Source organism: Pseudomonas sp. S2_H10, assembly GCF_054668285.1.
Window position 1 is genome coordinate 2,784,065 of the sequence record NZ_CP162754.1, and the last position, 56,190, is coordinate 2,840,254.

The following is a 56,190-nucleotide window of genomic DNA, read 5'->3' on the forward strand; positions in this document are numbered from 1 at the left end:
CTCGGCATCGAAGTGCCGGGTGTAACGGTAGTCGACCAGGGTGTTGAGGTTTTCGTCGGCCATCATGTAGATGGAACCGCCGTCACCGCCATCACCGCCGTTCGGGCCGCCGTTCTCGATAAATTTTTCCCGACGAAAACTCATGGCGCCATTGCCACCATCGCCGGCTTTTACGCGAATCGATACTTCATCAACAAACTTCATAACAAACGCCTCTCGCCATACGGACGAGCCGAAAAACAATCAAGACATAAGACTCTTGCAAAAATGAGCGCAGCGACCCCAAACCACGATACCTACATCGTACGCCAACAGCCCATACAAACAGCTTTGCAAGAGACTCACCCCACAAACGAAAAAGCCCCGTCGCGAGACAGGGCTTTTCCAGCGATCGCGCAATTAAGCGGCGATTACGCTCACGTAACGACGACCGAAGGCGCCTTTTACTTCGAACTTGATCACGCCTTCGACTTTAGCGAAGAGGGTGTGATCTTTACCCATGCCAACGCCGTAGCCAGCGTGGAATTGGGTGCCGCGCTGACGCACGATGATGTTGCCTGCTTTGATAGCCTGGCCGCCATACATCTTCACGCCAAGGCGTTTGGCTTCTGAGTCGCGACCGTTACGGGTACTACCACCAGCTTTTTTGTGTGCCATGAGTTCAATTCTCCTAGTGAGGAATTAGGCTGAAATTAAGCCTGAATACCGGTGATTTTGATCTCGGTGTACCACTGGCGGTGGCCCATACGCTTCATGTGGTGCTTACGACGACGGAACTTGATGATGCGGACTTTATCGTGACGACCTTGGGAGATCACTTCAGCCACAACGGTAGCGCCAGCAACAACTGGAGCGCCGATATTCACGTCGTCACCGTTGGCAACCAACAGAACGCGATCAAAGGTAACGGATTCGCCGGTAGCGATTTCCAGTTTTTCGATCTTCAGGTATTCACCTGGAGCGACTTTGTACTGCTTGCCGCCAGTAACGATTACTGCATAAGACATGGTATTTCTCCGATAATCCTGCTCACCCAGCTCTTTATAAGAAGAGGTATTGGCTGGCATGGCTGCATGGGGCTGGAGGCCCGTTTGCAATTGCGTAAGGCAGGTGCTGCCCAGGAAGTTCAGGGTGCGCGATTGTACGCAAGCCACGAGCGCCTTGCAAGGGGCCGTCCATCGCGCCTTGACAGGCCCGGACGTGGGTCCTAGCATGCCGCGCAACCCTTCTGGAGCGACTGTCGCTGATGCAACCCCAAGCTTTCTACCGCGCGGTGGCGGACGATTTTAGCGCCGTCGACGGCATCATCAAGAAGCAGCTGACTTCGCGCGTGCCGCTTGTCTCGAAAATCGGCGATTACATCACCTCGGCCGGCGGCAAACGCCTGCGTCCTTTATTGGTGCTGCTGTGCGGCAAGGCCCTGGGTCGCGAAGGCGATGACCTGCGCCTGCTGGCCGCGACCATCGAGTTTCTGCACACCGCCACCCTGCTGCATGACGACGTCGTCGACATGTCCGGCATGCGCCGTGGCCGCTCGACCGCCAACGCCATGTGGGGCAACGCCCCGAGTGTGCTGGTGGGCGACTTCCTGTACTCGCGCTCCTTCGAAATGATGGTCGAGCTGGGCTCCATGCCGGTGATGAAGATCCTTTCGCAAGCCACGCGCATCATCGCCGAAGGCGAAGTGTTGCAGCTGTCGAAGGTGCGTGACGCCAGCACCACCGAAGAAACCTACATGGAAGTCATCCGCGGCAAGACCGCGATGCTCTTCGAGGCCTCGACCCACAGTGCCGCCGCCCTGTGCCAGGCCACGCCGGAACAGGCCGAAGCCCTGCGTACGTTCGGTGATCACCTGGGCGTGGCCTTCCAGCTGGTCGACGACCTGCTCGACTACAAGGGCGACGCCGAAACCCTGGGCAAGAACGTCGGTGACGATCTCGCCGAAGGCAAGCCGACCCTGCCGCTGATCTACACCATGCGCGAAGGCACGCCGGAACAGGCCGCCCTGGTGCGCAAGGCGATCCAGAAAGGCGGAATCGAAGACCTGGAAAGCATCCGCGAAGCCGTGGAAGCCTCGGGCTCGCTGGAGTACACCGCGCAACTGGCCCGCGATTACGTGGCCCGCGCGATCAAGTGCCTCGACGCGCTGCCTGCCAGCGAATACCGCGATGCACTGGTTGAACTGAGTGAGTTCGCGGTCGCGCGTACGCACTGATCCGCTTTTCGCAGGAGACGGCTTGCTGGCGATCGCATCACCGGAGTGTTCCTGACACACCGAGGCGCATGCATCGCCAGCAAGCCGGCTCCGACAGTCCCACCTCCCTGCAATAAAACCCTATATAATGTGCGCTTTTTAGCGATCCTGAATCCAAGGAGCCTTAGTGAGCACGTTGCCACCCTGCCCGAAATGCAATTCCGAATACACCTATGAAGACGGCGCCCAGCTGATCTGCCCCGAGTGCGCCCACGAATGGTCCGCCAGCGGTGAAGCCGAAGCGACATCCGATGACGCAGTAAAAAAGGATTCGGTCGGCAATGTCCTGCAGGACGGCGACACCATCACCGTGATCAAGGACCTCAAGGTCAAGGGTACGTCTTTGGTGGTCAAGGTCGGCACCAAGGTCAAGAACATCCGCCTGTGCGATGGCGACCACGATATCGATTGCAAGATCGACGGCATTGGACCGATGAAACTCAAGTCCGAGTTCGTCAGAAAAGTCTGAGCCTGCTGTTTTCCATCCCGCGCCCGGCGTGGGATGGCACCTCCCCCTCCCCGCTTCCCCCAGTAAAATCCTCGCAATAGCCAAACGCCAGCCCCTTTGACTTGACGCAATCTTTACCCGGAAAAAAGCGCAATCCGCCAATAGGCCCTTGCTATTTGATGAATAAGAATTATTCTCATCAAACCTTCAATGGAGATGAGAACCATGACTTATTTGATCGATGCCTGGCTGGACCGCCCACACCCTTACCTCAGGATCCTGCATCGGGAAACCGGGGAAGTCTGTGCCGTGCTTGAAGAAGAAGCCTTGAGTGAACTGCAGGATCAGGGTGACCTGGACGTCAGCGGCCTGAGCTCCAGCGAGCCGGTGGTGCTCAAGGAACTGGTGCGTAACCTGTTTCTGTTCTGCTATGCCCGGGCGTTGCGCCCGCACAGTGAACTGCACCACAAGATCGAAATATGAGAAACGCTACAAAACCTTGTAGGAGCGAGCCTGCTCGCGAAGAACTCAAACACACCGCGTTCATTCAGAATGGCCGCGTAATCGTTGACGCCCATCGCGAGCAGGCTCGCTCCTACAGGTAATCAGCAGGCTTACAGAACGTCGAGCAGCTCGACGTCGAACACCAGTACGCTGTGCGGCGGGATGCCGCCAACGCCTTGAGCGCCGTAAGCCAGTTCGCTCGGCACGTACAGGCGCCATTTGCTGCCGGCGTTCATCAGTTGCAGGGCTTCGGTCCAGCCGGCGATCACGCCGCCAACCGGAAACTCTGCAGGCTGGCCGCGCTCGTAGGAGCTGTCGAACACAGTGCCGTCGATCAGGGTGCCGTGGTAGTGGGTACGCACGGTGTCTTCACGGGATGGCTTGGCGCCTTCGCCAGCGGTCAGCACTTCGAACTGCAGGCCGGAAGCCAGAGTGGTGATGCCTTCACGCTTGGCGTTTTCAGCCAGGAAAGCCAGGCCTTCGCCAGCGGCCGCTTCAGCCTTGGCTGCAGCTTCGGCCTGCATGATTTCGCGGATGACCTTGAAGCTGGCGGACATCTCTTCCTGACCCACACGGCTTGGTTTGCTGGCGAATGCGTCGGTCAGACCGGCCAGGATCGCGTCCAGGCTTACACCCGGTGGCGGGTTGTCGCGCAGTTGGTCGCCCAGCTGACGGCCAATGCCGTAGCTGACGCGGGTTTCGTCGGTGGACAGATTTACTTCGGACATGACACTGCTCCGCTGTGCGGACGACTCGGGAACAAGCCGTGCGTACACAGCGCGCCCCGGAGCGCCCGGAACCAAAAGGGCCAGCAGACTAGCACAGATGTCATGCGATTGATGAAGGACGTCAGGCGATCGGCACCTTCAGGTTTTCCTCCACGTCGGCAACCAGCCCGCACATTTCGTCATGCACGACCGTGTGCACGAGGTTGAAATGCAACTTGGGAAAGGAGCGCAGCACATCACGGGCATGCTCCACCGAACGCAGGTTCATCATGTGCCCGTGCGTATCGCTCAAGGGATACGCCGCGCCATGCATCCGTGCTTCCAGCAGGTAAATGCCCCCCTCCATGGAGATCAGGTTCAGCTCATCGACCTTCCCGGCGATGGCATAGGCATTCAACTCTTGCAGGTTCATGAACGCACCTCACGCTATGGCGAGCCAACACACTTACAGGGATAGGCTTCGGCGCTTCAAAGCACAAGACACAAACGAAGCCGCCCGTCTGTTTTGCACACCACAATGAGAAGTTGAAATCAGTGCTTGGTGACTTTATCCAGGTAACCCATGGCAAATGCCGAGACCACGAAGGTCATGTGGATGATCACGTACCACTGCAGATGTTCAGGATCGACGTTCTTGGCGTCCATGAAGATGCGCAACAGGTGAATGGACGAGATCGCCACGATCGATGCGGCCACCTTCATCTTCAGCGACGAAGAGTCCATGGTGCCCAGCCAGTTGAGCTTTTCCTTGGAGTCGTCGATATCCAGTTGCGAGACAAAGTTCTCGTAGCCGGAAATCATCACCATCACCAGCAAACCGCCCACCAGCGCCATGTCGATCAGCGACAGCAGCACCAGGATCAAGTCCGATTCGGCCATCGAAAACACGTTCGGGATGACGTGGAAGACTTCCTGGAAGAATTTCAGTGCCAGCGCCAACAGCCCGAGGGACAGACCGAAATAGATCGGCGCCAGCAGCCAGCGCGAGGCGTACATTGCATTTTCGATAAAGCGTTCCATTGAATCTCACATGTTGGGCTGTAAACGGTCGCGAGTATACCAGCCCGCCGTCCGTACCCAGAAGCAGTCAGAAATCGTCGAAAAATCCGTCACCTGCGCCTGTGTGCCAAGGTTTTTCTGCTAGTGTCCAAATCATTGAACGCTCAGTGATATCGGACAGGAAGACTGGAAATGGATGTGCGATTGCCTTTGACGAGTGCCGGAGTTTGCCTGGCGCTACTGCTAAGCGGCTGCTCACCCAGCGATGAAAAACGCCAGGTCAGCCTCGCAGAGAAAACCGCGCAGTTCGAAAAGTCGCTGGATGCCATCCAGGATCCGCGGCTCAAGGATGCCGTGTCGGAGCTGGGCGGCTCGCTGTTGCTGCTCGAACGCGCGCAACTCAAGCTCGACAGCAAACCGCTGGAAACCGAATACGGCGAAGACGCCCTCGCCATGCTCAAGCACTACCCGACCCCACAGGCCCTGGTCGACACCTACATCAACGGGTTGTTCGTGCTGCAAAAGGACTCCAGCTCCGACTACCTGAGCGACCTGCAACCGGTATTTCCCTTCACGTTCAGCGCTCCCGCCACGTTTTTGTTTCCCCATGGCCTGGAATGGCAGTCGGTCACCCTGAGCAATAAGCGAGTGATCCCCTTCCAGCCGGAATGGTCGGAAACCGACCCCGGCATTCAACTCAGCCCATCGAGCTCCAACCTGACCAACCCCGATGACCTGACCATCGCCTACCCCTTCATCGATGGCCTCGACATCGACAAGAAAAAGCAGCCGCAGCCCGTGAGCCTGCAGGGTAAGGTCGAAGTCATAGCGCCCCGCCGGCTCTACAGTTTCGACCTGACGAAAAAGGACATCGGCCAGACCCGCAGCAATGACAACCTGAGCGTTACCCTGCTCACGCTGACGAACAACTACGCGGAAATCGAATACAACAACAGCGCGCCGCTGGCGCCTGAGGTCAGTGAAACACCGCTGAATCCGCTGATCGTCCAGGCCAGGGACACGACCGGGCAATACATCTCGCGCGCAGGCTCGATCAACGAAGCCGCGGCGCAAATTGCCTTCTATCGGCAGCAGTTGGCCAAGATGCAGCAACAAAAGAGTTGGAGCGAGGCACTGGAAAAACAACTCGACGAAGAACAACGCACTTTTGAGAAACAGCAGACTCGACACTATTCGAAGGTGTACTTCAACGGGACCATCGAAACCCTCGAAGTCAACATCCTGGATTTTTCGGCTGCCAGCGTTACCCGCAAGGACCTCGACCTGCCCGTCCGGCGCTTCGATGCCGACACCACGGACAAGGCCATTGAGCCCTTGAACCTGCCCGTGGTGGTCTATGACGATCAGGCGGCGACCTGGCTGAAAGGGGCAACGTTGAGCGAGGATCAACTGAAAAAGAACGTCAGCATCAATCAGTCGGTCGATGACCCCAGTGCAGCGCGAATCGAGTTCACTCATTTGCGCAGTTTCAACGATGAACTGCTGGGCACATCGTTCAACCCCGGTGATAGCCCGGTGAGTTTCTTTACCGAAGACGCGGGTGGCAAACGCGACGAGCCGATCGAGCTGCCGCCCGAGGCGTACCAGATCGATCCCCTGCGCGGCACCATCACTTATGATCTGAACCTGTTTCCAGAAACGCCGGCCTACGCGGTAGGTTCGATGCCGCTGTTCCTGGCCACAGTCGAGCAAAAAACCATCGAAGGCCGTCAATTGCCCAAGGGGCTTGAGCTCAAAGGCAATGCACTGGTGGTGGACCTGAAGGCATTTCCTGCCCAGGACTGGCGTTTTTTCGCCAAGGACGACAGCGGCAATTACCTGAAGGAAATTCTATCGGTCAGCCATGACGCGAGCGCACAGGGCCCGGCGCAGTTTGCCGTGCATTACTTCTACGGGCAGCCAACGCGCCTGGAAACCTATCAGCGCACTGACCTCGCCACCGTGCAATATGGTTACGAGGTCAAACTCGACAAGGCCGACATGACGCGCCTTGATCAATAGTGCGACTCAATGCTCGGGGTGAAACTCGAAGCCACCCACGTTACGGCAGCGACCACCGTTGATTTCCCGCAACTGGGCTTGCAGGTGCAGGCACCAGATCTGCGGATCGTCGGCCAACTCGTAGCCGTGCAGGGTCAGGCTTTCAACGATGGTGTCGAGGATTGATTCAGCAGCGAACGGACCGTGAAACGGGCCTTGGGCCTTGATGGCCGAAGGTTGTTCACCGGCCATTCCGGCGGCGAACAGCAGAGTCCACATGCCGGTGTCTCCCGCCAGCGGACGGATGGCACATTCGATACGGGTCACAAGGCCCAGGCATTGACGGGTGAGGCAGAGGTTGCGCGACATGGCGGCGACCCTCGGTAGATCCGGTATTCAGCCCCCATGTGAAGGCTGTTTCGATCCTGTGATTACTGTCGATATCCCTGAGCTGAGAATAGAAGAAAAGTATGGCCTGTAAGCCGGGTGAGACCGAAAGGCGCCGAATGGTCATAGTGTGAATATTGACGTCATTTCGACGACGCTTTTCGACGTTCGCTACAAAAAAATGTGGGAGCGAATTCGCTCCCACAAGGATTGCACGGTTTCAAATCAACGATGTGTCAAGCCGGCTTGGTTTCCGCCAGTGCCTCTTGCGCCAACTCCTTCTCGGCTTCTTTCAGATCCTCTTCGCTGATCATTTCCGCGATAACCCGCAGGCGCTCCACGACCCGCGCGTTCACGCTGCCTTCAGGGAACTCGCCATTCTCGTCCGGCTCGCCGGCCGGTTCACCGACCAACAGGCTCAAGGCTTCATCGGCCTGGCGAACCGCGTAGACATGAAACTGCCCCGCGCGCACCGCCGCCAACACCTTCTCGTCGAGCATCAGCGTGGCGACGTTGGCTTGAGGGATGATCGCCCCCTGCTCGCCAGTCAAACCGCGGGCCTCGCACAGACGGAAGAAGCCCTCGATCTTCTCGTTGACTCCGCCGACCGCCTGCACTTCGCCGAACTGGTTGATCGAACCGGTGATGGCAAAGCACTGCTTGAGCGGGGTTTTCGACAAGGCCGAGATCAGCGTGCAGGCCTCGCCCAAGGAAGCACTGTCGCCATCGACATAACCGTAGGATTGCTCCAGGGCGATGCTCGCGGAAATCGCCAGCGGGAACTCCTGGGCGTAGCGGCTGCCCAGATAACCGGTAAGGATCATCACGCCTTTGGAGTGGATCGGCTGGCCGAGGTTGACCTCGCGCTCGATGTCGACGATTCCGCTGCCACCGGGGTACACCGTGGCGGAAATCCGCGCCGGCACACCGAAAGCCGAATCGCCGACCTCCAGCACGGTCAAGCCGTTGCACTTGCCGACCGCGGCGCCATCGGTGTCGATCAGGATGATCCCGGCCAGCATGTCGTCGAGAATCCGCGCCGAAACCCGGCCGGTCCGCGTGGCCTTGGCCTTGAGCGCACGCTCGATGTGCCCGGCGTCGGTCATTTCATCAGCGGCCAGATGGCGGATGAAGTCCGCCTCGCTGACCAGTTGGAACAAGTCACCGATACGCGCCGACAAGCGCCCCTGATGCTCGGCCAGACGGGCACTGTAGGTCGCCAGGCGCGCCACCGCATCGGCGGTCAGCGGCGCCATGCCTTCTTCGGAAGTACGGGTCTTGAGCAACTGGGCGAACTGCTCCAGGCTCTCGTCGACCATCGGGATGTCTTCGTCGAAATCCACCAGGACGCGGAACATCTCCTGGAAGTCCGGATCGAGGTCCTGCAGCGTGTAATACAGCTGGCGGGCACCGATGATGACGACTTTGACCTGCAACGGAATGTGTTGCGGTGTCAGGGTCACGGTGGCCAGACGGCCCATCTCGCCCAGCGGCGATTCCATTTTCAGCTTGCGCGATTGCAGGGCGCGTTTGAGTGCGTCCCACACGAATGGCTCGCTGAGCATCTTGTCCGCTTCAAGGATCAGGAAACCACCGTTGGCCCGGTGCAGGGCACCCGGCCGCAGTTGGCGGTAGGTGGTGTACAGCGCGCCCTGGTCGGTGCTGTATTCGATACGACCGAAGAGGTTTTCGTAGGTCGGGTGCGGCTCGAACACCACCGGCGCACCGCCGCTGGCCGAGTGACCGACCACCAGGCTCGGCGCGTACTGTTCTTCCAGCAACTTGCGGGCGACAGCGTCGGTCTTGCTGTCGTCCACCAACTGCTCGACCACGGTCTTGAGCAAGTACACCTGCATGGCTTGCAGATAACCGCACACCGCGGCGTTCTCGGCGTACTTCTCCGACAATGGCGACAACAATGGCTGCAAGGCCAGGGTGATGGTTTCTTCGTTCAGATGACGCAGCTGGTTGCTCGACTCGCGCTTCCATTGCGGCAGGCTGGCGAGTTCTTCGTTCAAGCGCTCCTCGAGTGCCGAAATGTCCTCGTGAAAGCGTTCGCGCTCGGCTTCCGGCAACTGGGCGAATTCAGCTTCGTCCAGCGCCTTGCCGTCGCCCATCGGGGTGAAGGCGATATTGCTGGCGTCGCGGTAGAGCGCGACGTCCTTCTCCAGCGCCAGGCGCTCGATCACGTCCAGGGCCTTGTCGTAGCGTTGGTTGAAGGCGCGGTCGATGCTGCTTTTCTTCTGCTGGTAGGACGGATGCTCGAAGACTGCCGGAAACGTCGCCAGCAGGTTGTCGATCAAGCCGTTGATGTCACCGATGAAGGCACCGGCGGTACCCGACGGCAGTTCCAGCGCGCGTGGCTCGCGAGGCTCATCGAAATTGTTGACGTAGACCCAGTCCGCCGGGGTCTGCAGGCGCTTGCCTTCGGCCTTGAGGTAGCGTTTGACGAACGAGAACCGGCCGGTGCCGGGCTCGCCCATGACAAATACGTTGTAACCGGGGCGTGGCATGGCCACACCGAACTGCAAGGCTTCGACCGCACGTTCCTGGCCAAGCACACCGCGAAAGGGCTCCAGATCATTGGTGGTAGAGAAGCTGAACTGTTCAGCGGAAAACGGACGGGTCAGCGCTTCGGGCGCTAGACGCAAGCTGGCAGCAACAGGATCAGGCATCGGGCTTCCTTACAATCAGGCGGGGCAGATGGCAGCATTCTGGCGCTGCCCATGCCCGACTGGCAAGGAGCGCCGCAGGCCTGAGCATAGTCAATCTGCCAACCCCAGGCGGGCCGGGCCTTCTCCGCCGTTTGACATGAATGTTTTGCAAAAAATCACGGAACCCCGCGATCGTGCCTAAACTCCAAACTGCGCGGCCGGACTATTGCCCGGCCCACTGGCACCGGAACGGGCCAGACTCCCTTGTCTATTGGTACGCACATAAAGAGAACAAAGCTATGAAACGGATTCTTCTTGGTACTCTCTTCACCGCTGTATCCATCAACGCCATGGCTCAGGCGCCAGGCGGCCCGGATTGCGGTTGGGGCAACATGCTGTTCGAAGGTCAGCGTGGCACTCCGGCTCACTTCCTGGCATCCACCACCAACGGCACTTCCGGCAACGCGACCTTCGGCATGACCTCCGGCACCAACGGTTGCGCAACCAATGCTTCGCTGACCTATGGCGGCAAATCCTGGTTTGCCATGAATGGCATGATGAACGAGCTGTCCGAAGACATGGCCAAGGGTCAGGGCGAAGCGCTGACCACCTATGCCGTGGTACTGGGCGTAGCGCCGGAAGACCGTGCGCACTTCGCCGCCGTCACTCACGAGCACTTCCAGCAGATCTTCAGCAAGGCTGACGTGACTGCCGAAGACGTGCATACCAATACCCTGGCCGTGCTCAAAGCCGACCCTCGTCTGGCCAAGTACGCAACTCAAGCTTAAGCTCGACCTGCCCCGCTTCTTTCGGGAAGCGGGTTTTGTTTTTTGGGTGATGCCTGCGTACTGTAGGAGCTGGCTTGCCAGCGATGGTCGTTAACGATGACGCGTGTCTACTGGATAAACGCGGCGCCTTAGAGACCATCGCTGGCAAGCCAGCTCCTACAGGGGGAGGCATCAACCGCGCCGGTCTTCATTTTTTTCAAGTTAAGTTGCCACCTATGCTCAAACGCCTTGCCTGGCTGGCGCTGTGTGCCTGCGCCCCACTGTATGCCGCACCTCACATCGACTCTCAACGTTTGCAGCAACTGGCCAACGACCCTTTCTGGATATCCCTGGGCCATTACGAAACCGCCAAGCTCGGTGGCTGGCGCAGCTATGTCAGCGACCCGAAATTCTTTCTCGCCGCAGACGGCAATGAACATCCGGACCGTGAACTCGCGGCGACCGTACAAGCCTTGTACGCCCCGGCCAGTGCCGGTGAAACACACGCTCAATGCGTCTACCCGGCCCGTACCCGCTGGCTGAAGGAACAACTCGGCCTGACCGGCCTGCCGACGCCGGCCTGCGCCGAGTTCAAACAATGGTTCAAGGACGTCTCGCCGGACAGTGCGGTGATGATCTTCCCGGCGGCCTATCTGAACAGCCCGTCCTCGATGTTTGGCCACACCCTGCTGCGCATCGACCAGGCCGAGGCGAAGAGCGACAACACTTCGCTGCTCAGTTATGCGATCAACTTCGGCGCCTACATCGAGGGCTCGGACAACAGCATCCTCTATGCCTGGAAAGGCCTGATGGGCGGCTATCCCGGCCTGTTCGCAATGGTGCCCTATCAGGAAAAACTCTCGGAATACCGCAGCCTGGAAAACCGCGACCTGTGGGAATTCCGGCTGAACCTGACCCGGCAAGAAACCGCGCGCATGGTCGAGCACGTCTGGGAGTTGAAGCAGATCAAGTTCGACTATTTCTTCTTCGACGAAAACTGCTCCTACCGCTTGCTGGAACTTCTGCAAGTGGCCCGCCCGAGCCTGCGCCTGACCGGGCAATTCCCGCTCACGGCCATCCCCACCGACACCGTCAAGGCCGTGAAGGAGGCCGGGCTGGTGGAATCGATCGAGTATCGTCCGTCCCGCGAACGCGAGTTGCTCAGTCGCGCCGAGCCGTTGAACCCTGAAGAGCAGCAATGGGTGCTGAAAGTCAGCGCCGATCAGAATCAAATGCAAGACCCGGCATTCAAGGCTCAACCCCGCGACCGCCAGGCCCTGATCATCGATGCGGCCTATCGCCTGGAGCGCTACCGCGCCAACGGTCAGGAACGCGACCCGGCGCGTGCCCAGCGCAGCTTCGAACTGTTGCGGGCAATCAACCAGAACCCGGCACCCGAGCTGAACATCCCGCAGCCCGGCCTGCCTGAAGACGGCCACGAGTCCCGTACCTGGCAGCTCGGCCTTGGCACCCGTGGCGATAAAGCCTTTGGCGAATATGGCCTGCGCATGGCTTATCACGACCTCAATGACAACAACGAAAGCTTTCCCCTCGGCGCGCAGATCGAAATCCTGCAATTGAAACTGCGCCAGTACGAAGGCAATGACTGGCAAGTGCAGCAACTGGACCTGGCGACCATCCGCTCCCTGACCCCGCGCAATGAGTTGCTGCAACCACTGTCATGGCAAGTCACCGGTGGCCTTGAGCGGGTGCCGGGCAAGCACGATGACCAAACCCTGGTCAGCCACGTCAACGGCGGTGGCGGCGGAACCTGGCAACTGGGCGAGAACATGCTCGGTTTTGCCCTGGGCACCGTGCGTATCGAACACAACAACGACTTCGCCGCATTCGTGGCGCCAGCGGCGGGCTTCAACACGGGCGTGCTGTGGAAAAACCCGCTGGGCAACTTGAGCGTGGAAGCCAAGGGCGATTTCTTCACCAATGGTGAAGTGCGTCGTAGCCTGAGTCTGAATCAGCAGTGGGAAATATCCCGCAATCTCGGCCTGCGCTTGAGCGCCCAGCGCGAGTTCAGCCATTTGGCGACGGCCGAGAACGAGGTGATGCTTGAGCTCAAGTGGTACCACTATTGATCGCCACGCCTGTAGGAGCCGGCTTGCTGGCGATGGCATCAGCGTGGTTACTCGGACACACCGCGTTGATCCCATCGCCAGCAAGCCGGCTCCTACAAGAATTCTTTGATCTTTCTTTCACGATCGCCTCACTCGTCCTCTCCTAGACTTCACCCATAGGCCGCCGAATGGCCCGGGAGTGAGGAATGCGCCGTTATACAAGTGTTGTGGGTGTGTTGTTGCTGCTCGCAGGTTGCCAGTCAACCCACGATGACTTGCTCGCCAAAGGTTATCCGCCCGCCTTCGCCGATGGCTTCGATGACGGTTGCAGCAGCGGCCGGCAAGCCGCCGGGGCGATCACTGGCGAATTCCGCAAGAACGTCCCACGCTACTTGAAGGATCCGCTGTACGCCGAAGGCTGGAGCGATGGCTTTCGCCAGTGCCAGGCGATGCGGGACAACCAGGACCGCGGGGATTATCGCAACAGCCATCTGGAAGAACGGGACAAAGCCTGGGAGCAGCAAAAGGATCAGGACGCCGCCCGGGCCTATCACTCGCCGTAAGTCGCTTTCAGACATCCAGTGAAACCAAATGCCTGCGACCATGGCCCAAACCCTATACCGGGAGAATTCCATGAGTCGTGCCTTCGTCAATGAAGATAACGCCGCCGCGCAAGCCGATCAGCCCGTCGAACGGCAGGTCAGCGCTCAGCCCAACTACGTCACGCCGCAAGGCCTGGACCTGTTGCAGGCTAAATTCGCCGAACTGCAAAGCCTGCACGCCGAACAATCGGCAAGGGGCGAGCAGGCCGACAAGCAGCGCCTGGCCGATCTCGAACGTGATTTACGTTACTTCAAGCAGCGCCTGGGCAGCGCTCAGGTGGTACCCGTTGCGACGTCGACCGACAAGGTGCAGATCGGCAGTTGGGTGACCTATGCCGATGAACACGACACCGAACGCCGGGTACAACTGGTGGGCGAGGATCAGGCCGATGCGGGCCACGGCCTGATCAATTGGGGTTCACCGCTGGGCCGGGCGCTGCTCGGCGCACGACTCAACGATGAAGTCCTGTGGCAGCGCCCCGCCGGGGATCAACTGATCGAAGTGATCCGCATCGAACCGGCTTAGACGACGCCTTGGGCCAGCATGGCATCGGCGACCTTCACGAAGCCGGCGATGTTCGCACCCTTGACGTAGTTGATCCGGCCGTTTTCTTCGCCGTAATGCACGCACGCGTGGTGAATCGACTGCATGATCGCGTGCAGCTTGCTGTCCACTTCGCCACTGGTCCACGCCAGGCGCATGGCGTTCTGCGACATTTCCAGCCCACTCACCGCCACGCCACCGGCGTTGGACGCCTTGCCCGGCGCAAACAGGATGTCCGCCTCGATGAACAGGTCCACCGCTTCAAGGGTGGTCGGCATGTTCGCGCCTTCGGCCACGCAGATGCAGCCGTTGCGCAGCAAGGTGCGGGCAGCGTCGGCATCCAGTTCGTTTTGCGTCGCACATGGCAGGGCGATGTCGCAGCTCAGGCTCCATGGCAACTCACCGGCGCGGAACTCCAGGCCAAAACGGCCGGCCAGTTCACGGATACGCCCGCGCTGTACGTTCTTCAGTTCCAGCACCGCCAGCCATTGCTCTTCGGTCAAACCGCTTTCGCAATACAGGGTGCCTTCGGAGTCGGACAGCGAAATCACCTTGCCGCCCAGGTCCATGACCTTGCGCGCGGCGTATTGCGCGACGTTGCCGGAGCCGGAGATCGCTACGCGTTTGCCTTCCACGGCCAGACCGCGGCGCTTGAGCATTTCCTCGGCGAAGTACACACAACCGAATCCGGTGGCCTCCGGACGAATCAGGCTGCCGCCGTAGCTCGGGCCCTTGCCGGTCAGCACGCTGGTGAACTGGTTGCTCAGGCGCTTGTACTGGCCGAACAGGAAGCCGATTTCCCGCGCACCGACGCCGATGTCCCCGGCCGGCACGTCAACGTCCGCACCAATGTGGCGGTACAACTCGCTCATGAAGGCCTGGCAGAAGCGCATGACTTCCGCGTCGCTTTTGCCTTTGGGGTCGAAGTCCGAACCGCCCTTGCCGCCGCCCATTGGCAGCGAAGTCAGGGAGTTTTTGAAGGTCTGTTCGAAGGCGAGGAATTTCAGCACGCCCATGTTCACCGACGGGTGGAAACGCAGGCCACCCTTGTACGGGCCGATGGCGCTGTTCATCTGGATGCGGAAACCGCGATTGACCTGGACCTTGCCCTGATCGTCGACCCACGACACGCGAAACACCACCGCCCGCTCCGGCTCGCAGATGCGCTCCAGGATGCCGGAGGTCAGGTAATGCGGATTGGCTTCAAGAAACGGCCACAGGGTACGCAGGACTTCTTCGACAGCCTGGTGAAATTCGGGTTGGTCCGGGTCGCGTTTTTTCAGGCGCGCAAGGAAGGATTCGACGGATTCGATCATGGAAAAGTCTCGGCAAATTTATTGTCGTTGGAGGAGATTGGGCCGGACTGTAACAAACGACTCGCGCACAGGAACAGAGCAGAATGTCGCGTTTGTGAAATTAAATGGTGCACAGGATATAAATTAACCGAGTTTTTTGGACATTACTGCACCTGAATGGGGAGATCAGATTCAAGTCATGCACCAACAGTTACACCGCCATCGCTGGCAAGCCGGCTCCCACAGTTTTCCCGGCGTTCCCACAATCCGGGCACAACACAAATCATGTGGGAGCTGGCTTGCCAGCGATGAATCCAACTCGGTCTCACTGAAAAAAACGCAAAAAAACGGAGCCCGAAGGCTCCGCTCTTTATGCAACCCACCCGAAATCAGGCGAGTTTCTTGTGGCGCACACGATGCGGCTGGGCAGCTGCTTCGCCGAGACGCTTTTTACGGTCGGCTTCGTACTCGGTGTAGTTGCCTTCGAAGAACACCGCTTGCGAGTCGTCTTCGTACGCCAGGATGTGGGTCGCGACGCGGTCAAGGAACCACCGATCGTGAGAGATCACAATGGCGGCGCCCGGGAAGTCCAGCAGGGCTTCTTCCAGGGAACGCAGGGTTTCGACGTCGAGGTCGTTGGACGGTTCGTCGAGCAGCAGGACGTTGCCGCCCTCCTTCAGGGTCAGGGCCAGGTGCAAGCGACCGCGCTCACCACCGGACAGGTCCTTGACGAACTTCTGCTGATCGCCGCCCTTGAAGTTGAAGCGACCGACGTAGGTACGCGACGGGATCTCGTAGTTGCCGATGCGAATCTGGTCGGAACCGTCGGAGATCTGCTGGAACACGGTCTTGCTGCCGTCCAGGTCTTCGCGGCTCTGATCCACACAAGCCAACTGCACGGTTTCGCCGACTTCGATGGAGCCCGAATCCGGCGTTTCCTTGCCCATCAGCATGCGGAACAGGGTCGATTTACCGGCACCGTTACCGCCGATCACGCCGACGATGGCGCCTTTTGGCATGGAGAACGACAGGTTGTCGATCAGCACGCGGTCGCCATAGCCCTTGGTGACGTTCTTGAATTCGATGACCTTGTCGCCCAGGCGCGGACCGGCCGGGATGTAGATCTCGTTGGTTTCGCTGCGCTTCTGGAATTCCTGCGACTGCATTTCTTCGAAGCGTTGCAGACGAGCCTTGGATTTGGACTGGCGGGCCTTGGCGCCTTTGCGCACCCACTCCAGTTCTTCCTTCATGGCCTTTTCATGGGCCGACTGCTGCTTGGATTCGGCAGCCAGACGATCGGACTTGGCTTCCAGCCAACCCGAATAGTTGCCCTCGTAAGGAATACCCGCGCCACGGTCGAGTTCCAGGATCCAGCCGGCTACGTTGTCCAGGAAGTAACGGTCGTGCGTGATCGCGACCACGGTACCCGGGAAGTCGTGCAGGAAGTGCTCGAGCCACGCAACGGAATCGGCGTCCAAGTGGTTGGTCGGTTCGTCGAGCAGCAGCATGTCCGGCGCGGACAGCAGCAGGCGGCACAGGGCCACACGACGCTTCTCACCACCGGAGAGGAATTCGACCTTGGCGTCCCAGGCCGGCAGACGCAGCGCGTCGGCGGCGACTTCCAGTTGACGATCGAGGTTGTGACCGTCGCTGGCTTGCAGGATCGCTTCGAGCTTGGCCTGTTCGGCAGCCAGTTTGTCGAAGTCGGCGTCTTCTTCAGCGTAAGCCGCGTAGACCTCGTCCAGGCGCGCCTGGGCGTTCTTGATCACGCTGACCGCTTCCTCGACCACTTCACGCACGGTCTTGGTCGGATCCAGTTGCGGCTCCTGCGGCAGGTAACCGATGTTCAGCTCCGGCATCGGACGGGCTTCGCCCTCGAACTCGGTGTCGACGCCAGCCATGATTTTCAGCAGCGTGGACTTACCCGAACCGTTGAGGCCGAGCACGCCGATCTTGGCACCTGGGAAGAAGGACAGAGAAATGTTTTTCAGGATTTCCCGCTTCGGCGGAACAACTTTGCCCAGCCGATGCATGGTGAATACGTATTGAGCCATGGAGAACCTTGGGTCAGTGACTGATGAATGATTGGAGCGCAGGCATTGCCCGGCCAGACTGTGCGCGCCGTCCGTGTGAAGCGACGCTGAAAAAGTCTGAGTCTAGGAGCTGGAACGCTCCCGCGTAACCGGCAAAGCTACCTGAATGACAGATGGCAGTCCAGCCGACGGGCTGGGGCTGGCACTTCGCCACAACTCAAGGCATGCTAGCCGCCCTTCGGGCGTCCGGCTTATAGTGCACGTCGCGCCAGTCCAGCCAAACCGCAGGATTACAGCTTGTCCAATGTCCCACCGCCTCTGACTTCCAGTGCGCCCACCACAGCGCCCGGCTCCCCCCTGCGCGGCACCTTGAAGGGCACCTTGGCGACACTCGTGTTATTGCTGCTGGCCCTGCTGTTCTGGCAGTTGCTCGATCAGTTGCGCGAAACCCAGAAAAACCAGCGCCAGTACACTATCGACTACACCGCCGACCTGGCTGGGCAAGTCAGCCTGAACATGGCACTCAACGCACAGATCGCCCTCAACCTGTTGCCGATCGTCGAGCAACCGCAGGGCGCCGATGAACTGCAGGCCCTGCTGCGCAAGCTGCAACAGTCGCTACCGGATCTGCGCAGCCTGGCGTTGCTCAGCCCCTCGGGAAAAGTCATCAGTGACAGCGCTGCCGACAGCGATGACAGTGACTACCTGAGTGAACTGGTCCGCCGCAGCCACTCCCAGGCGCACTACTTCAGCAACGCCACCGACGGTTCCGTGGTGCATTTATTGTTGCATCAGGCCAGCGGCAGCTCCCGAGGCTACTGGGCCTTGCGCCTGACCCCCACCTTCTTTTCGTCCCTGACCAAGCAAATCGAGGCCGGTGGCCGTCCGATGTGGCTGGTGGAAAACCGCATCAATCATCAGATCATCAGCCGCGACGAAGCGCAGCCCGCGGTCAATCCGGGCACACTGACCGAGGACGATATCGCCAACAGCGTGCTGACGGTTCCGTTGAGCAGCAGCGATTGGCAACTGCGTGGCTTGTTCGACCGGCAACACGTGCTGGAGGAGCTGCTGCCGGCGTTCATTGGCAAATGCGTGTTGGGCCTGGCGTTTTCCATGCTGCCGTTCATCGCCTTGCTGAACATGCGCCGGCGTCAGCGCCAATTGAATGAAGGCCGCCGGCGTTATCAGGACATTTTCGAAGGCACTGGTGTGGCCTTGTGTGTCCTCGACATGTCCGGGCTCAAGCTTTTCTTCGACAAGACACACCTGCGGGACAGCGAACAACTGCAAGCGTGGCTGGCGATCCCGGAACAACGCCGGCAACTGCTGCAGGAGCTGCGGATCACCGAGGTCAACCAGGTCGCCCTGCAACTGCTCAATGTCGATAACGCCAACAACGCCTGGAAACTGCTGATCGACGGTAACCCGCTGGACGGCACCGCCATCGGCAACCAGGTGCTCGACGCGGTACTCAACCAGCAGCAACAGCTTGAGCTGGAAATCAAACTGCAGGATGCCAGCGGTCGCGACCAGCACCTGTGGCTGGTGCTGCGCCTGCCGCAAACCCAGGACGACTATAAAGCGGTGATCCTGAGCATCACCGACATCACCAGCCGCAAGCTCATCGAACTGTCCTTGCAGGAGCGCGAAGGGTTCTGGTCGGACGTGGTGCGCACCGTGCCGGATCACCTGTATGTGCAGGATGTGATCAGCCAGCGCATGATTTTCAGCAACCACCATCTGGGCCAGACACTGGGTTACAACCGCACCGAACTGCACCAGATGGGCGAATACTTCTGGGAAATCCTCCTGCACCCCGAAGACGCCGACTATTACCACCGCTCCCGCCAGGTCCAGCGCCAGGCCGGTTATCGCCAGTTGATGCAGTGCCAGCTGCGCTTCCGCCATCGCGACGGCCAGTGGCGACGCTTCGAGATTCGCGAGCAGGCACTGGCGCGGGACAAGGACGATCAGGTCACGCGGATCATTGGCGTGGCCAAGGACATCACCGACCAGATCGAAGCCAGCGAATCGCTGCGCGACAGCGAGCAACGCTACCGGATGCTCGCCGAGAGCATCAGCGACGTGATCTTTTCCACGGACAGCCGCCTTAACCTCAACTACGTCAGCCCCTCGGTGCAAGCCGTGCTGGGCTACGACGCCGAGTGGATTTTCCAGAACGGCTGGCAATCGACCATCGCCAACCCGCAACAACTGACCGGCATCTACCAACTGATGGACCGCGTCAGCAAAGCGCTGGATCAGCCGGACCAGCTGGCAGTGTTACGCAGCCAGGTACAAACCCAACTGTTCCTGTTCGATTGCCTGCGGGCCGACGGGCGCAAGATCCCGATCGAACTGCGCCTGGTATTGGTCTGGGACGAGCACGGGACATTCGAAGGCGTGCTAGGCGTCGGCCGCGACATCAGCCAGCAACGCCGGGCCGAAAAAGACCTGCGCATGGCCGCCACGGTATTCGAACATTCGACCTCGGCGATCCTGATCACCGACCCGGCCGGCTACATCGTCCAGGCCAACGAAGCCTTCAGCCGTGTCAGCGGTTATGCCGTGGAGCAGGTGCTCGACCAGTTGCCGAACATGCTGACCGTCGACGACCAGCAGGAAGCCCATCTGCGCTATGTGCTCAAGCAATTGGGCCAGCACAGCACCTGGGAAGGCGAAGTCTGGCTCAGGCGCCGCAATGGCGAGCACTACCCGGCCTGGGTCGGGATCACCGCCGTGCTCGACGATGAAGGCGACCTGGCCAGTTACGTGTGCTTCTTCAGCGACATCAGCGAGCGCAAGGCCAGCGAGCAGCGGATTCACCGCCTCGCCTACTACGACGCCCTGACCCACCTGCCCAACCGCACGCTGTTCCAGGACCGCCTGCACACCGCCCTGCAATCGGCCGAACGGCAGAAGTCATGGGTGGTGCTGATGTTCCTCGATCTCGATCGCTTCAAGCCGATCAACGACTCCCTGGGCCACGCCGCCGGCGACCGCATGCTCAAGGAGATGGCCACGCGCCTGCTCGGTTGCGTCGACGATGACGACACCGTGGCACGCATGGGCGGCGACGAGTTCACCTTGCTCCTGCAACCGCGGGCCAACCGCGAAATCGCCCTGAACCGGGCGATTCATGTGGCCGAACAGATTCTCGCCAGCCTGGTGAAACCGTTCGTGCTCGAAGGCCGCGAGTTCTTCGTCACGGCCAGTATCGGCATCGCCCTGAGCCCGCAGGACGGCAACGAGCTCAGCCAGCTGATGAAGAACGCCGACACGGCGATGTACCACGCCAAGGAGCGCGGCAAGAACAACTTCCAGTTCTATCAGGCGGACATGAACGCCAGCGCCCTGGAGCGGCTGGAACTGGAAAGCGACTTGCGCCATGCCCTGGAACAGAACGAATTCGTCCTGTATTACCAGCCGCAATTCAGTGGCGATGGCAAACGTTTGACCGGCGCCGAAGCCCTGCTGCGCTGGCGCCACCCGCGTCGTGGCCTGGTGCCACCCGGGGATTTCATTCCGGTGCTCGAAGAGCTCGGCCTGGTGGTGGATGTCGGCGACTGGGTGATCAGCGAAGCCTGCCGTCAACTCAAGGCCTGGCATCAGGCCAGGGTCCGCGTGCCCAAGGTGTCGGTGAACATCTCGGCGCGGCAGTTCTCCGACGGCCAGCTCGGTACGCGCATCGCCACCATCCTCAGGGAAACCGGCCTGCCGCCGGCGTGCCTGGAGCTGGAACTCACCGAAAGTATCCTGATGCGCGAAGTCAGCGAGGCGATGCAGATCCTCGATGGCCTGAAAAACCTCGGCCTGAGCATTGCCGTCGACGACTTCGGCACCGGTTACTCATCGCTCAACTACCTCAAGCAGTTCCCGATCGACGTCCTGAAGATCGACCGCACCTTCGTCGATGGCCTGCCATCCGGCGAACAGGACGCGCAGATCGCTCGGGCGATCATCGCCATGGCCCACAGCCTCAACCTGGCGGTGATCGCCGAAGGCGTGGAGACCCATGAACAGCTGGACTTCCTGCGCGAGCACGGTTGCGACGAGGTGCAGGGCTACCTGTTCGGGCGTCCGATGCCGGCGGGGCGATTCGAAGGGCAGTTCAGCAATGATGCGCTGTTCATGTTCGACTGAGATTTGCAGTGCTGCGGATGCCCCCTTCGCGGGCAAGCCCGCTCCCACAGTTTTTGCGGTGCCCCCCAAATTTGTGATCACCTGCGAACCTTGTGGGAGCGGGCTTGCCCGCGAAGAGGCCAGCACATTCACCGCTTATCCACGCATGAAAGCCACTTGTCTGCGACATGATGCCGTTTCATATGCCATCTAAAACCCATTGGGTTAGAATGCCCCCCTTTTCCGCCCCCGATCCTTGAGGACCGCCATGTTCAGCCGTGATTTGACTATTGCCAAGTACGACGCCGATCTCTTTGCCGCCATGGAGCAAGAAGCTCAGCGCCAGGAAGAGCACATTGAGCTGATCGCTTCGGAAAACTACACCAGCCCTGCGGTGATGGAAGCTCAAGGCTCGGTACTGACCAACAAGTACGCCGAAGGCTACCCGGGCAAGCGCTACTACGGTGGTTGCGAGTACGTAGACGTCGTCGAGCAGCTTGCAATCGATCGTGCAAAAGAACTGTTCGGCGCCGATTACGCCAACGTTCAGCCGCACGCCGGCTCGCAAGCCAACAGCGCCGTCTACCTGGCCCTGCTGTCGGCTGGCGACACCATCCTGGGCATGAGCCTGGCCCACGGCGGTCACCTGACCCACGGCGCCAGCGTTTCGTCCTCCGGCAAGCTGTACAACGCCATCCAGTACGGCATCGACGCCAACGGCCTGATCGACTATGACGAAGTCGAGCGCCTGGCGGTTGAGCACAAGCCAAAAATGATCGTGGCCGGTTTCTCTGCCTACTCGCAGATCCTCGACTTCCCGCGCTTCCGTGAAATCGCTGACAAGGTTGGCGCTTACCTGTTCGTCGACATGGCCCACGTGGCCGGTCTGGTCGCCGCTGGCGTCTACCCGAACCCGGTGCCTTTCGCTGACGTCGTGACCACCACCACCCACAAGACCCTGCGCGGTCCACGTGGCGGCCTGATCCTGGCTCGCGCCAACGCCGACATCGAGAAGAAGCTGAACTCCGCGGTATTCCCGGGCGCCCAGGGCGGCCCGCTGGAGCACGTGATCGCCGCTAAAGCGATCTGCTTCAAGGAAGCGCTGCAGCCTGAGTTCAAGGCATACCAGCAACAAGTGGTGAAAAACGCCAAAGCCATGGCTGGCGTGTTCATCGAGCGCGGCTTCGACGTGGTTTCCGGCGGTACTGAAAACCACCTGTTCCTGCTGTCGCTGATCAAGCAGGAAATCTCCGGTAAAGACGCCGATGCCGCTCTGGGCAAAGCGTTCATCACCGTGAACAAGAACTCCGTGCCAAACGACCCACGCTCCCCGTTCGTCACCTCCGGCCTGCGCTTCGGCACTCCGGCTGTGACCACTCGCGGCTTCAAGGAAGCAGAGTGCAAGGAACTGGCCGGCTGGATCTGCGACATCCTGGCCGACCTGAACAACGAAGCGGTGATCGATGCCGTTCGTGAGAAGGTCAAGGCTATCTGCAAGAAGCTGCCGGTGTACGGCGCTTAATAAGCCCCGCTAAATCACAGTTGAGAAAACCGGCACTTGTGCCGGTTTTTTTTATGCCCGTCACTTACAACTCCAAAAACTGTAACTTCCTCACAGACAACAACACCGAATAAAACTTAAAATCTTGTAACACACCAGAAATCCAGATTTTAAACCTTGATGATAGTCTCGCCCCTGACAAGCAACGAATAATCCGACTCGCTCACCACAAATACGAGGGTTATTCATATATCAAGGAAGAGATTATGTTCATAGATCGAACTCAATCGTTCACCGCTCAACTTTTTGTCGATAACAAACCTATTGCCACGGCTCGAAAGGTTATAAACAAACTTCTTGAAGAACTAGACACTGGAGAAGGCTGGCACGAGTTTCATCGTAACGCTCGCAAACACGACCCACTGGAACTGAGCTACAGCGAAGGTGTAACACCCGAAACTTTCTACTTCGCCTATCATGACGATGTATACACCATCCGAATTAAAGGCGTTAACACTCTTTTCCAGGCAACGGCAAGCATGGAAGGTGCAACTCGTAATTTGAGCATCTTCGAAGGAGATGATCCCACTTACTTCCGCATCATTAACAGCTCCGGCAATGTTGTAAAAATGGACGAAATTCCGGACGCAATCAGCGAAATCTATCTTTACGCCGGCCCACAACGTCGGCCAGTTAAATCCTATTCCGGACCACCCACCTTCCCGGTTCTGACCGATAATCCAAGCCGCATCGGGACCCCTCTGGTTTTCAAGCTAAAAATCATTGAGCGCAACCCCAGTGATGCATCTTGGTTATAAGTACAAAATGCCCGCAAGCAATTGTCGGTGCACTGCGCTCAATAAACCTCGCAAGTTATAACAGCAACAATATTAATCTCCCAATCAAGGAAGAGATAAGCGTCATGCAAAACATGGATAACCAATCGTTCACCGCTCAACTATTCGTCGATAACAAGCCGGTTGCACTAGCAGGTAAAGTCATTCGGAAAATGTTGGAGTCCCCCGACTTCAATGATGGTGAGAAGGCTATCCTCGAGAAAAAACTCGACATTTACGGAGACGTTCTTCTGAGTTACGCGGAGGACGTTGCCCCAGAAACGTTTCTTTTCGCCTACCACGACGACGTCTACACTATCAAGATTGAAGATCGTGACGGAAACTTCAAAAACACTGCAAGTATGGAAGGCGAACAGCGTAACCTGTCGGTTTTTGAAGGTGATGACCCTACTTACTTTCGCATCATCAACAGCCAGGGTGATAGTGCAAAACTGGACGACCTGCCAGGCGAAGTCAACAACATCCGCCTTCATACCGGTCCACAGCGTCGAGAGGTACTGATCTATGGCGAGTCCCCAAACTTTCCGATTCTCACCGACAAAGAACGACGCGGCAAACTTGTCTTCTTCGACCTGAAAATCATCAATCGCAACGTCTCGCGATAAGATCGTCGATTGAATGCTCTGTGAGAGCATGAGCTTAAAAAACCGGTCAGCGATGGCCGGTTTTTTCTGCCCGGGAAAAAAAATCCAGCCTCCCAAAAGGCTAAAGGTTGGGGTATCCAACCCAACTGGTAAGACCGGTCATGCCAATTATGCAATTTCCACTTGCGATCCGCCAAAAATAGCGCCTAGACTCCACCTGCACTGGACATACCGGTAAGACCACAATAATTAAGTCCTGAAGTCGATGCGCCTCGCGCACGGCAGCCAGGACACCGACCAGGATTCCTCCCATGCTCAGATGGTGCTCGCGTTCAATCTTCCTCCAAGTGGTTCTCGGACTGGTGCTCGGCATCGTCTGCGGGCTGACCCTCCCCGAATACTCCGCTCAGCTCAAACCGCTCGGTGACGGTTTTATCAAGCTGATCAAAATGCTCATTGGCCTGATTGTGTTCTGCGTGGTGGTCAGCGGCATCAGTGGCGCCGGCGACCTGAAGAAGGTCGGGCGCATCGGCCTGAAATCGGTGATCTACTTTGAAATCCTGACCACCATCGCCCTGGTGATCGGCCTGGTGTTCGCCTTCAGTACCGGCATCGGCAGCGGTGCGAATATTCATCTTGAGCAGCTTTCCGCCGCCGACATGGGCGATATCGCCCAGCGCGGCCAGCACATGCACACCACCACGCAGTTCCTGATGGATTTGATTCCGACCTCGGTCATCGGCGCATTTGCCGACAACAATATCCTGCAGGTCCTGCTGTTTTCGGTGCTGTTCGGCAGTGCACTGAACCTGGTGGGCGAAGCGGCGTCGGGTATTTCGCGGCTGATCAATGAGCTGAGCCACGTGATCTTCCGCATCATGGGCATGATCGTGCGCCTGGCGCCGATCGGTGTGTTCGGCGCGATCGCCTTCACTACCAGCAAATATGGCCTGGATTCGCTGCAACACCTGGGCAGCCTGGTCGGCTTGTTCTACCTGACCTGTATAGCCTTCGTTACCCTGATTCTCGGCCTGGTCATGCGCCTCTCCGGCTTGAAGATGTGGCCGTTGCTCAAGTACCTGCGCGAAGAACTGCTCATCGTCATGGGCACCGCTTCGTCCGACGCCGTGCTGCCACAAATCATGCGCAAGCTTGAACATCTGGGCATCGGCAGTTCGACGGTCGGCCTGGTGATCCCGACGGGCTACTCGTTCAACCTCGACGGCTTCTCGATCTACCTGACCCTGGCCATTGTATTCATCGCCAATGCCACCGGCACGCCACTGGCCATGACCGACCTGCTGACGATCCTGTTGGTATCGTTGATCACCTCAAAAGGCGCGCATGGCATTCCAGGTTCCGCACTGGTAATCCTGGCGGCGACCCTGACGGCGATTCCGGCGATCCCGGTGGTGGGCCTGGTGCTGGTACTGGCCGTGGACTGGTTCATGGGCATTGGCCGGGCGCTGACCAACCTGATCGGCAACTGCGTCGCCACGGTGGCCATCGCACGCTGGGAAAAGGACATCGATGTGCAACGGGCGAACAAGGTACTGTCCGGCCAGGTGGGTTATACCTTCCAGCCGCGAAAACCGGTGACCCCGGCGCATCAGCAGGAATTTTGAATCACCGCCGTGCCTGCCCCCGGGCAGGCACGGCCAACAAAGGTTACAGAGGCTCATGGAGCGAACAGTGATTACCACATCGACCGTTGTAAATTCAGTCGTGGAAAAACTTCGGGCCGCACTGGCCCGTGGTCAGTGGCGCTCCGGCGAAATGCTGCCGGGGCAACGCGAACTGGCCGAACAATTGGGCATCAGTCGTCCGAGCCTGCGCGAAGCGGTGATCGTCCTGGAAACCCTCGGTCTGGTGCGCTCGATGCCGGGCAAAGGTGTGGTGGTGCTCGAAGCCAACCCCGCCGACAGCCAGGCGCATGACAACGCGGTGGCCGCCGCGAGCCTGGAAGACGTGCTGCAACTGCGCTACACCCTTGAGCCGTTTATCGTCGGTCTGGTGGCGCAGTCCATCAGCAGCAAGGAAATCGGGCAATTGCGCCTGACCCTGATGGACATGCGCGAAGCCCTGGAGGCCAATGACAGTGAGGCTGGCATAAACGCCTACATCGCGTTCCACGAAGAGCTGTTCACGCTGACATCCAACCCGATCTTCCAGAGCGTGGTGCAACAAACCAGCAATGCGCTCAAACAGAGCGCCCAAGTGTTGCGCAATTCCCCGGAGCATCTGGCTGAACGCCTGGACGAAAACGAAGCGGTGGTTCGGGCGATCCGCAGCAAGAACAGCGCCCAGGCCAGCGCCGAGATGCGTCGGCACATTTTGCGCGAAGGCCAGCGCATGGGCATCGAACTGAACATCCCGGAAGACAACTTCGGCAGTTGAACCTCTTCGAACTGGAGATTGGCCATGAACAGCATCGCCTCGCCACAAACGCTCGCCACCCTGCCCGTCCGCCCGTCGGTGGATGATCTGTATTCGCGGGTCCTCGATGCCATTTTCGAACAGCGCATCCATTCGGCCAGTCGCTTTACGGAAGAAAGCCTGGCGCAAATGTTCGGTGCCCGCCGCAGCGACGTGCGTGATGTGCTGACGCGACTGTCCCATCAGCACATCATCCTCCTTCGCGCCAACCATCGTCCGCGTGTCGCCGAACTGGATGCCGAGCAGGTCCGGCAGGCACTGCATGCCCGGCGGCTGGCCGAGGTCATGCTGGTGCGGCTGGCGTGTCAGCGACCTCGCGCGCAAGACTTGAAGCAACTGCGGGCGCTGCTCGACAACGAGCGTCTATGCGCCGAGCGAGGCCCGGCGATTCGTTTGTCGGGAGCGTTCCATTTGCAGTTGGCAAAAATGGCGCGGAACACACCGCTAGCGCACTTTCTTGAGAGCCTGGTACCGCTGACTTCGTTGGCGATTGCGCAGCTTGGTCTGCAGCAGAAGGATTATTGCGCGGGGCAAGTGCACATGGAGATTGTCGACGCGGTTGAAAGTGGAAACGCAGCGACAGCGGTGATGTTGATGAACCGGCATATGGATCATCTGGAACAGACACTGCTCAATACAACCCGTGAACACTGTGCTGCCGGCTAGGACGCCACAAAACTTCAATCCGCCGCCACCCGCGCGAACCCCTCGCGGATCTTTTCTTCCGGCAAATCATCGGCAATGAACACGATCACGCTTTCGCGGCTTTCATCGTCCGCCCACTCGGTGTCCCAGTCGAATCCATAAAGCTTCAGCACACCCTGAAACACCATGCGCCGCGGTTCGCCGAGAATGCTCAACACGCCCTTGTAGCGCAGCAACTGCTTGCCATGCTCCTCCAGGAGCTCATTCATGAACTCGCTGAGCTTGTCGATATCCAGCGGTTTATCAGTGCGCAGCACCAGGCTGGAAATGCGGTCGATGGAGGGTGCCTGGCTGACAGGTCGCAAACTCACACCGCCACCGAGGTCGGCATTGAGATTGAAACCGCGCACGTCGAGCAACTCGGCCAGATCGATCTTGCCGTGGTCGACCACGCGGATCGGGGCACGACGGTTGATGCGGGTCAGGCGCTCGCTCAACGCGGTGAAGGTCGGTTCGTCCACCAGATCGCGCTTGCTCACCAGCAAGCGATCGGCAAAACCGATTTGCGCCTGGGCGATGGTCTGGGTCAGGTGCAGGTCGGCGTGGGCCGCATCCACCAGGGTGATGATGCCGTCGAGGATGTAGCGCTCGCGCAATTCTTCGTCGATGAAAAAGGTTTGCGCCACGGGCGCCGGGTCGGCCAGGCCAGTGCACTCGATCACCAGACGGTCGAAGGCGATATCGCCCTGGTCCAGGCGTTCGAGCAACAGGTAAAGCGCCTTGGTCAGGTCCGTATGGATGGTGCAGCAGACGCAGCCGTTGGACAGTGTCATCACTTGCACCGGCTCATCGCCCAACAACTGGGTGTCGATGCCGGCATCGCTGAATTCGTTCTCGATCACGGCGATTTTCAGGCCGTGCTCGGCTTTGAGCAGGTGGCGCAACAGGGTGGTTTTACCAGCGCCGAGGAAGCCGCTGAGGATTGTGACAGGTATAGGGACTGACAAAATAAGGTCTCCTGGGCGCAGAAAAGACTGTAGGAGCCGGCTTGCTGGCGATGGCGTCCCGAAGATCGCTATCGCCAGCAAGCCGGCTCCTACAGAGGTGATGCCTAAGTGGTGTGTTTCAACAGCACTTAGGCCCACCCTTGCCACCGTAACGGGCTTCCTGACGTTCGCGGAAGAACATCTCGTAGCTCATCACCGGTTTGTCCGGGTGCTTGGTCTGCATATGCTCGACGTAGTTGTCGTAGTCGGGCATGCCGACCATCAGGCGCGCGGCCTGGCCGAGGTATTTACCGAGGCGACTGAGGTCATTGAACATGGTGCAAATCCTCGATCACGCTTCCGGCAGTGCCTGGAACGGCGCTTCTTTATCCGTACGCTCCTTGGTGCCCCAGGCGGAAATACCGACCTTGAGCGCATAGAACAGGATACTGAACACCACGAACAGGAACAGCGCAGTCAGCGTTGCGTTGGTGTAGGCGTTGAAGATCACGTGCTGCATCTGCGTGATGTCCTTCGCCGGGGCGAGGATCTGGCCGTTGGCCAGGGCATCGCTGTATTTTTTCGCCAGGGACAGGAAGCCGATCGCCGGGTTGGCATCGAACAGCTTGATGAAGCCGGCGGTGGTGGTGCAGATCAGCAGCCACACAGCCGGCACCAAAGTCACCCAGATGTAGCGTTGGCGTTTCATCTTGATCAGCACGACGGTGCCGAGCATCAGCGCGATACCGGCCAGCATCTGGTTGGAGATGCCGAACAGCGGCCACAAGGTGTTGATGCCACCCAAAGGATCGATCACGCCCTGGTACAGCAGATAACCCCACATGGCCACGCAACCGGCGGTGGCGATCAGGTTGGCAGTCCACGACTCGGTACGGCGCAGGGCCGGCACGAACGAGCCGAGCAAGTCCTGGAGCATGAAGCGCCCGGCACGAGTACCGGCGTCGACCGCGGTCAGGATGAACAGCGCTTCGAACAGGATCGCGAAGTGGTACCAGAACGCCATGGTGTTTTCACCCGGCAAAACACTGTGCAGGATCTGCGCGATCCCCACCGCCAGGGTCGGCGCACCGCCGGCACGGGCCAGGATGGTGGTTTCACCGATGTCATGGGCCACTGCCTGCAACGCTTCCGGGGTGATGGCAAAGCCCCAGTTGCTGACCGCCGTGGCTACGGCCACTACGTCCCCGCCGACGACCGCGGCCGGGCTGTTCATGGCGAAATACACGCCCGGTTCGATCACCGAGGCGGCCACCATGGCCATGATGGCCACGAACGATTCCATCAGCATGCCGCCGTAACCGATGTAGCGGGCGTTGGTTTCGTTATCCAGCAGTTTCGGCGTGGTCCCGGAAGAGATCAGCGCATGGAAACCCGAGACCGCGCCACAGGCGATGGTGATGAACAGGAACGGGAACAGACCGCCCTTCCACACCGGACCGGTGCCGTCGATGAACTGGGTCAGGGCCGGCATTTTCAGCTCGGGCATGGTCACAAGGATGCCGATGGCCAGGGCGACGATAGTGCCGATTTTCAGGAAAGTGGAGAGATAGTCACGCGGTGCCAGGATCAGCCACACCGGCAACACCGCTGCGACAAAACCGTAACCGATCAGCATCCAGGTGATTTGCACGCCCGTGAAGCTGAACGCCTTGGCCCACACCGGATCAGCGGCAATCTGCCCGCCCAGCCAGATCGAGCCGAGCAGCAACAGCACGCCGATGACGGAGATTTCACCGATGCGACCCGGACGTATGTAGCGCATGTAGATGCCCATGAACATCGCGATCGGTATGGTCGCCATCACCGTGAAAATACCCCATGGGCTCTCGGCCAGGGCTTTGACCACGATCAGCGCCAGCACCGCGAGGATGATGATCATGATCAGGAAGCAGCCGAATAGCGCGATGGTGCCGGGGATGCGGCCCATTTCTTCGCGGACCATGTCCCCCAGGGAACGGCCGTTGCGGCGGGTAGACATGAACAGGACCATGAAGTCCTGCACCGAACCGGCCAGCACCACGCCAGCGATTATCCATAGCGTGCCGGGCAGGTAGCCCATCTGCGCCGCCAGGACCGGACCGACCAACGGCCCCGCGCCGGCGATGGCCGCGAAGTGGTGACCAAAGAGAATGTGTTTGTTGGTCGGAACGTAATCCAGACCGTCATTGTTGAGCACGGCGGGAGTGGCCCGTCGCGCATCGAGTTGCATGACATTGTTAGCGATGAACAGACTGTAGTAGCGGTATGCAACCAGATAGATGGCCACGGCAGCGACCACGATCCACAAGGCGTTGATTGCCTCGCCTCGGCGCAATGCCACTACACCCAGGGCGCACGCACCTACGATTGCCAGCAGCAGCCAAGGCAAATGGCGTAGCGGGCTATTATTATTTTTCATTTTATTATTCCAGCCAGAGTGGACAAGAAAGACAGCCACCCCGAGTTTAGCGCTCCTGACGACAAAGGCCATAGCCCGACATAGGTCTAGACACCTGCCCCACGCTGGCAGCCTTGAAGAATGCAGGTCTATAGTCAGCGTACATCTACGAGGATCGCGCCATGAGCGAGCACCCTGCCGAACGTCGCCGCTTCAAACGTATTGCGTTCGATGCCCGAACCGAGCTGAGTCAGGGTGAGTCCACCTGGCCGGTGACGTTGATTGACCTGTCGCTCAAGGGGTTGTTGATCGAGCGACCCGATCCGTGGTTGGGCAAGGCGCAGCAGGATTTTCTGGTCGACATTCATCTGAGCGAGGGGGCCGATATCACCATGGATGTGCAACTGGCCCACGACGACCATGGCCAACTCGGCTTTGTCTGCCGGCACATCAGCCTTGAGTCTATCGAACGTTTGCGGCGGTTGATCGAGCTCAACCTGGCTGATCCAGAAGAGCTGGAGCGCGAACTGGGTGCGCTGATCGAAGTCTAGAAGCCGCCGAATACCAAAGTGGGAGCGAGCCTGCTCGCGAAGGGGCCGTCAGTTTCAACATTTATGTTGACTGATACTCCGCTTTCGCGAGCAGGCTCGCTCCCACAGGGTTGTGCATTAACTGGAATTTATTCGAACAACGCATCCAACGCCTGTTCCAGCCGCGTCACAGCAATGATCTGCAACCCTGCCGGCGCCTCTTTCGGCGCATTGCCCTTGGGCACGATGGCGCGCTTGAAGCCGTGCTTGGCAGCTTCCTTCAAACGCTCCTGACCGCTCGGCACCGGACGCACCTCACCGGAAAGCCCCACCTCACCAAACACCAGCAGGTCGTGAGGCAGCGGCCGGTTGCGCAAACTGGACATCACCGCCGCCATCAACGCCAGATCGGACGCTGTTTCCAGCACCTTGACCCCGCCGACCACGTTGAGGAACACATCCTGATCATGGGTCGGAATGCCACCATGACGGTGCAGCACCGCCAGCAACATCGCCAGCCGGTTTTGATCCAGCCCCAACGTGACCCGACGCGGGTTGGCCAGGTGACTGTCGTCCACCAGCGCCTGAACCTCCACCAGCATCGGCCGCGTGCCTTCCCACGTCGCCATCACCACGCTGCCCGGGACCTCTTCCTGAGCACGGGTCAGAAAAATCGCCGAAGGGTTGGAGACTTCTTTCAGGCCCTTGTCGGTCATGCCGAACACGCCCAGTTCATTGACTGCACCGAAACGGTTCTTCACCGCCCGCAGCAGCCGCAGGCGCCCGTCGGACTCGCCCTCGAAATACAGCACGGTATCGACCATGTGCTCCAGCACCCGAGGCCCAGCCAGTGCGCCTTCCTTGGTGACGTGGCCGACCAGGAAAATCGCCGTGCCGCTCTGTTTGGCATAACGCACCAGCAACGCCGCGCTCTCACGCACCTGGGATACACCACCCGGGGCCGATTGCAGCTGCTCGGTAAAGATCGTCTGGATCGAGTCGATCACCATCACCCTGGGCTTTTCCTGACGAGCCGTGGCAATGATGGCTTCGATACAGGTTTCGGTCATCACCCGCAGCTGATCCTGAGGCAACCCCAGGCGTCGCGCGCGCATGGCCACTTGCTGCTGGGATTCCTCACCGGTGACGTACAGCGCCGGCATGCTCTTGGCGAGGTTGCACAAGGTTTGCAGCAGAATGGTCGACTTGCCGATGCCGGGGTCACCACCGATCAGCACCACCGAACCGTCGACCAGCCCGCCACCCAGAACCCGGTCGAGCTCGCTGGATGCGGTGGAGAAGCGCGGAATTTCTTCGACACTGACTTCAGCCAGGGTCTTGATCTGCGCCTGCTGGCCGGCCCAGCCGGTACGACCGCTGGGGGCGGCTGCCCCGCCGCTTTCCACCATGGTTTCGGTAAGCGTGTTCCAGGCCCCGCACTCACCGCACTGGCCGGCCCATTTGGGGAAGGTTGAACCGCACTCGGTGCAGCCGTACATGCGCTTGGCCTTGGCCATCGGAACCCCCGGAAAAAAACGCGATGATAGCTCAGCTGAGACATGCGAGTGCGCCAGATGTCTTGCAACCCTCGGGTGATTTCAAATAGCCTTTATCAAACTCTGGCTTTTTTGAAATATTCCCGCCATACAAAAATCCTGTATAAGTTTCCCACTCAACTCGCCCAACAAACTCTAGAGACATGCCTTACCGCCCCGTTAAAAACCTATACAAGCTTTATTCATCTGCATACTTGATGCACAACTTTAAAACAATCGCGCAAAACCAGACCTTCAATTCCGACAAGCACGAAAATCTTTAATCAATAGCAAAATTAACTAATTAGTTAGACGTATGTTGACTGCAATTAATTTTCAATACCAACGCTAGAGCACGCAAATTCCCATCAACTTGAATATCCCGATTCATGGATGGTCTTTCACCCTGCGCCACTCATACAAACGAAACCCTTTCGCTGTAAAAAGTCGTATTCCACCCCCCGCAGAAGGCCTGGCCTCCCTCCGATCGAGATCAATCGGTGAATTTTTCAAGACCACCCGGGTCGATTGCTGGCGAGCACAGCAGGCAGTTGATTCGAGCAGGATGCGCTTTGCTGATTTACACTGCGTTCATCAACCTCATCTGTAACAAGGAAATAACCTATGGGCGTGCTAAACGAGTTCAAGGCCTTCGCGGTCAAAGGCAATGTGGTCGACATGGCCGTCGGCATCATCATCGGTGCGGCCTTCGGCAAGATCGTCACATCGTTTGTCGGTGACCTGATCATGCCGCCAATCGGCATGCTGATCGGTGGCGTGGACTTCAGTGACCTGGTCATAACGCTCAAGGCAGCAGACGGCGCTGCTCCGGCGGTCGTGCTGGCGTACGGCAAATTCATCCAGACCATCCTCGACTTCGTCATTGTCGCCTTCGCGATCTTCATGGGCGTCAAGGCGATCAACCGCCTGAAGCGCGAAGAGGCCGTGGCCCCTAGCCTGCCTCCGGTTCCCACCAAGGAAGAAGAGTTGCTGGGCGAGATCCGCGACTTGCTCAAGGCCCAGAACAACCAGCCTTGACCGCACCCGCATTAAAAACGGCGCCCTTGAGGCGCCGTTTTTTTTACCAGAAGTTTTCCACCGCCACCTGGCCGGGCCGTCGGCTGAGGCTCAGGTGCATGTCCCGCTGTTTAAGCAGCTTGCGCGTGTCATCGATCATCTGCGGATTGCCGCACAGCATGACCCGTGAATGCTCCGGTGTCAGCGCGACGCCCGCGGTGCGCTCCAGCTCGCCGTTCTCGATCAGCGTGGTGATCCGCCCGTTCAATGCGCCAGGATGCTGCTCACGAGTGACCGTGGCGATGAATTGCAGTTTGTGTGCGTACTCCGCCAGATAGTCACGTTGCGCCAGCCCCGCTATCAGCTCCTGATAAGCCAGTTCCCGGGCTTCGCGAACGCTGTAGACCAGGATGATCCGCTCGAATCGCTCCCAGACTTCAAAGTCCTGCAATATCGAAAGGAACGGCGCCACCCCCGTCCCGGTGGATAACAGCCACAGATCGCGCCCATCGACAAAGCGGTCCGGCGTCAGGTAACCGAAGGCCTGGCGGTCGACCAGCAATTTGTCACCCACGACCAGCCGGCTGAGCTCACTGGTGAACTCACCGCCCGGCACGACAATGGAGAAGAACTCGAGGAACTCGTCAAAGGGCGAGGACACCATGGAGTAGGCGCGCCATACCGTACTGCCATCCGCCTTGGTGACGCCCAACCGGGCAAACTGCCCCGCCCGAAAACGAAACCCGGCATCCCGCGTGGCACGCAGGGTAAACAGGTTCGGGGTCAAGGGATGAACCTCGAGCAAGGTCTGACGGGTAAATTTTTCTTCACTGACGGACATGGAAGGCTCCAATCAAAAGACACCCACAGTGTCCCGCAAAGACGGCAGCGTAACCACAGACATTTTGTAGTGATATTAAGCCATCAAGTTATTGATTATTCGGCACTGCAAACATCAGTCAAAATAAAATTACATATGGCATTTGATAAGTCGCCGATTGCCTAAGAACCTGGAACACACTTTTTCAGCGGTTAAAAGAGCAAAATCGTCGAACTGCAATTATCGGAAATGTCCTACACTTCGTCTCGTGCCGGATCTCGGATCCAAATCAGCACCCCCGAGAACATAGTGTTGGAGACCGCCCGAATGGAACTCTGGAAGGAATCACAGCTTCAACTGCTTTCTCACTCACAAGACATTAATATCGCCTATCGAATATCACTGAATTTCGTCAGGAACCTTGGATATAAATTTTGTGCCTTTTCAACCATTTCAGCCAACAGTCGCGCTGATTACTGCCCGGTCAACCTGAATAACTATCCACATGACTGGAACGCTCAATATGAACAAAACGATGTCAGCAAGATTGATCCGATAGCAGCCTATTGCAATCACTCCACGTTACCCGTGCTCTGGAGCCAAGAGCTTTTCTCCAAAACCCCGTGGTTATGGCAAATGCTGCAACAGCAAGGCCTGGCGCATGGCTGGTCGCAAGCGGTCCACGATGAAGAATGCGGGATGCACAGCATGCTCAGCCTGGCCAGAAGCCATTGCCCGATTTCAGCCTTTGAGCTGTACGAAAATCTTGGATTCTCGGTTTTCATCAGCCGCCACTTGCACGCCCTGGCAATTGCGATGCAACCGAAAAAACCGGCCTCGCCTCAGCCTCCTCCCTTGTCACGGCGGGAACTCGAAGTGTTGAAACTGTCGGCCGATGGCAAGACGGCCTATGAAATTTCCAGGATCCTCAGCCTGAGTGAACGCACGATCAACTTTCATGTGCACCGGGCCATTGAAAAGCTGGGCGTCAACAACAAGATTGCGGCAGTCATCGCCGCGGCCCGGTCCGGAGCCATCTGAAACGCCCGACTGCGGGAAAACCTGCGGGTAATCCAGGCAAAAAAAACGTACCATTTGCGGTCCCTCCGAGGTGATGGCGTGTAGCCCCTCACGACGCAGTACACTCGGACGACTCCTCCCGCGCCAACACCTTGGTGCGCCGGGACATCCGTTGATTACCCAGAGCCCCGCCCCATGCCTTTGCTCGAAACGCCCTTCGCCAGCCTCGACCTGATCCGCCAGCCAGAACAGCAGAATGAACCGCTGCAGGCTTTCGATGCGGCCGATGAATACCTGCTCGATTACCTGGCCGAACAACAGCCCAAGGCTGACACGCGGGTATTGGTGCTCAACGACAGTTTCGGCGCGTTGGCGGCCAGCCTGGCGGGCAAGGTGCGGGTGGTCAGCAGTGGTGATTCGTTCCTGGCATTCCAGGGTCTGGAAAAGAACCTGGTGCGCAACGGCCTGGCGTTTGATGCGGTGTCGAGCGTCCCCGCCAGCGAGGCCCCTGTCGGGCCGTTCGACCGGGTGCTGATCCGTGTACCGAAAACCCTGGCGCTGCTGGAGGAACAACTGATCCGCCTGCAAGGCCAACTGACGCCCGGCGCCCAAGTGGTTGCCGCGGCCATGATCAAGCATCTGCCCCGGGCGGCGGGCGATTTGCTGGAGCGTTACGTCGGCCCTGTGCAAGCCTCGCTGGCAGTGAAGAAGGCGCGGCTGTTGATTGCCAAGGCCGAAGACAAAACGCCTGTAGCATCGCCTTACCCGAGCCGATACAAACTCGACGAACCGGCTATCGAGTTGCTCAACCACGCCAATGTGTTTTGCCGCGAAGGCCTGGACATCGGTACCCGGGCGTTTTTGCCACACCTGCCGAAAAATCTCGGTACGGCACGGGTCGCGGATCTCGGTTGCGGCAACGGTGTTCTGGCCATCGCCAGCGCCCTGCAAAACCCCGAGGCCCACTACACGCTGGTGGACGAGTCGTTCATGGCCGTGCAATCGGCCTCCGAGAACTGGCGCGCAGCACTGGGTGAACGGGAAGTGACCGTGCGTGCCGGTGACGGCCTGGCCGGCCAGGAACCGCAATCGCTCGACGTCGTGCTGTGTAACCCACCGTTTCACCAGCAACAGGTGGTGGGCGACTTCCTGGCCTGGCGGATGTTCCAGCAGGCCCGCGAAGCGCTGGTCGTGGGCGGCGCGCTGTACATCGTCGGCAATCGTCACCTGGGCTACCACAGCAAGCTCGCGCGCCTGTTCCGTGGCGTCGAGCAAGTGGCAGCCAATCCGAAATTCGTGATCCTCAAGGCGCGCAAGTAACAGGCAAAAAAAACCCTCCGTGCGGAGGGTCGTAAATCCGTGCCTGGAGGCTACGGGAGGGATGTCAGTGCGTGGTCAGGCCGGCCGCGTTCATGAACAGGCGCATCAGGCTGGCGACGATGAACAAGGCGCCCACGCTACCGACCCAGATCAGGGCCAACCAGCCGAGCCGCTGCCACAGCGGCTTTTTTTCGGCTTCTTCAATGTCGTGCAAGGTGTGTTTGCCAGGCATGAATCAATTCTCCGGGTTAGCAGCAGGCTAGTGATAGCCGTCTTCATGGGTGACCTTGCCGCGGAACACGTAGTAGCTCCAGAAGGTGTAGCCCAGGATGAACGGGATGATGAACAGCGTGCCCACCAGCATGAAGCCCTGGCTTTGCGGCGGCGCGGCGGCGTCCCAGATCGAAATCGACGGCGGGATGATGTTCGGCCACAGGCTGATGCCCAAACCGCTGTATCCGAGGAAAATCAGCACCAGGGTCAGCAGGAACGGCGTGTAATGCGCGTTGCGTGCCACCGCGCGGATCAGGCCGTACATCGTCACCAATACCAGGATCGGCACCGGCATGAACCAGAACAGGTTCGGCATGGTGAACCAGCGTGCGGCGATATCCGTGTGGGCCAACGGGGTCCAGATGCTGACGATGCCGATCACCGCCAACAGCACGAAGGCCAATGGCCGTGCCAGGTCATGCATCTGTTCCTGCAACTTGCCTTCGGTCTTCATGATCAGCCAGGTGCAACCGAGCAACGCATAGGCCACCACCAGCGCCGCGCCACAGAACATCGTGAACGGTGTCAGCCAGTCCAGTGAACCACCGGCGAACTGCCGATTGACCACCGGCAACCCATCGATGAACGCGCCAAGCGCAACGCCCTGGAAGAACGTCGCAGTGACCGAGCCACCGATGAAGGCCTTGTCCCACAGGTGGCGCTTGTCGTCCTTGGCCTTGAAGCGGAACTCGAAGGCCACGCCGCGGAAGATCAACCCGATCAACATCAGGATCAGCGGCAGGTACAACGCCGAGAGCACCACCGAATAGGCCAGCGGAAACGCGCCGAACAATGCCGCGCCGCCCAGCACCAGCCAGGTCTCGTTGCCGTCCCAGACCGGGGCGACGGTGTTCATCATCACATCGCGATCGGTCTTGCCCGGAATGAACGGGAAGAGAATGCCGATACCCAGGTCGAAACCGTCCATGACCACGTACATCATGATGCCGAAGATGATGATCACGGCCCAGATCAGCGGAAGATCAATACCCATGATTCAAATCTCCTTGGTCAGGCTGTTGCCGGCTTCGGCGTGATCGTCGTCGGCGGCGGACAGCGGACGCGCCGGTGTGCGTTTCTGGCCGGGGCCTCCGTCGTTGGTTTCCTTGCCTTCGTCGATCTTCGGCCCCTTGCGCACCAGGCGCATCATGTAGCCAAGACCGGCGCCGAACAGCGCGAAATAGACCACGACAAACAGGATCAGGGTGATGCTCATCTGCATGAAGCTATGGTTGGACGACGCATCCGCCGTGCGCATCAGGCCGTAGACCACCCACGGCTGACGGCCGATTTCGGTGGTGAACCAGCCAGCGAGGATCGCGATCAGGCCCGATGGCCCCATCCACAACGCCAGGTACAGGAACGGCCGCGAGGTGTAGAGGGTGTCACGCTTGCGCAGCCACAGGCTCCACAGACCGGTGAAGATCATCAGGAACCCCAGGCCGACCATGATCCGGAACGACCAGAACACAATGGTCGAATTCGGCCGGTCCTCAGGCGGGAACTCCTTGAGCGCCGGCACCTGCTTGTCCAGCGAGTGAGTCAGGATCAGGCTGCCCAGGTACGGGATCTCGACGGCGAATTTGGTTCTCTCCTCCTTCATGTCCGGCCAGCCGAACAGGATCAGCGGCGTGGCCTCGTCGCCCTTGTTTTCCCAGTGGCCTTCGATCGCGGCGATTTTCGCTGGCTGATGCTTGAGCGTGTTGAGGCCGTGGAAATCACCGATGACGGCCTGGATCGGCGCGACGATCAAGGCCATCCACATGGCCATCGAAAGCATTTTGCGGATCGCCGGGTTGTCCTTGCCGCGCAGCAAATGCCAGGCCGCGGAGGAGCCGACGAAGAAGGCCGTGGCAACGAACGCCGCCGTGGCCATGTGCATCAGGCGATACGGGAACGACGGGTTGAAAATGATCGCCAGCCAGTCGGTGGGGATGACCTGGCCGTTGACGATTTCAAACCCCTGCGGGGTCTGCATCCAACTGTTGGAGGCCAGGATCCAGAAGGTCGAGATCAGCGTACCGATGGCCACCATCACGGTGGAGAAGAAGTGCAGGCCGCGCCCGACCTTGTTCCAGCCAAACAGCATGACGCCGAGGAACCCGGCCTCGAGGAAGAACGCTGTGAGCACTTCATAGGTCAGCAAAGGCCCGGTTACCGAACCGGCGAAGTCCGAGAAGCGGCTCCAGTTGGTGCCGAACTGATAGGCCATGACCAGGCCGGAAACCACCCCCATGCCGAAGTTGACGGCAAAGATCTTCGACCAGAAATGGTAGAGGTCACGGTAGGTATCGTTATGGGTTTTCAGCCACAGGCCTTCGAGTACCGCCAGGTAACTCGCCAGGCCGATGGTGATGGCCGGAAACAGGATGTGGAACGAGATGGTGAACGCGAACTGAATTCGGGCGAGATCAAGTGCCTCTAAACCGAACATAAGTCTTCCTCTGTCAGGTAGTACGGCTGCTGGCTGGAAGCCTGCACCCACGGCCCCCACGGATATGGAGTGTGGCGATTCTCTGTTTGTTCTTTTTTTTGCACGCATCACAACGCAGGGAGTCTGGCCTTGCGGCCGCCGGATCAATTCCTTTTGTGGGTTTTGATCTGGATCAATCAACGATGAAAGAGTAGTCCCAATTTCGGGGATGAACCGCGTGGTCTTTTGCCGCGTGACAAGTTGCCTCACGACCTTTGTCATAGGCAGCAACACATTCCCGGTGGGAGCGCCAAGTAAATCGATGTCTGGCTAACTAAATTTTTTGTCATGGCAACTTCCTGTTACAGGTTGGTGATAATCTCGACGCTCCCCTTTCCCCAGATTCCCCGCAGATGCCCAGCCAAGAGCCCTTGCTGTTACGTCACCACCGCCCTTTTCTCGCGTTCTGGCTGGCCCGGGTCTTTACCGCCAGCGGCTTCCAGATGCTCACCGTGGCCATCGGCTGGAACCTGTATCAGTTGACCGGCAACGTGCTCGACCTGGGTCTGGTCGGCCTGGTCGAGTTCGCTCCGCGCGTGCTGTTCATGCTGCACACCGGGCACGTCGCCGACCGCTATGACCGGCGCAAGGTGGCGGCGATCTGCCAGTCCCTGCAGGCATTGATCGCCCTGTCGCTGGCCATCGGCAGCGCGACCGACCATGTCACCCGGGAAATGATTTTCATCCTGGCCTTCCTGCTCGGTGCCGCCCGTTCCTTTGAAATGCCGACCACCCAGGCCCTGCTGCCAAGCATCGTGCCCAGCGCGCTGTTTCCCCGTGCGGTGGCTGCCGCGCAATCGGCCCAGCAATCGGCAACCATCGTCGCCCCGGCCCTCGGCGGTTTGCTCTATGCCTTCGGCAGCGTCTGGGTGTATGGCCCGACGGTGCTGCTGTATGTCATCGCCTGTTCGCTGATGCTCAACCTGCCCGCCCGGCAAACCCCGCTGAACAAGGGCAAGGCCACATTGGATTCACTGCTGGCGGGCATTCGCTTCATCCGCAGTCGTCCGGACATTCTCGGGGCGATCTCCCTCGATCTGTTCGCGGTGCTGTTGGGCGGGGCGACGGCGCTGCTGCCGGTGTTCGCCAAGGACATTCTGCTGACCGGCCCGTGGGGACTGGGCCTGTTGCGCTCGGCACCGGCGGTGGGTGCGCTATTGATGTCGCTGTTCCTGGCGCGGTTTGCCGTGGAGCGCAATGTCGGGCGGGTGATGTTTACCGCCGTGGGCATCTTCGGCGTGGCGACCATTGCCTTCGGCCTGTCGACCTCGTTCTGGTTTTCCCTGGCGGTGTTGGTGGTGTTGGGCGCGGCAGACATGATCAGCATGGTGATCCGTGCCTCGTTCGTTCAACTGGAAACCCCGGACGAAATGCGCGGCCGGGTCAGCGCCGTGAATGGCCTGTTCATCGGAGCCTCGAACCAGTTGGGCGAGTTCGAATCGGGCCTGACCGCCCACTGGTTCGGCACCGTGCCAGCCGTGGTCATGGGCGGGATCGGCACGCTGGTGGTGACCGGGGTGTGGGTCAAACTGTTCCCGACACTGGCCAGCCGCGATCGCATGCACGTGGCTAAGGATGAAGAGAAGGAAGAAGCGAAAGCCTGACGTTATCTAGACCAGCAACTCCCCCGCCACCGCCATTCGTGCGGCCTTGCCGCAGAGTTGCTCCACCAGCGCCAGGGCAAATGCCAACGCAGCAGCCGAGCCCTGGGCGGTGATGCAATTACCGTCGACCACCACCGGTTGATCGACAAAGCTACAGCCCGACAGTTGATGGCTGGCAGAAGGCAGGCAGGTCATGCGCCGCTGACGCAAAACGCCAAAGGCCTGCAGCGCCACCGCGGGTGCTTCGGCGATGCCGGCGAACAGACGACCGGCTGCCGCCTGATCCTTGATCAACTGCTGCAGGGGCTGGTGTGCCGCCAGGTGCTGCGAACCCACCGCACCACCCGGCAAGGCGATCAGGTCGAAGGGCTGCGCCAGCAAGTCCACCAGCATGGCATCGGACGTCAGCCGAGTGCCGCGGGCGCAGGTGAGCATGCGCCGCCCTTCGATGCTGGCCACCACCACTTCCACTTTGGCGCGTCGCAGTACGTCGATCAGGGTCACGGTTTGCAGGTCGTCGGTGCCCTCGGCGAGGGCAATCAAGGCTCTAAAAGTCATCAGGCACTGTCCACGGAATGATCTTTTAAGCGTAGTCAGCTTTCCTGCCCCTTGTTCAGGACCTGTGGCTACTTGATATAAAGCTGCGTCGAGAGGGTGTTGCCGGGTGCGTTGATCGAGGTATTGCTGAAGGTCAGCGTGCCTTGCTGCTTGCCCGCCAGGTCAAGGGCATACAAATAGCCGACGGTTTTTTCCCCGGGGGTGCAACTGGTCAGGTTGCCGTTCTTGAACGCGCAGACCGGTGTGCGGGTGCCATTCACTTCGACACCGTCGAGGGCGACATGGGCCTCACGCCCGTAACCCACTTCCAGCACGTACACCGTGATGTTCGGGCCGTTGTGATCGCAGCGGGTCTGGGTTTGCCCTTCATCGATGTTCTCGACACCACAGGACGGCGACGCGACTTTCAGCACCTTCAATTGCGTCAGAGGCGGGGCCGATGCCGCCGTGGCCGTTTGTGCCCCGAGCAACAGCGCCATCACTACGCCGAACACGCTAACCAGACGCCTTTTCATGCAGGACCCATCCACCCAGAAAAACCAGCGCGCAGTATGGCGCACTTGGCTTTGTCGCAAAACATCGACGACGATCACCGCCATAAGCCCCCATATTCCCAAGCTACTGGTATGATGCGCGGCTTTTTCCGGCCCACAGTAATTTCCAGGCGCGTTCTGCGGTCTGTGCTTTGCTGTTGAGGTCGATACATTCACGGCGCCCGGCGCGCCACGGGGAGCAGACATGCTGGAAAGGCTGTTTCAACTCAAGGCACATAACACCAACGTGCGGACCGAGATTCTGGCGGGCGTCACGACCTTTTTGGCCATGGCCTACATTCTGTTCGTCAACCCGAGCATCCTCGGCGAGACCGGCATGGACAAGGGCGCAGTGTTTGTCGCCACCTGCCTGGCCGCCGCCATCGGCTCGACAGTCATGGGCCTGATCGCCAACTACCCGATCGCCCTCGCACCGGGCATGGGTCTGAACGCCTTCTTTACCTATACCGTCGTCCTGCACATGGGCCATACCTGGCAAGTGGCGCTGGGGGCGGTGTTCATCTCGGCCGTTTGCTTCTTCCTGCTGTCGATCTTCCGCATCCGTGAATGGATCATCAACAGCATCCCGCTGCCGCTGCGATCGGCGATTGCCGCCGGTATCGGCCTGTTCCTGGCGCTGATCGCCCTGCACAACGCCGGTATCGTGGTCAGCAACCCGGCGACCATGGTCGGCCTCGGTGACCTGAAACAACCGGCCCCGATCCTCGCCACACTCGGTTTTGCCCTGATCGTCGCCCTCGAAGCCCTTGCCGTACGCGGCGCGGTGCTGATCGGCATCCTGGTGGTGACCATCATTTCCATCGTGATGGGCTTCACCCCGTTCGGCGGCGTGATGTCGATGCCGCCATCGCTGGCCCCGACGTTCCTGCAACTGGACATCAAGGGCGCGCTGGACATCGGTCTGGTCAGCGTGATCTTTGCCTTCCTGTTCGTCGATCTGTTCGACAACTCCGGCACTCTGATCGGCGTCGCCAAGCGCGCCGGCCTGATGGGCAAGGACGGCCATATGCCGAAAATGGGCCGCGCGCTGATCGCCGACAGCACCGCGGCCATGGCCGGTTCCCTGCTGGGCACCTCGACCACCACCAGCTACATCGAGTCCGCAGCCGGCGTGAGTGCCGGCGGCCGCACCGGCCTGACCGCCGTCGTGGTGGCGATCCTGTTCCTGCTGGCGCTGTTCTTCTCGCCACTGGCCGCCAGCGTTCCGGCCTTCGCCACCGCGCCGGCCCTGCTGTTCGTCGCCGTGCTGATGACATCCGGCCTGGCCGAAATAGACTGGGACGACATCACCGTTGCCGCGCCGGTGGTCATCACCGCGCTGGCAATGCCGTTCACTTATTCCATCGCCAATGGCATCGCCTTCGGTTTCATTTCCTGGACCGCCATCAAGCTGATGTCCGGTCGTGGCCGTGAGCTGAACCCGGCGCTGGTGATCCTGTCGATTCTGTTCGTGATCAAGCTGGGTTGGTTCAACGCATGACTTTTGATTCCCAGGCCTACGCCGTTCAGCTCGAAGAAAAGGTCACGCGCTTGCGTGACCTGCTGGCCCCGTTCGATGCACCCGAGCCAGCCGTTTTCGATTCGCCGCTGAAAAACTTCCGCCTGCGCGCCGAGTTCCGCCTGTGGCGCGAGGCCGGCGAGCGTCATTACGCGATGTTCTCCCAGGAAGACAAGCGCACGCCGATCCTGATCGAAGAGTTCCCGATTGCCAGCTTGCGCATCAACCAGTTGATGCCGCAGCTCAAGGCCGCGTGGCAAGCCAGCGCCCCCCTGAGCCACAAGCTGTTCCAGGTGGAGTTCCTGACCACCCTGGCCGGCGACGCGATGATCACCCTGTGCTATCACCGCCCGCTGGACGAGCACTGGCACGCTGCGGCGACCAAACTGGCAGCCGATCTGAACGTCAGCATCATCGGCCGCTCCAAGGGCAAGCGCGAAGTCATCGGTCACGATTACGTGGTCGAGAAGCTGGAAGTCGGCGGTCGCACCTTCAGCTATCGCCAGCCCGAAGGCGCGTTCACCCAGCCCAACGGCACGGTGAACCAGAAGATGCTCAACTGGGCGTACGATGCGCTCGGCGATCGCTCTGACGATCTGCTGGAGCTGTATTGCGGCAACGGCAACTTTACCCTGCCGCTCGCCACTCGCGTGCGCAAAGTGCTGGCCACCGAAATCAGCAAGACCTCGGTGAACGCTGCCCTGAGCAATCTCAGCGAAAACGCTGTGGATAACGTCACCTTGGTACGCCTGTCCGCCGAAGAACTGACCGAAGCCCTGAACGAAGTGCGACCGTTCCGCCGCCTGCACGGCATCGACCTCAAGAGCTACGAGTTCGGCAGCGTGTTCGTCGACCCGCCTCGTGCCGGCATGGACCCGGACACCTGCGAGCTGACCCGGCGCTTCGACAACATCCTGTACATCTCCTGCAACCCGGAGACGCTGGCGGCCAACATCGCCCAACTGCACGACACCCACCGCATCACCCGGTGCGCGATGTTCGACCAGTTCCCGTGGACCCATCACATGGAATCCGGGGTGATGCTGACCCGCCGTTGATGGTTCCTGCCAGGCACAAAAAAGCCGTCTTCACGACGGCTTTTTTGTGGGTACCTGCAAGTCGACATCGACCTTGCGCGGACGCCCGCCTTTCCTGCCGTTGGCCCGCGCGGCTTCAGACTTTGCGGCGCTGCTCTGGCGACCATTGCGCGAAGCGGCGACCGAGGCCGCCATGGCCATCAGCGGCTTGCTCGCAGAAATCATCCCGGCGATAGAGACATGCAGGTCCTTGCCTTCATGGCACAGGGCAGTACCCGCATAGCCGACAGTCAGACTGGCGTAGTCCTCGACCTCAAAATCATCGAACTCCGCATAGTTGGCGATGGGCAACAATATGCCGCTGCCGTCCTCGAAGCCGACGACCAGACAAGGGGCCATGTAGGTCACAGCGGTCGCTTGCAGGCTGTTTTTTCTACGTGATTCGCCACGTTCGATGGCTTTGTCCAGGCTGCTTTCCGTTACGGGATTATCGGCCCGGACCTTGGCTTTTATGGTTTTCATAACTCGATCTCCACACCTTCCTGTGAGCCTATCAGCGACAGCAACGTCCTGTTCGTTTCAGGCTCATAACACGCCGACCCAATCATGTTGGTGGTACTGACAACCCTTTTCACCACAACGACTTCGTTGCTTTGCCAGTCCCACAACTGATTATCGAGACAAGCCGTTTGCAATTTTCGCCACCAGATGCCCCGGGCACGCCGCAAATGAGCAGGTTGCAGGAGCGATTGGCGCAATCCCTCGAGCACCGCCAGCGGTGGCCGACGTGAAAGCGGAACAACATCCCAGAGCTCGACACCGTTGTGCCAGAAGCTGAACCTGAATCTCGCACTCCACGTGCCCGCCTCCACATGTGCATGAGGCGGACAATGCTCGTCTCGCAACATGATCACTATCGACAGTCCTTTGTAATTGCATACCTTCATGCTAACCCATCCGTTAGGTTAATGAATCAGGGGATTCGAAATCCCCTGGAGAATCCGACCGCTGGTGACAACCGAGTCATTTCGTCCCCCTCAGGCTAGTGGCCTGACGCTTCCCGGGTCTGGCAAACACCCCGCGAAATGGTAAGAAGTCCTTTCATTGCGACGCTGGCACCTGATAAATACTGATCCAGCCCCTTCATCTGATCCCCGGTGTAATCAATCATGCAGCGACAATTCGACGATCTTCAGTTGGGCAGCATCGAACTGTTTTGCCTGGCCGCCGAGGCCGGCAGTTTCACCGCCGCGGCGCTGGTGGCTGGCGTCACGCCCGCTGCCGTGAGCCGCTCGGTGTCGCGCATGGAGGAACGCCTGGGCGTGCGCCTGTTCGCGCGCACCACGCGCAGCGTGAAGCTGACCGACAGTGGTCGCCGTTATTACGAAGAGTGTCGCCAGGCCCTGGCGCAACTGGTCGAGGCCCAGCGCGAGGTCATGGGCCAACAGCAAGTGCCGTCCGGCACATTGCGCATCAGCATTCCGACCACCTACGCGCATCATCGAATCCTGCCGCTGCTACCGGAGTTTCGGGCGCGTTACCCGGCAGTGAAGGTCGAGTCGCACATCAGCAATCGCAACATCGATTTCGTCGGCGAAGGCTACGACATGGCGATTCGGGTGCGAGCCATCCCGGATTCCGGCCTGATCGCCCGCCAGCTGGAAGATGCCGCCCTGGTGATGATCGCCAGCCCTGACTACCTGAAACGGGCCGGCACCCCGCAAACCCTCGACGACCTCGAACACCACGAGTGCATTCAGTACGAATTGCCCAGCAGCGGCCGGCGCATTGCCTGGCTGTTCAACGATGAAGGCCTGCCCCGGGAGATTCTGGCCGAGGGCAGCCTCAGTTGTTCCGATGACGTACTGGGCGGCGTGACCCTGGCCAAACACGGAGCCGGGTTGTTTCAGACCTATCGTTTTATTGTTGAAAAGGAATTGGCCGACGGCTCGCTGGTGGAAGTGCTCAAGCCCTATGGCGGGCGCTCGCGGCCATTCACCCTGCTGTACCCGCAAAGTCGCCACGTGCCGTTGCGCCTGAGGGCGTTCATCGATTTTCTGGTGGAACATTTACCGCGCTGAACACAGAAAGTGTCCGATCACCGCCCACAATGCGCCAGCGTGCCGTCTCTGCAATTGACCGAATTAACTAGTTAGTACAATTTATCTCCACAGGCCGTGAACCTCGGCCGATTCCAAAAATAATAAGTGGAGAGATTCCGATGTCCCCAATCGTTCTGGTGCTCAACGGCCCGAATCTGAACCTGCTCGGCACCCGTGAACCGGCGACCTACGGCCACGAAACCCTGGCAGACATTTCGTCCCTGTGCGCACGCGCCGCCGAAGAGTTCGGCCTGGCGGTGGAGTTTCGCCAGACCAACCATGAAGGCGAATTGCTCGACTGGATTCACGCCGCCCGTGGCCGCTGCGCCGGGATCGTGATCAACCCGGCTGCCTGGACCCACACCTCGGTCGCCATCCGCGACGCCCTGGTCGCCAGCGAGCTGCCGGTCATCGAAGTCCACCTGTCCAACGTGCATGCCCGCGAAGCCTTTCGCCACCACTCGTTCGTATCCGCCATTGCCACAGCGGTGATGGCCGGTTTTGGCAGTCACGGCTACCGCCTGGCGCTGGAACACTTCAGCCATCGTTTGCAGGGGTGATCGCCGTGACTCAGAACAACGTGGTACTGGCCGGGCTGATCGGCGCCGGCATCCAGGCTTCCCGCACACCGGCCTTGCACGAGCACGAAGGCGATGCCCAGGGGGTGCGTTACCTGTATCGCCTGATTGATCTTGATCAGTTGAAACTCGACAGCAACGCCCTGCCCGACCTGTTGATGGCTGCCGAACGCATGAACTTCACCGGGCTGAACATCACCTTTCCCTGCAAGCAGGCGATCATCCCGTTGCTCGACGAACTCTCGCCGGAGGCGCGCGGTATCGGTGCGGTCAACACGGTGGTGCTCAAGGATGGCAAACGCATCGGCCACAACACCGATTGCCTGGGCTTTGCCGAGGGTTTTCGCCGGGGCTTGAAAGGCGTTGCCGTTGAGCGTGTCGTACAGATGGGCGCTGGCGGCGCAGGTGCGGCGGTAGCCCACGCGTTGTTGAGCGAAGGCGTACAACAGCTGAGCATTTTCGATGTGGACATCCGCCGCGCCCAGGATCTGGCCGACAACCTCAATCAGCATTTCGGCGTCGGCCGGGCGGTGGCCGGGTATGACCTGCCGAGCGCCATGGCCCAGGCTGACGGCTTGGTGAACACCACCCCGATGGGCATGAAAAAGCTGCCGGGCATGCCGGTGCCGGTGGAGTTGCTGCGGGCCGAGATGTGGGTGGCGGAGATCGTTTACTTCCCGCTGGAAACCGAACTGCTGCGCAACGCCCGCGCCCTCGGTTGCCGAACGCTGGACGGCGGCAACATGGCGGTGTTCCAGGCGGTGAAGGCGTTCGAACTGTTCAGCGGCGTGGTGCCGGATGCCCGGCGAATGCTTGAGCATTTCCAGAGCATGGATGACTGACGCGACTTGTAGGAGCCGGCTTGCTGGCGATGGCGATCATGCAGACGCGATCGCCAGCAAGCCGGCTCCTACAAAGGCGATTCACACAGCTGTATCAGGCTTGCAGGTAACGCAACACCGACTCGCAAATCATCTCGCGATGACGCTGCTTGATGCGTTCGTCCGGCAGGTCGATCTGAAAAATCTCACCAAATGTATGGCGGTTCGAGACGCGATAGAAGCAGAACGAACTGATCAACAGGTGCACATCCAGCGGATCGAGACCGGCACGGAACAGCCCTTGCTCGGCGCCGCGACGCAGAATCTCGCCCAGTGAATCGAGGATGGTGTTGTTCATCGCCTTGATCGCATCGGAGCGCTTCACATACTCGGCGTTGTGAATGTTCTCGATGCTGACGATGCGCACGAAATCGACGTTGCGATCATGGTGATCGAAGGTGAACTCCACCAGCCGCCGAATCGCCTCGACCGGCGCCAGCTCCGCCAGGTGCAGGCGATTTTCGGTGTTGCGGATATCGCCGTAGAGTTTCTCCAGTACCTCGACGTAGAGCTGTTCCTTACTGCCGAAGTAGTAATAGATCATGCGCTTGGAGGTGTGGATGCGCTCGGCGATGGCATCGACGCGCGCCCCGGAAAGCCCCTGCTGGACGAATTCGACGATCGCCTCCTGCAGGATGTTTTCGCGGGTCTTTTCCGGGTTGTTCTTGCGACTCTTGCGCGGCTCGACGCTGGGTTCTACGGAGGCTGCGGGGAGTTCTGAGGTCATTGTCATTGCGGGCTCACGGCCATCACTGCACAGGCTGGCGATTATGGGCCGCGCGGCACGGTGAGGGAACCCGCGCGGCCCACGTTTAATCCCGCGTTTACGAATTTCCTACAACTTCGCCTGACGCAATGCGCCGCTGCGGGATTTGGCCATGGCCGCCAATCGCACTGCGACGTTGGCCGCGCCGTAGCCGGCGTAACCGTTTTTACGCTGGATGATCTCGAAGAAGAATCGTCCCTCGAACGGCTCGGTGTACACATGGAACAGTTCACCGCCCTGGGCGTCGCGGTCGTACAACACATTGTAGTAGGCCAGTTCGCTAAGGAACTCGTCGTCGAAGTCGAACCGCGCCGCCAGGTCATCGTAATAGTTGAGCGGGATATCCAGCAGCGGCACCCCCGCCTCTTTGGCACGGCTGACCTGGGCAAAGATGTCATCACAGTCAAACGCGATGTGATGCACACCGGAGCCGCGATAACTCGACAGCGCGTGAGAGATCGCGGTGTTGCGGTTTTCGGAAATGTTCAGCGGCAGGCGGATCGAACTGTCCCGGCTACGCAAGGCACGGCTCTTCACCAGACCATACGGATCGGGCAACACCACTTCGTCGTCGGCCTCGAAGTCCAGCAGGCTCTTGTAGAACAGCACCCAACTGTCGAGGCTGTCGGCCGGCAGTGCCATGGCCATGTGGTCGATGCGCTTGAGACCACCGCCGACCGGCGCATCCGCCAGCAGATTGAAGTCGGTACCGTAGACATCGGCCTCCTGGTCCACCAGATAGATCAGGCTGCCATCCGGCGCACGCACTGCCGCCAGCTCCAATTCATTGGGCCCGACCAGCCCGCGATAGGGCTGGCCCTTGTAGGCCACGGCACGGGCCAATGCGCTCGCGCTGTCCTTGACGCGCACAGCGGTAGCACACAGCGACGGGCCGTGGGCTTCGAAAAAGCTGTGGCCGAAGGAGTAAGGCTCTGAGTTGAGGATCAGGTTGATATCGCCCTGGCGCAGCAGGCTCACGCTCTTGGAACGATGCTGCCCGGCCTTGACGAAGCCCAGTCGCTCCAGCCAGTGGGAGAGCTTGGCGCCGAGGCTTTCGTCCACGGCGAACTCAAGAAACTCGATGCCGTTGTATTCACTGGCCTTGGGCGTTTCGAACAGAATCTCGGGGTTGGCCGCAGGCTTGGCTTCGCGCGCCAGACGCTCGCGGGTCTTCTCTTCCAGATACAGCAGCGAACGCAATCCGTCGGCGGCGTTGGCTCGCGGCGGCGCGGCGCGGAAACCGTCGTTGAAAATCTCCAGCGACAAGGGCCCGGTGTAGCCGCTCTTGATGATCGGCGCGAGGAACCCCGGCAAATCGAATTCACCCTGGCCCGGGAAGCAGCGGAAATGCCGGCTCCACTCCAGCACGTCCATGGCCAGGATCGGCGCGTCGGCCATTTGCACGAAGAAGATCTTGTCGCCGGGAATCTCGGCGATGGCACTGGGATCACCCTTGAGCGACAGGGTGTGAAAGCTGTCCAGCAACACGCCAAGGCTTGGGTGATCGGCCTGGCGCACGATGTTCCACACCTGTTGATACGTGTTCACATGCCGGCCCCAGGCCAGCGCCTCGTAACCGATGCGCAGACCACGGGCCCCGGCGTGCTCAGCCAGCAGGCGCAAATCGTCGACTAAAATCTGTTCATCACCGATGGAGTCGGCCGAGGCGTTGCTGCACACCAGCACAAGGTCGGTGCCCAGTTCCTGCATCAGGTCGAATTTGCGCTCAGCGCGTTCCAGGTTGCGCGACAACCGGTCACGCCGACAGCCTTCAAAATCACGGAAGGGTTGAAACAGGGTGATGGCGATCCCGAGATCGGCGCACATCTGTTTAATTTCCCGCGGGCTGCCGTCGTAGTAGAGAAGGTCGTTTTCGAAAATCTCCACACCGTCGAACCCGGCGGCGGCAATGGCTTCGAGTTTTTCCGGCAGGGTACCGCTCAAGGATACGGTGGCAATGGAACGCTGCATGTTTCGACTCCCGGTGGAGGCTTCGGCTGCAGGGAATTTGCGCCGATTTTAAAAGAGTGAGCGGATTATTGAGCTGACGAAGGTATTGGGCAATTCAAAGTGTACTACCCAGTTAGTTTTGTGTTCGATTATCGAACAAAATGGTCGTTGGCGAATTGACGATTTTTTGTCCACTGCCCAACATCGACCCCACATTGAGTCCGAACTCGCAGCACCGGCCGCGATGTCCAAAACACCAAATAACAAATTCAAAAAACGGGTGGTACATATGCTTCCTTCCCAAAGCTCTCGCATGGCTCCGGCCATGAGCGTCACTGCCGGTGGTATCGGCGACAAAATCCGCGGCGCCATGGCAGTCGGCAAAACCCGTTGGGGCATGCTGGCGCTGGTGTTTTTCGCCACCACCCTGAACTACATCGACCGCGCCGCCCTGGGCGTGATGCAACCCATCCTGGCCAAGGAAATGAGCTGGACGGCGATGGATTACGCCAACATCAACTTCTGGTTCCAGGTGGGTTACGCCATCGGTTTCGTGCTGCAAGGCCGGTTGATCGACCGGGTCGGCGTGAAACGGGTGTTCTTCTGCGCCGTGCTGCTCTGGAGCCTGGCGACCGGCGCCCATGGCCTGGCCACTTCGGCGGTCGGCTTCATGGTCTGCCGCTTCATCCTCGGCTTGACCGAAGCCGCCAACTACCCGGCCTGCGTGAAAACCACGCGCCTGTGGTTCCCGGCCGGTGAACGCGCAGTAGCCACCGGCATTTTCAACGCCGGTACCAACGTCGGTGCGATGTTCACCCCGATGCTGCTGCCGCTGATCCTGCACGTCTGGGGCTGGCAGGCCGCGTTCCTGTGCATGTCGGCACTGGGCGGGATCTGGCTGCTGTTCTGGGGCCTGAAGTACTTCAACCCGGAAGATCACCCGAGCGTCAAACAGTCGGAACTGGACTACATCCAGAACGAAGTCGAACCGGAACAGACCCGCGTACCCTTCTCGAAGATCCTGCGCATGCGTGGCACCTGGGCTTTCGCCCTCGCCTACTCGATCACCGCGCCGGTGTTCTGGTTCTACCTGTACTGGCTGCCGCCGTTCCTCAACCAGCAATACAACCTGGGCATCAACGTGACCCAGATGGGCATTCCGCTGATCATCATCTACCTCACTGCCGACTTCGGCAGCGTTGGCGGCGGCATCCTCTCCTCGTTCCTGATCGGTCGCGGCGTCAACCCGATCAAGGCGCGACTGATGTCCATGTTCCTGTTCGCCTGCTGCATCATCGGCGTGATCATGGCGGCCGGCTCCAGCAACCTGTGGGTCGCGGTGGCCGCCATCTCCCTGGCCATCGGCGCGCACCAGGCCTGGACCGCGAACATCTGGAGCCTGGTGATGGACTACACGCCCAAGCACATGATGAGTACGGTGTTCGGCTTCGGCGGCATGTGTGCGGCGATTGGCGGGATGTTCATGACCCAGTTGGTCGGCCACATCCTGACCATCACCAACAACAACTACACCGTGCTGTTCACCATGATTCCGGCGATGTACTTCATCGCGCTGACCTGGATGTACTTCATGGCACCGCGCAAGATTCCGACCGTCACCGACTGAAGTTCGGCGCACTGTAGGAGCGAGCATGCTCGCGAAAATCCTGAGAGCGACGCGGGCATCCAGACAACCCGCGTCATCGTTAACGGACATCGCGAGCAGGCTCGCTCCTACAGGTCTTTTACCGGCGGCTTTGCTGCCAGGCCGCCGCCAACCCGCTGCAGCAGATCACGGCAATGCCGAGCACGGTGGTCAGTGTCGGCGTGTGGGAAAACAGCAGCCAGCCGAGCAGGCCGGCGAAGATGATCTGGCAATAGCTGAACGGCGCCAGCAGTGCCGGTGCCGCGAGGCGGAAAGCCTGGGTCAGGAACAGGTGTGCCGTCATCCCGCAGGCCCCCAGCGCCAGCATCATCGCGCCGTGTACCAGGTTCGGCGTCTGCCAGAAGAACGGCACCAGCGCACTCATCACCAGCGTGTTGCACAAGCCCGCAAAAAAGTTGCTGGTGGTCGGGCTGTCGATCTCGCTGAGCTTGCGCGTCAGCAGTTGATAGAAGCAGAAAAACAGTGCCGAGCAGAACGGCAGCAACACCGCCGGGGTAAACAGATCTCCGCCCGGGTGAACAATGATCAGCACCCCGCTGAAACCGAAAATCACCGCCAGCCATTGCCCCCGCGTCACGCGTTCGCCAAGCAACGGCACCGACAACGCGGTGACCAATACCGGTGCGAGGAAGTTGACCGACGTGGCTTCGGCCAACGGGATGTACATCAGCCCCGTGGTAAAAAACAGACTGGTGCCCAGCAGGCACAGCGCCCGGATCAGTTGCAGCAACGGCCGTTTAGTACGCAGCACACGCAGCCCGGATTGCGGCAGGAAAATCCCGGCCATCAGCAGGGTGTGAACCACGTAACGCGCCCAGACCACCATGACGATGGGATAGAAACCGGAAAGGTATTTGGAAAAGGCGTCGTGGCTGGAAAACAGGAAGGTTGCGACAACGATCAGCAGGATCCCTTTGAAGGGCTGATTGACGCCGGAAAGCGGAGTGCTGACGGTCATTGGGTTTCCTTACTTGAAATCATGTAGGAGCGAGCTTGCTCGCGATGGTCGTCAACGATGATGATGGCCGCCTGGACAAACACGGCGCCCTCACGTCCATCGCGAGCAAGCTCGCTCCTACAAGCGATAGGTGCGCAGCACCGATTACAGACGCGCCAACAACGCTATGGTTTTATCCAAAGCCATTCGCGCCCGATCCAATCCACTCACACCCTGCTCCAGCAACTGCACGGTGGGAATCTCCAGGCTCAACGGTATGTCAGCCGGCAAACCGCGCAACAACCCCTGCAAATCACAATCGCCATCACCGGGAAAGCGCCGTTCGTTACGCGCCTGACGCAAGATCTCCGCCATATCGGACGGTCGTGGTCCTGCGACGTCACACAACTGTGCATACCGTAACCGTGAGGGGGCAACCTTGGCCAGTTCTTCCAACCGCGATCCAGAGCGGTCGAAGTGGAAGGCGTCGACCAGTACACCACCGTTTTCACGCCCGGCGTTTTCCACGATACGCGCGGCCTGTTGAAGATTGCGCGCATCGGTCCAGGGCATGAACTCCAGATGCGGGTGCAAGCCATAGCGTGCAGCCAGATCACAGAGCTCGGCAAAATGCTCGGTCAGTCGTTGTTCGTCAGGATCGTTGCCGGCCACCAGCAACTCACTGGCGCCGAACTCGGCACCCACTGCGAGGATTTTCTCGAAGTCGGCGACGACGGTCTGTGGCTTGAGACGCAGGATTTCGACGTCCAGCACCCTGATACCGGTATCGCGCAGACGCGCCAGGGTCTGGCGGCGCAATTCGCTGTCGCCCACCAGGGCAAAATGGTGCTCCTCAGGGGTCGCTGGCACCAGGCGCAAGCCAACATGGCTGTAGCTGGCCCGCGCGGCGACCTCGACCATCTCGGGCGGCGACAACTCCAGCACGGTCAGGCTGGCGAGGGAGAAAATGCGTTCGCTCATGTTCACTCCTCGATCAGGGATGGCGTGCAGGCACGACCGGTTTCGGCAGCTTCGCGGATGGCTTCGATCAGCGCCAACGTACGCGCGGCATCGGCGGCACTCACCAGCGGCTCGACCTCTCGACGGGCAACGCGCACGAAGTGCTGTAACTGCAGGCGCAGGGCTTCATCGGCACTGAAGCTTTCCTGGGTCGTCAGCAACGGTTGATGCCAGCCGCCATCGACTTCGTTGTAGTGCCAGCGTTTAAGCTGCGGAATGCTCAGCGCCCCAGCCGTTCCGGCCAGCAGGTAGCACGGTTGATCAGGATGACGTGGATACACCGGGTTCTCCCCGGAATCCAGCTCCCAACTCCAGGGCGCAGCCACCGCATCCGAGCCGGTCAGGCTGCCCAGTGCACCGTTATCGAATTGCAGCAGCACGGCTGCGCAATCTTCGTTGGCAAAGCCGCGTATGGCGTTGCTGGTGATGGCCTGAACCTGACGCACCTCGCCGCACAAGTGCCGCAGCAGATCGAGGTCGTGGATCAGGTTGGTCAGCAGCATCCCCGCACCGGCCTCGCGCCGCCAGGGTGTTTCGAAATAGCTGTCGGGCTTGCGCAACTGCCAGAGCGCCGTGACCGTGGTCAACCGCCCCAGTGCGCCGCTGTGGACAAGTTCGTGGGCGCGGACGATCAGTGGATTGTGCCGGCGGTGATGTCCGACCAATACCGGAACGCCACTGGCCTTCGAGGCAGCCACCAGTTCCCTGGCTTCAGCCAGGTGCACGCCCACCGGTTTTTCCAGCAACACCGGCACGCCGGTCGCCAGGCAATCGAGGGCCGTGCCGACGTGCTGCGTGTTCGGGTTGGCGACGATGACAGCGTCTGGCTTTGCCTGCTCCAGCATCTGACGATGATCGGCGAAACAGGCTACGCCCCATTGTGCCGCAAGACTGGCCGCCTGCGGTCCGGGATCGGCCACGGCGCACAGCGTCGCTTCAGTCAGGGATTGCAGATGCTGGTAGTGCTGCTGGCCCATGTTGCCAGCACCGATCAGGGCGATGCGAAGTGGCGAATTCAAGATGCGGTCCTCTTGTGAGTGTTATTGGAGCGATGAATTCCAATAATCTAGAACCGAGTTCCATAATCTTACACAGACCAATCCTGAAAGTGTTCGAACAGCGCACAGCTTTAAAACTGCCCAGACTCAGACAAACAACTCCGACGCCAAACTCGCCGCCGACAACTCCTCGGTAAATGCCAACAACAATGGCGCCAGCTCATGCAGCCGCGCCC

Annotated in this window: 54 protein-coding genes (2 of these 54 only partly in view); 26 read left to right on the top strand and 28 right to left on the bottom strand. The window is 59.7% G+C overall.

Annotated features, from left to right (window positions below):
- The 3 genes from cgtA to rplU form a co-directional block, all read right to left on the bottom strand.
- A protein-coding gene (gene cgtA, locus AB4O16_RS12355; RefSeq protein ID WP_150716722.1) for an Obg family GTPase CgtA crosses the window boundary here: on the bottom strand, positions 1 to 204 show its start. The gene continues 1,020 nt to the left of window position 1, outside the view; only the first 204 of its 1,224 coding nucleotides appear in the window; the start codon lies at positions 202 to 204; the stop codon falls past the left edge of the window.
- Between the two features lie 195 nt (positions 205 to 399).
- Complete coding sequence (gene rpmA, locus AB4O16_RS12360; protein ID WP_003205738.1) at positions 400 to 657, bottom strand: 50S ribosomal protein L27; 258 nt, start codon at positions 655 to 657, stop codon at positions 400 to 402.
- Positions 658 to 692: 35 nt separating this feature from the next.
- The gene (gene rplU / locus AB4O16_RS12365) at positions 693 to 1,007 is read right to left on the bottom strand and encodes a 50S ribosomal protein L21 (protein WP_003176051.1); all 315 of its coding nucleotides are present in this window, start codon (positions 1,005 to 1,007) and stop codon (positions 693 to 695) included.
- 239 nt (positions 1,008 to 1,246) lie between these two features.
- Here rplU and AB4O16_RS12370 point away from each other — a divergent pair, with 239 nt between their 5' ends.
- The 3 genes from AB4O16_RS12370 to AB4O16_RS12380 all read left to right on the top strand — a co-directional run bounded on the left by AB4O16_RS12370 (position 1,247) and on the right by AB4O16_RS12380 (position 3,185).
- Positions 1,247 to 2,215, top strand: a complete 969-nt coding sequence (locus tag AB4O16_RS12370; protein ID WP_160385663.1) for a polyprenyl synthetase family protein — start codon at positions 1,247 to 1,249, stop codon at positions 2,213 to 2,215.
- A gap of 166 nt (positions 2,216 to 2,381) precedes the next feature.
- Positions 2,382 to 2,723, top strand: a complete 342-nt coding sequence (locus tag AB4O16_RS12375) for a zinc ribbon domain-containing protein YjdM (protein ID WP_034148223.1) — start codon at positions 2,382 to 2,384, stop codon at positions 2,721 to 2,723.
- A 204-nt stretch (positions 2,724 to 2,927) separates the two neighbouring features.
- Entirely contained in the window at positions 2,928 to 3,185 is a 258-nt protein-coding gene (locus AB4O16_RS12380; RefSeq protein ID WP_460157812.1) for a PA4570 family protein, read from the top strand.
- Positions 3,186 to 3,316: 131 nt separating this feature from the next.
- On the opposite strand, the gene AB4O16_RS12385 is transcribed toward AB4O16_RS12380, so the two are convergent.
- The 3 genes from AB4O16_RS12385 to AB4O16_RS12395 all read right to left on the bottom strand — a co-directional run bounded on the left by AB4O16_RS12385 (position 3,317) and on the right by AB4O16_RS12395 (position 4,954).
- Entirely contained in the window at positions 3,317 to 3,934 is a 618-nt protein-coding gene (locus AB4O16_RS12385) for an FKBP-type peptidyl-prolyl cis-trans isomerase (RefSeq protein WP_108231230.1), read from the bottom strand.
- 121 nt (positions 3,935 to 4,055) lie between these two features.
- On the bottom strand, positions 4,056 to 4,346 hold the full coding sequence (locus AB4O16_RS12390; protein WP_160385664.1) for a DUF6482 family protein: 291 nt from the start codon (positions 4,344 to 4,346) through the stop codon (positions 4,056 to 4,058).
- A gap of 119 nt (positions 4,347 to 4,465) precedes the next feature.
- Positions 4,466 to 4,954, bottom strand: a complete 489-nt coding sequence (locus AB4O16_RS12395) for a TIGR00645 family protein (protein WP_007970904.1) — start codon at positions 4,952 to 4,954, stop codon at positions 4,466 to 4,468.
- 171 nt (positions 4,955 to 5,125) lie between these two features.
- Here AB4O16_RS12395 and AB4O16_RS12400 point away from each other — a divergent pair, with 171 nt between their 5' ends.
- The gene (locus AB4O16_RS12400; RefSeq protein ID WP_460157813.1) at positions 5,126 to 6,955 is read left to right on the top strand and encodes a hypothetical protein; all 1,830 of its coding nucleotides are present in this window, start codon (positions 5,126 to 5,128) and stop codon (positions 6,953 to 6,955) included.
- 6 nt (positions 6,956 to 6,961) lie between these two features.
- On the opposite strand, the gene AB4O16_RS12405 is transcribed toward AB4O16_RS12400, so the two are convergent.
- Together AB4O16_RS12405 and AB4O16_RS12410 are read right to left on the bottom strand one after the other, a co-directional pair.
- Positions 6,962 to 7,303: a PA4575 family protein gene (locus AB4O16_RS12405; protein ID WP_160385666.1), complete on the bottom strand. Its 342-nt coding sequence runs from the start codon at positions 7,301 to 7,303 to the stop codon at positions 6,962 to 6,964.
- Between the two features lie 254 nt (positions 7,304 to 7,557).
- Complete coding sequence (locus AB4O16_RS12410; protein WP_160385667.1) at positions 7,558 to 9,996, bottom strand: Lon protease family protein; 2,439 nt, start codon at positions 9,994 to 9,996, stop codon at positions 7,558 to 7,560.
- 278 nt (positions 9,997 to 10,274) lie between these two features.
- On the opposite strand from AB4O16_RS12410, the gene AB4O16_RS12415 reads away from it, so the two are divergent.
- The 4 genes from AB4O16_RS12415 (at position 10,275) to AB4O16_RS12430 (ending at position 13,939) form a co-directional block, all read left to right on the top strand.
- A complete protein-coding gene (locus AB4O16_RS12415) occupies positions 10,275 to 10,763 on the top strand; it encodes a DUF3015 domain-containing protein (protein WP_007970900.1) in 489 nt (162 codons plus the stop codon).
- 215 nt (positions 10,764 to 10,978) lie between these two features.
- Positions 10,979 to 12,832, top strand: a complete 1,854-nt coding sequence (locus tag AB4O16_RS12420; protein ID WP_460157814.1) for an Lnb N-terminal periplasmic domain-containing protein — start codon at positions 10,979 to 10,981, stop codon at positions 12,830 to 12,832.
- A 185-nt stretch (positions 12,833 to 13,017) separates the two neighbouring features.
- Complete coding sequence (locus tag AB4O16_RS12425) at positions 13,018 to 13,374, top strand: hypothetical protein (RefSeq protein ID WP_160385670.1); 357 nt, start codon at positions 13,018 to 13,020, stop codon at positions 13,372 to 13,374.
- A gap of 70 nt (positions 13,375 to 13,444) precedes the next feature.
- Positions 13,445 to 13,939 carry a GreA/GreB family elongation factor gene (locus tag AB4O16_RS12430; RefSeq protein WP_160385671.1) on the top strand — a complete coding sequence of 165 codons (495 nt, stop codon included), beginning with the start codon at positions 13,445 to 13,447 and terminating at the stop codon, positions 13,937 to 13,939.
- Here AB4O16_RS12430 and gdhA read toward each other — a convergent pair.
- Positions 13,936 to 15,273, bottom strand: coding sequence for an NADP-specific glutamate dehydrogenase (gdhA, locus tag AB4O16_RS12435; RefSeq protein ID WP_460157815.1), 1,338 nt, complete (start codon positions 15,271 to 15,273; stop codon positions 13,936 to 13,938). The two genes, AB4O16_RS12430 and gdhA, sit on opposite strands and share 4 nt — an antisense overlap.
- Before the next feature lie 368 nt (positions 15,274 to 15,641).
- Positions 15,642 to 17,306 (bottom strand): energy-dependent translational throttle protein EttA, encoded by a 1,665-nt coding sequence (ettA, locus tag AB4O16_RS12440; protein ID WP_075948376.1) that lies wholly within the window; start codon positions 17,304 to 17,306, stop codon positions 15,642 to 15,644.
- 276 nt (positions 17,307 to 17,582) lie between these two features.
- Here ettA and AB4O16_RS12445 point away from each other — a divergent pair, with 276 nt between their 5' ends.
- The 7 genes from AB4O16_RS12445 to AB4O16_RS12475 all read left to right on the top strand — a co-directional run bounded on the left by AB4O16_RS12445 (position 17,583) and on the right by AB4O16_RS12475 (position 27,454).
- Positions 17,583 to 21,431: a sensor domain-containing protein gene (locus tag AB4O16_RS12445; protein WP_460157816.1), complete on the top strand. Its 3,849-nt coding sequence runs from the start codon at positions 17,583 to 17,585 to the stop codon at positions 21,429 to 21,431.
- A gap of 247 nt (positions 21,432 to 21,678) precedes the next feature.
- On the top strand, positions 21,679 to 22,932 hold the full coding sequence (gene glyA, locus AB4O16_RS12450; protein ID WP_077185842.1) for a serine hydroxymethyltransferase: 1,254 nt from the start codon (positions 21,679 to 21,681) through the stop codon (positions 22,930 to 22,932).
- Positions 22,933 to 23,177: 245 nt separating this feature from the next.
- Positions 23,178 to 23,729, top strand: coding sequence for a hypothetical protein (locus AB4O16_RS12455; protein WP_178120510.1), 552 nt, complete (start codon positions 23,178 to 23,180; stop codon positions 23,727 to 23,729).
- A gap of 104 nt (positions 23,730 to 23,833) precedes the next feature.
- Positions 23,834 to 24,373: a hypothetical protein gene (locus tag AB4O16_RS12460; protein ID WP_160385674.1), complete on the top strand. Its 540-nt coding sequence runs from the start codon at positions 23,834 to 23,836 to the stop codon at positions 24,371 to 24,373.
- A gap of 290 nt (positions 24,374 to 24,663) precedes the next feature.
- Positions 24,664 to 25,977, top strand: a complete 1,314-nt coding sequence (locus tag AB4O16_RS12465) for a C4-dicarboxylate transporter DctA (RefSeq protein ID WP_460157817.1) — start codon at positions 24,664 to 24,666, stop codon at positions 25,975 to 25,977.
- Between the two features lie 67 nt (positions 25,978 to 26,044).
- Positions 26,045 to 26,749, top strand: coding sequence for a FadR/GntR family transcriptional regulator (locus tag AB4O16_RS12470; protein WP_460157818.1), 705 nt, complete (start codon positions 26,045 to 26,047; stop codon positions 26,747 to 26,749).
- 24 nt (positions 26,750 to 26,773) lie between these two features.
- On the top strand, positions 26,774 to 27,454 hold the full coding sequence (locus AB4O16_RS12475) for a GntR family transcriptional regulator (protein WP_460157819.1): 681 nt from the start codon (positions 26,774 to 26,776) through the stop codon (positions 27,452 to 27,454).
- Between the two features lie 14 nt (positions 27,455 to 27,468).
- On the opposite strand, the gene yjiA is transcribed toward AB4O16_RS12475, so the two are convergent.
- The 3 genes from yjiA to AB4O16_RS12490 form a co-directional block, all read right to left on the bottom strand.
- Positions 27,469 to 28,440 (bottom strand): GTPase, encoded by a 972-nt coding sequence (yjiA, locus tag AB4O16_RS12480; RefSeq protein WP_160385678.1) that lies wholly within the window; start codon positions 28,438 to 28,440, stop codon positions 27,469 to 27,471.
- Between the two features lie 118 nt (positions 28,441 to 28,558).
- Positions 28,559 to 28,756 carry a YbdD/YjiX family protein gene (locus AB4O16_RS12485; RefSeq protein WP_007895266.1) on the bottom strand — a complete coding sequence of 66 codons (198 nt, stop codon included), beginning with the start codon at positions 28,754 to 28,756 and terminating at the stop codon, positions 28,559 to 28,561.
- Positions 28,757 to 28,771: 15 nt separating this feature from the next.
- Positions 28,772 to 30,838: a carbon starvation CstA family protein gene (locus AB4O16_RS12490; protein WP_160385679.1), complete on the bottom strand. Its 2,067-nt coding sequence runs from the start codon at positions 30,836 to 30,838 to the stop codon at positions 28,772 to 28,774.
- Between the two features lie 161 nt (positions 30,839 to 30,999).
- Here AB4O16_RS12490 and AB4O16_RS12495 point away from each other — a divergent pair, with 161 nt between their 5' ends.
- Complete coding sequence (locus tag AB4O16_RS12495; protein ID WP_460157820.1) at positions 31,000 to 31,368, top strand: PilZ domain-containing protein; 369 nt, start codon at positions 31,000 to 31,002, stop codon at positions 31,366 to 31,368.
- A 128-nt stretch (positions 31,369 to 31,496) separates the two neighbouring features.
- Here AB4O16_RS12495 and radA read toward each other — a convergent pair whose 3' ends face one another.
- Positions 31,497 to 32,864, bottom strand: a complete 1,368-nt coding sequence (radA, locus tag AB4O16_RS12500; protein WP_057400505.1) for a DNA repair protein RadA — start codon at positions 32,862 to 32,864, stop codon at positions 31,497 to 31,499.
- 642 nt (positions 32,865 to 33,506) lie between these two features.
- On the opposite strand from radA, the gene mscL reads away from it, so the two are divergent.
- Positions 33,507 to 33,920 (top strand): large-conductance mechanosensitive channel protein MscL, encoded by a 414-nt coding sequence (gene mscL, locus AB4O16_RS12505; RefSeq protein ID WP_150716741.1) that lies wholly within the window; start codon positions 33,507 to 33,509, stop codon positions 33,918 to 33,920.
- Positions 33,921 to 33,963: 43 nt separating this feature from the next.
- Here mscL and AB4O16_RS12510 read toward each other — a convergent pair whose 3' ends face one another.
- Positions 33,964 to 34,740, bottom strand: coding sequence for a ferredoxin--NADP reductase (locus AB4O16_RS12510; protein WP_460157821.1), 777 nt, complete (start codon positions 34,738 to 34,740; stop codon positions 33,964 to 33,966).
- A 306-nt stretch (positions 34,741 to 35,046) separates the two neighbouring features.
- On the opposite strand from AB4O16_RS12510, the gene AB4O16_RS12515 reads away from it, so the two are divergent.
- Positions 35,047 to 35,760 (top strand): autoinducer binding domain-containing protein, encoded by a 714-nt coding sequence (locus AB4O16_RS12515; protein WP_460157822.1) that lies wholly within the window; start codon positions 35,047 to 35,049, stop codon positions 35,758 to 35,760.
- A 174-nt stretch (positions 35,761 to 35,934) separates the two neighbouring features.
- On the top strand, positions 35,935 to 37,059 hold the full coding sequence (locus AB4O16_RS12520) for a methyltransferase (protein WP_460157823.1): 1,125 nt from the start codon (positions 35,935 to 35,937) through the stop codon (positions 37,057 to 37,059).
- A gap of 64 nt (positions 37,060 to 37,123) precedes the next feature.
- Here AB4O16_RS12520 and AB4O16_RS12525 read toward each other — a convergent pair whose 3' ends face one another.
- From AB4O16_RS12525 to AB4O16_RS12535, 3 genes are read right to left on the bottom strand one after another with little or no spacing between them, the layout of a single operon-like run.
- Entirely contained in the window at positions 37,124 to 37,291 is a 168-nt protein-coding gene (locus tag AB4O16_RS12525) for a DUF2474 domain-containing protein (protein ID WP_080925332.1), read from the bottom strand.
- Between the two features lie 27 nt (positions 37,292 to 37,318).
- On the bottom strand, positions 37,319 to 38,326 hold the full coding sequence (gene cydB / locus AB4O16_RS12530) for a cytochrome d ubiquinol oxidase subunit II (RefSeq protein WP_150716745.1): 1,008 nt from the start codon (positions 38,324 to 38,326) through the stop codon (positions 37,319 to 37,321).
- Between the two features lie 3 nt (positions 38,327 to 38,329).
- On the bottom strand, positions 38,330 to 39,766 hold the full coding sequence (locus AB4O16_RS12535) for a cytochrome ubiquinol oxidase subunit I (RefSeq protein ID WP_160385684.1): 1,437 nt from the start codon (positions 39,764 to 39,766) through the stop codon (positions 38,330 to 38,332).
- 392 nt (positions 39,767 to 40,158) lie between these two features.
- Here AB4O16_RS12535 and AB4O16_RS12540 point away from each other — a divergent pair, with 392 nt between their 5' ends.
- On the top strand, positions 40,159 to 41,409 hold the full coding sequence (locus AB4O16_RS12540; RefSeq protein WP_033063569.1) for an MFS transporter: 1,251 nt from the start codon (positions 40,159 to 40,161) through the stop codon (positions 41,407 to 41,409).
- Between the two features lie 6 nt (positions 41,410 to 41,415).
- On the opposite strand, the gene AB4O16_RS12545 is transcribed toward AB4O16_RS12540, so the two are convergent.
- Both AB4O16_RS12545 and AB4O16_RS12550 read right to left on the bottom strand, forming a co-directional pair.
- Positions 41,416 to 41,967: a DJ-1 family glyoxalase III gene (locus AB4O16_RS12545; protein WP_460157824.1), complete on the bottom strand. Its 552-nt coding sequence runs from the start codon at positions 41,965 to 41,967 to the stop codon at positions 41,416 to 41,418.
- Positions 41,968 to 42,035: 68 nt separating this feature from the next.
- Positions 42,036 to 42,482: a DUF4879 domain-containing protein gene (locus AB4O16_RS12550; protein WP_460157825.1), complete on the bottom strand. Its 447-nt coding sequence runs from the start codon at positions 42,480 to 42,482 to the stop codon at positions 42,036 to 42,038.
- A 223-nt stretch (positions 42,483 to 42,705) separates the two neighbouring features.
- Between AB4O16_RS12550 and AB4O16_RS12555 the strand changes: the two genes are divergently transcribed.
- On the top strand, positions 42,706 to 44,001 hold the full coding sequence (locus tag AB4O16_RS12555) for an NCS2 family permease (protein WP_110657148.1): 1,296 nt from the start codon (positions 42,706 to 42,708) through the stop codon (positions 43,999 to 44,001).
- On the top strand, positions 43,998 to 45,077 hold the full coding sequence (gene trmA / locus AB4O16_RS12560; protein ID WP_460157826.1) for a tRNA (uridine(54)-C5)-methyltransferase TrmA: 1,080 nt from the start codon (positions 43,998 to 44,000) through the stop codon (positions 45,075 to 45,077). Before AB4O16_RS12555 ends, trmA begins: the two co-directional genes overlap by 4 nt.
- Before the next feature lie 30 nt (positions 45,078 to 45,107).
- On the opposite strand, the gene AB4O16_RS12565 is transcribed toward trmA, so the two are convergent.
- Both AB4O16_RS12565 and AB4O16_RS12570 read right to left on the bottom strand, forming a co-directional pair.
- Positions 45,108 to 45,578, bottom strand: coding sequence for a DUF2442 domain-containing protein (locus AB4O16_RS12565; RefSeq protein WP_160385688.1), 471 nt, complete (start codon positions 45,576 to 45,578; stop codon positions 45,108 to 45,110).
- Positions 45,575 to 46,003, bottom strand: coding sequence for a DUF4160 domain-containing protein (locus AB4O16_RS12570; protein WP_460157827.1), 429 nt, complete (start codon positions 46,001 to 46,003; stop codon positions 45,575 to 45,577). Before AB4O16_RS12570 ends, AB4O16_RS12565 begins: the two co-directional genes overlap by 4 nt.
- A gap of 222 nt (positions 46,004 to 46,225) precedes the next feature.
- On the opposite strand from AB4O16_RS12570, the gene AB4O16_RS12575 reads away from it, so the two are divergent.
- From AB4O16_RS12575 to AB4O16_RS12585, 3 genes are all read left to right on the top strand, one after another.
- Entirely contained in the window at positions 46,226 to 47,137 is a 912-nt protein-coding gene (locus tag AB4O16_RS12575) for a LysR family transcriptional regulator (protein ID WP_460157828.1), read from the top strand.
- Between the two features lie 140 nt (positions 47,138 to 47,277).
- Positions 47,278 to 47,718 carry a type II 3-dehydroquinate dehydratase gene (gene aroQ / locus AB4O16_RS12580; RefSeq protein ID WP_460157829.1) on the top strand — a complete coding sequence of 147 codons (441 nt, stop codon included), beginning with the start codon at positions 47,278 to 47,280 and terminating at the stop codon, positions 47,716 to 47,718.
- A gap of 5 nt (positions 47,719 to 47,723) precedes the next feature.
- Positions 47,724 to 48,578, top strand: a complete 855-nt coding sequence (locus AB4O16_RS12585) for a shikimate dehydrogenase (protein WP_460157830.1) — start codon at positions 47,724 to 47,726, stop codon at positions 48,576 to 48,578.
- Between the two features lie 94 nt (positions 48,579 to 48,672).
- Here AB4O16_RS12585 and AB4O16_RS12590 read toward each other — a convergent pair whose 3' ends face one another.
- Both AB4O16_RS12590 and quiC read right to left on the bottom strand, forming a co-directional pair.
- Positions 48,673 to 49,350, bottom strand: coding sequence for a TetR family transcriptional regulator (locus AB4O16_RS12590; RefSeq protein ID WP_160385693.1), 678 nt, complete (start codon positions 49,348 to 49,350; stop codon positions 48,673 to 48,675).
- A gap of 102 nt (positions 49,351 to 49,452) precedes the next feature.
- Positions 49,453 to 51,354, bottom strand: a complete 1,902-nt coding sequence (gene quiC / locus AB4O16_RS12595) for a 3-dehydroshikimate dehydratase QuiC (RefSeq protein ID WP_460157831.1) — start codon at positions 51,352 to 51,354, stop codon at positions 49,453 to 49,455.
- A gap of 268 nt (positions 51,355 to 51,622) precedes the next feature.
- Here quiC and AB4O16_RS12600 point away from each other — a divergent pair, with 268 nt between their 5' ends.
- On the top strand, positions 51,623 to 52,960 hold the full coding sequence (locus AB4O16_RS12600) for an MFS transporter (RefSeq protein WP_160385695.1): 1,338 nt from the start codon (positions 51,623 to 51,625) through the stop codon (positions 52,958 to 52,960).
- Between the two features lie 118 nt (positions 52,961 to 53,078).
- Here the strand turns inward: AB4O16_RS12600 and AB4O16_RS12605 are convergent, their stop codons facing one another.
- From AB4O16_RS12605 to AB4O16_RS12620, 4 genes are all read right to left on the bottom strand, one after another.
- A complete protein-coding gene (locus AB4O16_RS12605; RefSeq protein ID WP_095965683.1) occupies positions 53,079 to 53,957 on the bottom strand; it encodes a DMT family transporter in 879 nt (292 codons plus the stop codon).
- 144 nt (positions 53,958 to 54,101) lie between these two features.
- A complete protein-coding gene (locus AB4O16_RS12610; RefSeq protein ID WP_460157832.1) occupies positions 54,102 to 54,917 on the bottom strand; it encodes a sugar phosphate isomerase/epimerase family protein in 816 nt (271 codons plus the stop codon).
- Positions 54,918 to 54,919: 2 nt separating this feature from the next.
- On the bottom strand, positions 54,920 to 55,975 hold the full coding sequence (locus tag AB4O16_RS12615) for a Gfo/Idh/MocA family protein (RefSeq protein ID WP_160385697.1): 1,056 nt from the start codon (positions 55,973 to 55,975) through the stop codon (positions 54,920 to 54,922).
- 126 nt (positions 55,976 to 56,101) lie between these two features.
- Positions 56,102 to 56,190 carry the 3' portion of an IclR family transcriptional regulator gene (locus AB4O16_RS12620; protein ID WP_460157833.1) on the bottom strand. 688 nt of this gene lie beyond the right edge of the window, so only the last 89 of its 777 coding nucleotides appear in the window; its start codon lies off the right edge, out of view; its stop codon occupies positions 56,102 to 56,104.

What these genes read in the sequence shown, in the direction of transcription:
- rpmA (WP_003205738.1), bottom strand. Translation starts at nt 657, where the DNA reads ATGGCACACAAAAAAGCTGGTGGTAGTACCCGTAACGGTCGCGACTCA.
- rplU (WP_003176051.1), bottom strand. Translation starts at nt 1,007, where the DNA reads ATGTCTTATGCAGTAATCGTTACTGGCGGCAAGCAGTACAAAGTCGCT.
- AB4O16_RS12370 (WP_160385663.1), top strand. Translation starts at nt 1,247, where the DNA reads ATGCAACCCCAAGCTTTCTACCGCGCGGTGGCGGACGATTTTAGCGCC.
- AB4O16_RS12380 (WP_460157812.1), top strand. Translation starts at nt 2,928, where the DNA reads ATGACTTATTTGATCGATGCCTGGCTGGACCGCCCACACCCTTACCTC.
- AB4O16_RS12385 (WP_108231230.1), bottom strand. Translation starts at nt 3,934, where the DNA reads ATGTCCGAAGTAAATCTGTCCACCGACGAAACCCGCGTCAGCTACGGC.
- AB4O16_RS12390 (WP_160385664.1), bottom strand. Translation starts at nt 4,346, where the DNA reads ATGAACCTGCAAGAGTTGAATGCCTATGCCATCGCCGGGAAGGTCGAT.
- AB4O16_RS12395 (WP_007970904.1), bottom strand. Translation starts at nt 4,954, where the DNA reads ATGGAACGCTTTATCGAAAATGCAATGTACGCCTCGCGCTGGCTGCTG.
- AB4O16_RS12400 (WP_460157813.1), top strand. Translation starts at nt 5,126, where the DNA reads ATGGATGTGCGATTGCCTTTGACGAGTGCCGGAGTTTGCCTGGCGCTA.
- AB4O16_RS12405 (WP_160385666.1), bottom strand. Translation starts at nt 7,303, where the DNA reads ATGTCGCGCAACCTCTGCCTCACCCGTCAATGCCTGGGCCTTGTGACC.
- AB4O16_RS12410 (WP_160385667.1), bottom strand. Translation starts at nt 9,996, where the DNA reads ATGCCTGATCCTGTTGCTGCCAGCTTGCGTCTAGCGCCCGAAGCGCTG.
- AB4O16_RS12415 (WP_007970900.1), top strand. Translation starts at nt 10,275, where the DNA reads ATGAAACGGATTCTTCTTGGTACTCTCTTCACCGCTGTATCCATCAAC.
- AB4O16_RS12420 (WP_460157814.1), top strand. Translation starts at nt 10,979, where the DNA reads ATGCTCAAACGCCTTGCCTGGCTGGCGCTGTGTGCCTGCGCCCCACTG.
- AB4O16_RS12425 (WP_160385670.1), top strand. Translation starts at nt 13,018, where the DNA reads ATGCGCCGTTATACAAGTGTTGTGGGTGTGTTGTTGCTGCTCGCAGGT.
- AB4O16_RS12430 (WP_160385671.1), top strand. Translation starts at nt 13,445, where the DNA reads ATGAGTCGTGCCTTCGTCAATGAAGATAACGCCGCCGCGCAAGCCGAT.
- gdhA (WP_460157815.1), bottom strand. Translation starts at nt 15,273, where the DNA reads ATGATCGAATCCGTCGAATCCTTCCTTGCGCGCCTGAAAAAACGCGAC.
- ettA (WP_075948376.1), bottom strand. Translation starts at nt 17,306, where the DNA reads ATGGCTCAATACGTATTCACCATGCATCGGCTGGGCAAAGTTGTTCCG.
- glyA (WP_077185842.1), top strand. Translation starts at nt 21,679, where the DNA reads ATGTTCAGCCGTGATTTGACTATTGCCAAGTACGACGCCGATCTCTTT.
- AB4O16_RS12455 (WP_178120510.1), top strand. Translation starts at nt 23,178, where the DNA reads ATGTTCATAGATCGAACTCAATCGTTCACCGCTCAACTTTTTGTCGAT.
- AB4O16_RS12460 (WP_160385674.1), top strand. Translation starts at nt 23,834, where the DNA reads ATGCAAAACATGGATAACCAATCGTTCACCGCTCAACTATTCGTCGAT.
- AB4O16_RS12465 (WP_460157817.1), top strand. Translation starts at nt 24,664, where the DNA reads ATGCTCAGATGGTGCTCGCGTTCAATCTTCCTCCAAGTGGTTCTCGGA.
- AB4O16_RS12475 (WP_460157819.1), top strand. Translation starts at nt 26,774, where the DNA reads ATGAACAGCATCGCCTCGCCACAAACGCTCGCCACCCTGCCCGTCCGC.
- AB4O16_RS12485 (WP_007895266.1), bottom strand. Translation starts at nt 28,756, where the DNA reads ATGTTCAATGACCTCAGTCGCCTCGGTAAATACCTCGGCCAGGCCGCG.
- AB4O16_RS12490 (WP_160385679.1), bottom strand. Translation starts at nt 30,838, where the DNA reads ATGAAAAATAATAATAGCCCGCTACGCCATTTGCCTTGGCTGCTGCTG.
- AB4O16_RS12495 (WP_460157820.1), top strand. Translation starts at nt 31,000, where the DNA reads ATGAGCGAGCACCCTGCCGAACGTCGCCGCTTCAAACGTATTGCGTTC.
- radA (WP_057400505.1), bottom strand. Translation starts at nt 32,864, where the DNA reads ATGGCCAAGGCCAAGCGCATGTACGGCTGCACCGAGTGCGGTTCAACC.
- mscL (WP_150716741.1), top strand. Translation starts at nt 33,507, where the DNA reads ATGGGCGTGCTAAACGAGTTCAAGGCCTTCGCGGTCAAAGGCAATGTG.
- AB4O16_RS12510 (WP_460157821.1), bottom strand. Translation starts at nt 34,740, where the DNA reads ATGTCCGTCAGTGAAGAAAAATTTACCCGTCAGACCTTGCTCGAGGTT.
- AB4O16_RS12515 (WP_460157822.1), top strand. Translation starts at nt 35,047, where the DNA reads ATGGAACTCTGGAAGGAATCACAGCTTCAACTGCTTTCTCACTCACAA.
- AB4O16_RS12520 (WP_460157823.1), top strand. Translation starts at nt 35,935, where the DNA reads ATGCCTTTGCTCGAAACGCCCTTCGCCAGCCTCGACCTGATCCGCCAG.
- AB4O16_RS12525 (WP_080925332.1), bottom strand. Translation starts at nt 37,291, where the DNA reads ATGCCTGGCAAACACACCTTGCACGACATTGAAGAAGCCGAAAAAAAG.
- cydB (WP_150716745.1), bottom strand. Translation starts at nt 38,326, where the DNA reads ATGGGTATTGATCTTCCGCTGATCTGGGCCGTGATCATCATCTTCGGC.
- AB4O16_RS12535 (WP_160385684.1), bottom strand. Translation starts at nt 39,766, where the DNA reads ATGTTCGGTTTAGAGGCACTTGATCTCGCCCGAATTCAGTTCGCGTTC.
- AB4O16_RS12540 (WP_033063569.1), top strand. Translation starts at nt 40,159, where the DNA reads ATGCCCAGCCAAGAGCCCTTGCTGTTACGTCACCACCGCCCTTTTCTC.
- AB4O16_RS12545 (WP_460157824.1), bottom strand. Translation starts at nt 41,967, where the DNA reads ATGACTTTTAGAGCCTTGATTGCCCTCGCCGAGGGCACCGACGACCTG.
- AB4O16_RS12550 (WP_460157825.1), bottom strand. Translation starts at nt 42,482, where the DNA reads ATGAAAAGGCGTCTGGTTAGCGTGTTCGGCGTAGTGATGGCGCTGTTG.
- AB4O16_RS12555 (WP_110657148.1), top strand. Translation starts at nt 42,706, where the DNA reads ATGCTGGAAAGGCTGTTTCAACTCAAGGCACATAACACCAACGTGCGG.
- trmA (WP_460157826.1), top strand. Translation starts at nt 43,998, where the DNA reads ATGACTTTTGATTCCCAGGCCTACGCCGTTCAGCTCGAAGAAAAGGTC.
- AB4O16_RS12565 (WP_160385688.1), bottom strand. Translation starts at nt 45,578, where the DNA reads ATGAAAACCATAAAAGCCAAGGTCCGGGCCGATAATCCCGTAACGGAA.
- AB4O16_RS12570 (WP_460157827.1), bottom strand. Translation starts at nt 46,003, where the DNA reads ATGAAGGTATGCAATTACAAAGGACTGTCGATAGTGATCATGTTGCGA.
- AB4O16_RS12575 (WP_460157828.1), top strand. Translation starts at nt 46,226, where the DNA reads ATGCAGCGACAATTCGACGATCTTCAGTTGGGCAGCATCGAACTGTTT.
- aroQ (WP_460157829.1), top strand. Translation starts at nt 47,278, where the DNA reads ATGTCCCCAATCGTTCTGGTGCTCAACGGCCCGAATCTGAACCTGCTC.
- AB4O16_RS12590 (WP_160385693.1), bottom strand. Translation starts at nt 49,350, where the DNA reads ATGACAATGACCTCAGAACTCCCCGCAGCCTCCGTAGAACCCAGCGTC.
- quiC (WP_460157831.1), bottom strand. Translation starts at nt 51,354, where the DNA reads ATGCAGCGTTCCATTGCCACCGTATCCTTGAGCGGTACCCTGCCGGAA.
- AB4O16_RS12600 (WP_160385695.1), top strand. Translation starts at nt 51,623, where the DNA reads ATGCTTCCTTCCCAAAGCTCTCGCATGGCTCCGGCCATGAGCGTCACT.
- AB4O16_RS12605 (WP_095965683.1), bottom strand. Translation starts at nt 53,957, where the DNA reads ATGACCGTCAGCACTCCGCTTTCCGGCGTCAATCAGCCCTTCAAAGGG.
- AB4O16_RS12610 (WP_460157832.1), bottom strand. Translation starts at nt 54,917, where the DNA reads ATGAGCGAACGCATTTTCTCCCTCGCCAGCCTGACCGTGCTGGAGTTG.